Here is a 57,671-nt window from a genome sequence, read left to right as displayed (position 1 = left end):
CCATCTCGTAAACGTTGCCCTGAAAAGAGGTTGCGAAGTTAATATTTACATAGCGTAGTACACTCTGACCGGCAAACTGAATCCGCTTCGCCAGATTATAAAATATATCCTTAAACAGAAACCCCAGTTAATCAAACGTTACTTAAAGGCAATTGTAGTCATTCTTGAAAGTTACTGATGGGGTTCTACAATGACTTTAAAAGAATTTCCCACAGGCTATTAAAAGCAACTCAGATTTATCTTCACGGCGCATATTATTCATTTGCGAATGATTAACAGATCAGGATATCTGCGACTATGGGTTTTTATTTTTCCAGATTTGAAGCGCGTCGCCCGCCAGAACCCCTTAGCACTCCCGGATGGGTACAAAAGGCATGGCAAATATTGGCGGTGGCAGCGCTGATTCTGGGGGCAAATTATATTCGCTGGCGCTGGATGGAATCGCTAAATATGGATGCGCTGTGGTACGCCATTCCCCTTGTGCTGGCAGAGACGCTGGCATGGATTGGTACCGCGTTATTTACCATTAACCTGTGGCAGGAAAAGGATGTACCGGCGCAAAACCCACCGGCGGATATCAACGATTGTCATGGCGCAGAAGAAACCGTTGATCCCCGGCCAATCAAGGTGGATCTGTTTATCGCCACCTATTCCGAAGATGTCGAACTGGTGCGGTTATCGATTCGCGACGCGCTTAACGTCACCTACCCTTGCCCGCTCGATTACCGCATTCATGTGCTGGATGACGGGCGGCGCGCTGAGATGAAAGCCGTCTGCGATGAAGAAGGCGTTAATTACATCACCCGGCAGAATAATATTGGTTACAAAGCCGGAAACCTGCGCAACGGACTGGAGCAGACCGACGGCGACTTTATTGTGATTTGCGATGCCGATACCCGCGTCTTTCCCACCTTGCTCAGCCATACGCTGGGCTATTTTCGCGATCCGGACGTCGCCTGGGTGCAAACCCCCCAGTGGTTTTACGATCTGCCGGAAGGCGAACGGCTGCCGCGCTGGCTTGCACGCCGGACAGGCAAAGCCGGGTATGCGCTCGGCTGGACGCTGGAAAAAGTGTGTGGCCCGGTCACCCTGGGCCGCGACCCGTTTTTTAACGATCCGCGCATGTTTTATGATGTCATTTTGCGCCGCCGCAACTGGGCAAACGCCGCGTTTTGTTGCGGCGCAGCGTCAATTCATCGCCGCGAAGCGGTGATGCAGGCGGCACTGCGCAGTTATGTGTGGAACGTCGACGCCGAAATCAATCGTCATACCCGCGATATTCGCGATCCGGCCATGCGTGCAGCGCTTCAGGAGGCGATGCGCCCGCATGTTATTTACGACACCGAACTGACGCCGTACAAATTCCACGTTTCGGAAGATATTTATACCTCCATTGTCCTGCATGGCGACGATGCACGTCGCTGGCGTTCGGTGATGCATCCACGCATCGAATCCAAGATGCTCTCGCCGCAGGATATGCTGACCTGGATGATCCAGCGCTTTAAATACGCTGCCGGTTCGCTGGATATCCTGTTTCACGACAACATCTTTTCCCGCCGCCGCTTCAAGTTGTCGCTGCCTCAGACACTGATGTACGCCACCACTTTCTGGTCCTATCTCGCCTGCATCTGGAATACCGTGTTCCTGATTTCGCCCATTATTTATCTGTTTACCGGCATCCCGCCCGTCTCCGCATGGTCCACCCCCTTTTATCTGCATTTCTTACCGTTTTTTATTGTTTCGGAGCTGGCGTTCATGTTTGGGACATGGGGCATTTCCGCATGGGATGGACGCGCGTCCTATCTCTCTTTTTTCTCGATGAATTTACGTGCGCTCGACACCGTTCTGCGCGGTGAGCAGATCAAATTCCATGTGACGCCAAAAGAGCGCCAGACCGGGCGTTTCCTCTACCTTGTCAAACCGCAAATCGCAATTGTTGTGCTGACGCTACTTGGCCTGCTGTGGGGCGGGATTCAGATTGCGCGCGGCCAGGTTGATGATCCTTCGGGTTACGTGATCAACATTTTCTGGGGGGCGGTCAACATCGCCGCCATGCTCCCGCTGATCCTTGCGGCAATGTGGACACCGCCCGATGAGGAGCCGACGCCATGAGAATGCGCGATGCGCTGCTGAACGCCCGCAGTTATATCACCATCCTGCTCGGTTTCCTGTTGGGTTTTGCCATTGTTGTCTGGGTGGAACGCCAGATGCCAACCCGGGTGGAGAGCACTTCGGGTCTGACGCTGAGTAAAGCGTTTCCGCCACTGCCCACCACACGCGAATTAACCTTTAACGAAGCGATCTGGGCGCGGGTCGCCTGGCAATATTATGTCAATAATACCCAGCCGAACGGTCTTGCTAACGCCCGCGATGCCGAACCGTGGTTCAGCTTATGGAGCACCGGCAGCTATCTGTTCGCCGCCATGGCCGCGCAGCGTCTGGGCATCATCACCACGGCGGAATTTGACGAGCGCATCACGGCGGCGTTGTTCAGTCTCGGTCAGTTGCACCTTAACCCGCAGGGGATCCCCGCCAGTTATTACCACGCCGATACGCTGAAAATTCTCGGTAAAACGGAGAGTTCCGCGATTGGCATGGGGCGTCTACTGACGGCGTTGCAAACCCTGCTGTGGCACTACCCGCAGCACGCCGCGGAAATCCGCGATCTGTTTAATCAGTGGCAGACCGGCGCACTGGTGGAGAGCGGTGAAACCACGCGCGCCTCGCTGCCCGTTCACCACTGGACGCTGGCAACGGATGAGCCGCGCAACAGCTTTGGTTACCGCATGTATGCCAGCCACACGCTGCGCCTGATTAACAACGAGGCGGGTTTAGCCGTCACCAATCCGCCGGAAGGCCAGTCGATGATCGATATCGACGGCATTATGGTTCCTGACGAAGGGCTACGCACGCCATGGGGACGCCAGCCATCGCTGGTTAGCCTGCCCTATCTGCTTACCGGGCTGGAGACCGGGTTCGACGCGCAAAGCGCAGAGATCGCCTGGCGCATCATGCAAATTCAGCAGCGTCGCCACAGCCTGCAGGTCCGCAAACCGCCGATCAGTACCGATTACGCCGAACCCGCGCCCGATTACGTTAACGACCTGCCGACCCGCCAGCCGGACAACCAGACCAGCATCAACGACGCCCCGCCTGAACAACGCGCTATCACGTCAACCCGCTCGGCATTTGCGTGGTATGCCCTGTTTCGTAATGCATGGAGTGAAGCCCTGCGCGAGCAGGTACTGACGTTGCAGGTTCCCGGTAAAGGTTGGCAGCAAGGGTTTAATCTCAACAACCGCGTTAATAACGTCATCGATGCTGACACCAACGCCGTCGTACTTGAAAGCCTATCGTTTATCGCGCACGGACAGATGCTGTGCCTGAGCTGTATGAACACCACTGCCCGTCCAACCCCAGCAGCAGGAGCAACACCATGAAGTTGACTTGTTTGACGCTTTTTCGCCGGTGGGCAGGCATTGTGGCTCTCGGGCTGGTGATGACCAGCGCCCGGGCCGCACCGGGGTTGCCCGCATCCGACTATCCGGTGCGCAGCGGCGCGTTGACGGCACAGGAGATGCAGATTGCGAAAAACGCCTGGCAATACTTTGTCACCAACTATCAACCCACCACCGGGCTGGTGAACGCGGTTAATAAATACCCCTCCACCACCATGTGGGACAGCGCCTCCTATCTGGCAGCGCTGACGGCGGCGCGTGAGCTGGGCATCATTGATAAAGCCGAGTTCGACCAGCGATTAATTAAATTCCTCGCCACCCTCAACACCATCCAGTTATTTCGCAATGAACTGCCCAACAAGGTCTACAACACCATCAACGCGCAGAAAGTGGACTACCTGAACAAACCCGGCGAGATTGGCTTCTCCGCGCTGGACATTGGTCGCATGCTGCTGTGGATGAAAATTATCAAAGAACGTTATCCGGAATACGGCAACAGTATTGATAACGTCGTTCTGCGCTGGGATTTCAGCCATGTGGTCGACGGTTGCGGCACGCTGTATGGCGCATATCTGGAGAACGGCCAGCCGAAATATGTTCAGGAAGGACGCCTGGGGTATGAAGAGTACGCCTCGGCGGGTTACCAGCTTTGGGGTTTTAATACCTGCCAGGCCAGCCGCCCGCAACCGTACGATCTGGCGGAGATCTACTGCGTGCTGGTGCCGTACGACTCGCGCGACTCGCGCCGAACCTTCCAGCATAACTACGTGGTGACCGAATCGTATCTGCTGTATGGACTGGAGATGGGCTTTGATACCGCCGACGATCGCAGTAACACCAAAAACCACTATTCGCATCCGTGGATGAAAAACTTCGCTGACCGGGTGTATCAGGCGCAGGAGAACCGCTACACCATTACCGGCATGCTTACCGCCCGCTCCGAGCATCAACTGGATAAAGCGCCTTACTTTGTTTACGACACGGTATTCAGCGACGGTTTTAACTGGAACACCATTACCGACAAAGGCCAGTACGTGCCTGAAACCGCCGCCGTCTCGCTAAAAGCTGCGCTGGGCATGTGGGTGTTGTGGAATTCGCCCTATACCGATCGGCTGTTAAGCATCATCGAAAACGCCAACGAAGAGGGAAAAGGCTACTACGAAGGGCTCTATGAGAACGGCAGCGGGCCAATTAAAGAGTTCACCGCCAACAATAACGGCATCATGCTTGAAGCCCTGATGTTTAAAAAGAGCGGCAAACTACTGCGCTTTAATAGCGATAATCCAAAAGATAAGAATTTCGCCCCTTCGTTGTGGGAGAAAAAACTGGTTGATCTGTTCGAGGAGAACAATACCCGGCGCAATCGCCCGTTCCTGAACCCGACGCCCGCCGTGAAAAACTGGTGTGAACAGACAGGCACCGCAATGCGCACGAAATCGAGTTGCCAGGCTTGCCAGTGCGCGTCCTGTAACGCGGACGAGCCGGTGAAATTACCCCCGGTGGCGGCGTCATGCTTAAAACAGTAAGTCGCAAACACCTTATTGCGCTGCTTTGTCTGCTGCTGGTGGCGCTGGCACTGTTTGCCCTCGTTAAAGACGGCGGCACTGGCTGGCGCTGGCTGAGCAACGGCGGCTGGCATACCAGCGCCCGTATTAGCGCCCTGAACCCGGAGGAACGCCAGTGGGCGCAAACTGCCTGGCGCTACTTCGAGAACAATACCCAGCCGCAGACCGGGCTGGTCAACGGCAGTGATAAACAGCCCCGCGCCACACTCTGGCAGATGGGCGATACGCTGATTGCATTGCTGGCGGCCAGAGAGCTGGGGCTGATCAAAGACGATGAGTTCGATCGCCGGCTTTCGCAACTGCTCGGGACGCTGAATCGCCTGACGCTGGCCGACACCCGGACACCGGGCCACCTCTACTCGACACAGAACGCCACGCTGGTTGACTTTAGCGGTCAGGTGCAGAAAAACGGCTGGTCGGCGCGGGATATGGCGCGTCTGATGCTGGCTTTACGCCTCGTTAGCGAATGGGCACCGCAGTACCAGGAGTACCTGGATAAAATCGTTCTGCGCTGGAATTTTTGCCCGGTCATCGATCCTCGCGGCGAATTGTGGTCCTCCTCCATTGAGAATGGCAAACCGGTGATCCGTGAGGAGTTGCGGCTCGGCGAAAGTGAATATGCAGCCACCGCGTTTCGTTTATGGGGCTTTGCGCCGGTGCAGGCTTTCGCCCCACCTGCGCGCAATGTGATCATCTACCGCCGTGCGCTGGAGGTTGATGCCCGCGATCCGCGCACCACCTGGCAACCCTCGCTCATCTCCACGCTGCCCTACATGCTGCCAGGACTGGAATTTGGCTGGCAGCCGCCCGGCGTGGAGCGCACAACCCGCCAGGCGCTGCGCGAACGTGCCAGACAAGTGTGGCTGACGCAACAGACCCGCTGGGAAACAGAAAAAGTCCTGACTGCCAGGGCCGATTTCGCGCTCGGGCAGGCACCGTGGCACGTTGACGATACGGTATGGGGCAACGGCTACGCCTGGAACACGCTCGGCGCCGACGGGAAATACTATCCGCGCCTGGCGCAGGTCTCGACCAAAGCGGTGTTCACCCTTTGGGTGCTGTGGGACGCGCCTTTTACCGATGCGCTGATGAACGTCACCCGCCGCATAAACGATCCACAACGCGGCTGGTTTGAAGGCCGGGTAGAAGCCACCGGCGACGTTAACCGCACCCTCACCCTTTCGACCAACGCCATTGTGCTGGAAAGCCTGTTTTATAAAGCGCACGGCGGCCCGCTTTTCCGCAACGGATTAATCGATAACGGCAGCTATTTCAACCTGCAGGCGACAGATGTTTTCAGCGCGCCGGGACTCTGCTTACCCGGCGAGCGACGGGTGGAGACAAAAAAATGAAATTTTACCGCGATCTTTTTGAGGCCAGTCTGAGCCGCGTTTTCCCGCAGGATGATAAAAAGCCTTTTTTCAACGCTTTTTATGAAGCCTTCGTTCGCATGTCGCCTGAAACCGAACGTCACTTTTTGCTCGGCAATGCCGAGCAAGGCCGCCAGCTGATATTTAAGAGTTTCTTTGCCATGCTGGCGGTCGATGGCTCACTTTTTGTGCCCGATTTTCTCGAAAGGCTGGCCCGTGACCAGAGCGCCAGCGGCCTGCATCTGCCCCCCCGTTTTTTTGCTCTCTGGCGGCAAGCCATGCTTGATACAGTGCGTCAGCGCGATCCCTTATGCGACGAAGAGATCCTCACCGCCTGGGCCATGGCGATAGCACCAGGGCTTGAATATCTGCGCCGCCAGGCAGAGCTGCATTACCAGGCCGGGGGGCAATCATGACCGCTGCCTCGCGCTTCGACCTCAATGCGCTGCCGATTGCGGTGATGCTATATGACGCCCAGGAACAACTGGTGGCGTGGAATGACAAAATCGCGCAATTTTACCCGGCGCTGGCGTCCCGGTTACACCCTGGCGTAACGCTGGAAACGCTGGCAGGCCAGTTTATTGATACCGCGTACAATACCGATCCCGCCCGGCGGCAGGCGTTGAAAGAGTCGGTGATGCGCAACTGCCGGCTGGAAAGCCACTACGAGGTGCGTAATCACGGTGAGCGACGTCTGTTTGTCCAACACCAGCGTTTACCTGATGGCGGCATCATCAGCCTGCACACGGATATCTCTCACCTCGATGTGGCGCAGCGCTCGCGTCAGGATCTGCACGCCGATTTTTTGCTGGCGGCGGAGTCTATTCACATCGGCATCTGGGACTGGCAAGTGTCGCCAGACATCCTTCAGCTCAGCGACACGCTGTTAAACCTGATGGGTCAACCGCGCGACAGTTGGCATCATAAGGTCAGCTCCCTGTTGGGACTGGTACATCCGGCGGATCGCTTTCACCTGATAAGGACAGTGCTGCGTTCACGCGCGCATCATTTTCCGGTGTTTGAATGCGAAATTCGCATTCGCTATAAGCAGGATCAGTGGCGCTGGATGCTGCTGTCCGGCCAGGTTACTACCCTCAGTCTCAGCGGCGCGATGGAGCGGGTGATCGGCACCCTGCAGGATATCGACCGCCGCAAAGAAGCCGAATTGATCGCCATTGAAGCGGCCCATGTCGCCAGACAGGCGAATGAAGCCAAAAGCGCGTTTCTCGCCAATATGAGTCATGAGATCCGCACGCCAATGAACGGCATACTCGGTATGACGCAACTGTGCTTTGAAACCCCGCTTAGCGACGAGCAGCGCGAATACCTGACGCTGGTGATGAGTTCGGCGCAATCGCTGTTACATATCATCAATGACATTCTCGACTTCTCTAAAATCGAAGCCGGGAAGATCCTGATTAACGATGAAGCGCTGGAGATACGTCCGTTTATCCAGTCGTTAATTCGCCCACATATGCCTGCCGCCAGCGAGAAAGGCGTGGAGTTGCTGGTCGATATTGATCCGCAGTTGCCGACAGTCGTTCGCGTCGATAGCATCCGTCTGCGCCAGATCCTGACCAACCTCATCAGCAATGCGCTGAAATTTACCCACCAGGGCGAAGTGCTGCTCGGTATTGAACCCGCCGCGAGCGGCACGCAGTGGCGATTTCGGGTGCGCGATAGCGGCATCGGCATTCCGCCCGACAAACAACAACTGATTTTCGAAGCGTTCAGCCAGGCGGACAGCTCCACCACACGCCGCTATGGCGGCACCGGGCTGGGGCTGACAATCTCCTCGCGGCTGGTGGCGATGATGGGGGGACATTTAACGGTGACCAGTACGCCCGGCATCGGCAGCGAATTCGCCTTTACGTTGCCGCTTGAAAGCCAGCCCATTGCAGAGATGACTGCCACAAAGGCGCAACAATTTCACGGTGAGCGGGTGCTGGTCGTTGACGATAACGCCACCAACTTGCGCTTACTTGAAGCAAAACTGACCGCAATGGGGTTGACGCCGGTTTGTATCAGTAAACCGCTGGACGCACTGGCGCTGGCGGCGCAGATGCCGCCATTTCCGTTGATCCTGCTGGATGCGCAAATGCCGGATATGGACGGTATTTCACTGGCGCTGGAACTCTCCGTGCTGCCGGAAGCCAGCCAGAGCCGCATTATTATGCTCAGCTCCATGAACCGTCATTTCGACAGAAACATGCTTAAGCGCATTGGCATTGCGCACTATCTGCATAAACCGGTCGATCACAGCGAACTGCAACAGGCCATTGCCTCCTTGTTACTGCCGGTCATCGATCCGGCGCCCGCCGCCAACCCCGCTGCAGAGACAGCCGTTGCGTCGCAGGCACCGCAGCAGAGCCTGCATGTGTTGCTGGCAGAAGATAACCTGGTAAACCAAAAACTGGCCTACCGGCTGCTGGAGCAGCTTGGACACCGCTGTGAAATCGTTGGCGACGGCAGAGCCGCGCTCGACCGCTGGCAGGAAAGTCGCTGGGATGTGATCCTCATGGACCTGCAAATGCCGGGCATGGACGGTGAAACCGCTATTCGTCTGCTGCGTGAAGAAGAGCAACAACGCGGCCTGGCGCCACAGCGCGTTATCGCCATGACTGCCCATGCCATGCAGGGTGACAAAGCGCGCTGTTTCGAATTGGGTTTCGATGGCTATATCGCCAAACCCGTGACGCGCGAGGCGCTGAACGCGGAACTGACCCGTGTGGCGGGCACCACCCCACAGCCCGCCGCAGCGGTAATTCCGCAAGGTCTACCCAACGAAAGCACACTGCTTGAGCAACTGGGTGGCGATCGGGCATTGCTCGACGAACTGATGACCATTTTCAGCGAAGGTGTGGTTACGGTCAGCGCCGCCGTTGAGCAGGCGGTACAAACCGGCGATCGCGAGAGCGTGCGCCGCAACGCCCATAAGTTACGTGGTGAAGCCATTGCGCTTGATTTTCAAAGCCTGAGTCAGGTTCTTCAGCAGTTGGAAAGCCAGTCGCAAAGCCTAAGCGACGCGGAGCTGACGCGCCTGCTGGAGCCACTGCGACATGAACGCCAGCGCGCACTCAACTGGTTGCAAACGCGGGAGGCGTCATCATGAAACGTTACACCGTCACTATTTTATTATTTTTGTCAGCCTTCACCCAGGCGCATCCGACGCCAGTGAGTTGGTCGCTGGCGGGTCAATGGCGTGTGCATGATGCCAATCAGGCTGGATTTGACGGCGTACGCGCGCCTGTCGGCGACTGGCGAAAATTAGCAGTTCCGGCCAACTGGTACAGCGCCGGATACGATCACCAGGGCGCAATGTGGTATCGGCACGATTTCACCCTGCCCACCCTTGCGCCGGATACGCTGGCGACACTGGTGTTTGACGGGGTGGATTACTATGCCGATGTCTCGCTCAACGGCCAGCACCTGGCGCGTCATGAAGGGTACTTCCAGCGTTTTGCCGTCGATATTACCGACACGGTACGTCGCCATAATCGCCTGGCGGTGCGCGTTGACAGCCCGTATGAAGATCCAAAAACGCTCTGGCCGCTGCACAAAGCACTGATCAAAGGCGTACTGAATCAGCACGATACCCGCCCCGGCGGTGCCTGGTCGCCGCGCGGCCAGGATGCCAATTCCGGCGGTATCTGGTCGCCGGTGCGTCTGCACCTGAGCCGGGGCGCGGTGATCGACGAAATTATTCTGCGCCCGGACTGGCAAAACGGTCTGGCGAACCCTGCCTTACGCGCTGAGATCCGCTACCGGGCGCGAAAAAGCGGGCCAGCGACGCTGAAACTGCTTGCCGAACCGGCGAATTTCAACGGTCGTGCATTCCACCTTGAACAGGCTGTTACGCTCAATGCCACCGGCGGGGAAACCGCAACGATGACGGTGACGCTGCCCATGGCAGGCGCAAAGCTCTGGTGGCCCGCAAGCCTCGGCAAACCGAATCTCTATCAGGTACGCGCGACCCTCGTTGACGAGCGTGGCGTGATGGATAGCGCCAGAAGTCGAACCGGGCTGCGTAAAGTGGAAGAACAAACGGATAACCGCGGCTGGCTTATCAATGAAAAGCGGCTGTTTATCAAAGGCACCAACTACATTGGCTCGCCGTGGCTCAGCACCATGAACGCGGAGAAATACCGTCGTGACCTGCGCATGGTGCTGGCGATGAACGCCAACGCCATACGCGTGCATGGTCACGTTGCCAACCGCCCGCTTTACCAGGTAGCCGACGAACTGGGGCTGATGCTCTGGCAGGATGTGCCGTTGCAATGGGGATATGACGACAGCGCAGCGTTTGCCGATAATGCCGCGCGACAAACCCGTGAGATGGTCGAACAGTTTGGTAACTCGCCGGCCATTATCGTCTGGGGCGGACATAACGAACCGCCGTGGAACTCGCCCTGGATGGAGAAGCGCTTTCCTGACTGGCATAAAGATCTGAACCAGACGCTGACGGCGCGCGTGGCGGATACGCTGGCCGAAGATAATTCGCGGATCGTACATCGTTTTTCCGCCGTCGAAGAGCACTACTGGCAGGGCTGGTATTTTGGCGTGATGCGCGATCTGCTCGCTCCGGCGAAAACCGGCATTATCACCGAATTTGGCGCGCAGGCGCTGCCGCGTCTCGCCACGCTGAAAACCATTATTCCCGCCTCTTTACTGTGGCCAGCCACCACGGCGGCGGACGATCCCGGTTGGGTGAAGTGGAAATACCATAACTTCCAGCCGTTTCAGACCTTCAAGTTTGCCAATATTCCGCGTGGCGAGAACCTGCAAGCGTTTATTGAAAATACCCAGCAGTATCAGGCGCAGCTTGTGGCGATGGCGGCAGAGAGCTATCGACGTCAGCGCTATCAGCCGGTCACCGCCCTGTTCCAGTTTATGTTTGTTGAAACCTGGCCGTCGATAAACTGGGGCGTGGTGGATTATTTACGCCATCCGAAAGCCGGGTATTACGCGCTACAAAAAGCCTATCAACCGTTGTTGCCCTCCATTGAACCCGTCAGCGCGCAGTGGCAGCGCGGAAAACCCGCCACGCTACGTCTGTGGGCGGTAAATGATACCTATACGCCCTGCAACGATTGCACGCTGAAGTGGCAAGTGACGCAGGATGAGCGCCCGCTTACGGCGGCACATGCGCGGCAGACGCTGAATGTCGATAGCATGGTGCAAATCGCCGATCTGACGGTCACGCCTGACAGCACCGGGGTACTGAAGGTGACCTATCAAATTTTCGATGCACAGGGAAAAATAGTGGCGGAAAATGACTGGCAAACCGAGGTAATCGAGGCGGCAAACTGACCCAACATAACGCGCCAGGCAAGCATGTCGCCTGGCGCATTCTGCTTACGGACGACGGAACAGCACGATACTGCGTCCTTCGAGTTCGAAATCCTTCTCTTTGGTGATAACAATCCCGCTTTTCGCGCTATCGGCGGTGGTCAGTTCCAGCACCCAGCCGCCTTCGCCGAACTGAGGAATACGAAACGGCACCGTGCCTTCAAACGGGTTGAACAGCATCAGCACGTCATGCCAGATCCCCTCTTCTTCCTGCAAATCCGGGCGTCCGATATAGACGCCGAGCGTCGTACCTTCATCCCACTGTTCCGGCAACTGCTCGCCGCCGCCGGCGTTGTACCAGCGGATCTCCATACCATCGCGCCAGTTTTCTCGCCGCAGGATCGGCTGCGAAGCCCGGAGCGCAATGACATGACGGGTAAATTCCCGCAGCGCTTCCCCGTTACCGCTGTGCGGCGCGTCCCAGTCGATCCATGAGATTTCGCTGTCCTGGCAGTAGCCATTATTGTTGCCCTGCTGGGTGCGGCCAAACTCGTCCCCGGCCAGCAACATTGGCGTGCCGTGGGAGAAGAACAGCGTCGCAAGGAAGTTGCGTTTTTGCCGTTCGCGCACGGTGTTGATGCCTTCGTCGTCGGTCACCCCTTCCGCGCCGTAGTTGTAGGAGCGGTTGTCATTGTGGCCGTCGTTATTGTCCTCGCCGTTGGCTTCATTATGTTTCTCGTTGTACGACACCAGGTCGTTCAGCGTAAAACCGTCGTGGGCAGTAATAAAATTCACGCTTGCCCACGGGCGACGCCCGCGCTGATCGTACAGATCGCCGGAGCCCAGCAGGCGGGCGGCAAAGTCCGTCGAGACGTTATCGCCCTTCCAGTATTCACGCAGCGTGTCGCGGTATTTGTCGTTCCACTCCGCCCAGCCCGGCGGGAATCCGCCCACCTGATAACCGCCGGGGCCGATGTCCCACGGTTCGCCGACCAGTTTCAGCCTGGATAACAGCGGATCCTGCGTCATGGCATCGAAAAAGCCGCCGCGCTGGTCAAACCCTTCCGGCTCGCGCCCAAGAATGGTGCCCAGATCGAAGCGAAAACCGTCGATATGCATCGATTCTGCCCAGTAACGCAGCGAATCCATCACCATCTGCAATACGCGCGGATGCGACGTGTTCACCGTGTTGCCGGTGCCGGTGTCATTGATGTAGTAACGGTGCTGATCCGGCAACGTGCGGTAATAAGAGAAGTTGTCGATGCCTTTAAACGACAGCGTTGGCCCCAGTTCGTTGCCTTCTGCCGTGTGGTTATAAACCACATCAAGGATCACTTCGATACCGGCATCATGAAACGCCCGCACCATATCGCGAAAGCCCTGAATGCCGCGTGGCCCGTAATAACGCGACGCCGGGGCGAAGAAACCGAGCGTGTTATAGCCCCAGAAGTTGCGCAGTCCTTTATCAAGCAAATGCTGGTCGTCCGGGAACCAGTGTACCGGCAGCAATTCGACAGAGGTAATGCCGAGGCTTTTGATGTACTCCACCGAGGCTTTATGCCCCATCCCCTCGAACGTGCCGCGCAGCTCCGGCGGCAGCGCCGGATTAAGCTGGGTAAAGCCTTTGACATGGGTTTCGTAGAAAACCGTGCGCGGCCAGGGAATAATCGGCCTGGCGCCGTCCTGCCAGTCGAACGCGTGGGGATCGATAACCCGGCATTTGGGCGTAAACGGCGCGCTATCCTGGGTATCAAAGGTCAGGTCTTTATCTTCATGGCCTAAATCGTAAGCGTAATGGGCCGCGTTCCACTCGATATCACCGGCCAGTTCGCGGGCATAAGGATCAATCAATAATTTATTCGGGTTAAACCGGTGGCCGTTTTCCGGCTCAAACGGGCCATGCACCCGGTAGCCGTACAGCGCGCCAGGTTGCAGGCCTGGCACATAACCGTGCCAGATCTCGTGCGTGTTTTCCGGCAGATCAAACCGGGCGATCTCCTGCTTACCATCGGGGGCGTATAAACAGAGCTCCACACGATGCGCATGCGCTGAAAAAAGGGCAAAGTTAACGCCCTCACCGTCGTAATTCGCACCGAGTTGCTGGCCGTGCCCCGCCGTAATATAAAACTGTTTTCCGTCAGACATTGCTTCCCCTTGATCGCCTGTAAAGTCTCACCAGACATAACGATTGATGAACCGCACCCTTTTCTTCGATCACGCACTGACCAGTACCGCAAAGGTGAAACCGCCTATCGATCGCAGATTCACTTTGTCGGTGAGAAAAACCTCCTCTGAGCTGAGTATGTCCCGGTAACGCCGATTCGCCAGTTCCGGCGGCAAGGCAATATTGGCACCCGCCAGGCTGCCGTCGATGGCATCGAACAGCAGGCGCGGGGCAAGCACAATTAACGCATCCTGATTTTCCACGCGCGCATAGGCGATGAGGTGCTCCGCCTCTTCGCCCGCAACGGTCAATGGCAGATAGACTCCCCGGCGGAACAGCGACGGCATCTGCTGGCGTAAATGCAGCAACCGGTAGATGAAAAACTGCTTTAATTGCCCGCTCGACCAGCTCTCCTGGGAGTGCGGATCGGCCTGCTCTTCGTCTACCAGCAGGCGCTCCAGCTCGGCGTAATCCGGCTCCAGCCGGTTATCCGGATCGACCAGGCTGAAATTGAGCGCTTCGCTGCCCTGATAAATATCCGGCACGCCGGGTGCCGTCAGCTTGATCACCGTTTGCGTCAGGCTATTGACCAGCCCGGCGCGGATAAACGGCTGTAGCGAGGCGGTAAAATCGGTTAAAAACTCGCGATTCTCCGGCGACAACAAATGCCGCACGTAATCAAGCACCGCCTGTTCATAGGCGTCGTTAGTTTCGATCCAGTCGGTGCGCTGTTTCGCTTCGCGCAGCGCTTTTTCGACAAACGCCACAAAGCGCTCTTCCAGCGCGCGCAAACCTTCCACGTCATCGGCTTGTAAGTTGACCGGCCAGACACCTGCCAGCGCCTGGTAAATCATCCACGCCACCATCGGTCGCGGCGCGTGTCCATCATCCAGCAGTTGTACTTTGCTATGGTTCATCTGTCGCCAGCGCGCCACGCAATCGGCCCAGCGCTCGGGCGCTTCCGTCAGGGTATAGAGCCGCGCCCGGGCGTCTTCCCCACGTTTGGTGTCATGGGTTGAGGTGCCGGAAAGCGCATCCGGCTGGCGCTCAAGCCGGGTTTGCATCTCCGCGTGGAAACGATCAAGCGAAAAGGTGCGCGGTAGTGGTTCCGCGCCGACTTCGTTAAGCGCCAGATCGACATGCTGGCGGAAAAAGAGCGTATCTTCGACGGACTTCGCCATCAGCGGCCCGGTGAGCTGCTGAAAACGCGTGCGAAAACGGGCCGCCGCACCGAGCGCGCTTTTCGCCACATCGCCGACTAAAATGCGGCGTACAAAATCGAGCGCGGCCGCGTCCGGCGCATACGGGCTGCGCTGAACGCTCTCGACCACCTTGTGCAGCAGCGCAGCGTCAGCCGCCGGTAGCCCATCTTCCGTGCCATAGGTGCGATAAACCGGGAAGGCGATCAGCAGTTCGCGCAGCGCCTGGCGCACCGCATCTTCTTGCGGCACCGGGATTTCCGCATGACCAATAGTGAGCGCCAGCGACACCAGCACGCTGAATTCGCCGTTAAAGTTACGATCGACCATCAGCAGCTTGGCGTCGCGCAGCTCCTCGCGCATATTCACGCGCCGCCCGGCAACGCTGTCGTAGGCTTTGCGCAGATTACTGAGCTTTGCGTCATCGACCAGCACATCCGACAGCGCGGCGATAAATTCATACCCGGTGGTGCCGGCAACCGGCCAGTCCGCCGGGAGATGCTCGCCTTTGCCGAGGATCTTCTCCACCGTGAGGTAACACTCAGGCCCTACCTTCTGGCGTAAGCGCATCAGATAACCCTGCGGATCGGCAAGCCCGTCGACGTGATCGATTCGCAAACCCTCCACCGCGCCGCTGTGCACCAGTTCAAGGATCAGCCGGTGCGCATCATCAAATACCGCTTCATCTTCCACGCGCACGCCAATCAGGCCGGTGATTTCAAAAAAACGCCGGTACGAGAGGTCATTCGCCGCATCGCGCCAGCTCATCAAACGCCAGGGCTGCTGCGCATGAATGTCAGCGATTAGCGCGTGATCGGTCTCGCCGATAAGTGCCTGCTCCCGCCCTTGCCAGCTTTCTGCCACCAGCGGATAGAAGTTGTCGTAATAGGCCAGCGCCGGTTCGCCGGTCAGCGGATCGGCTTTGATCGCCAGCTCGCCGTTTGCAAGCACTGTGTCAAAATCATCGCCGAGAAACGGCAGCGTCAGCCGCCGCGACCAGTCAATGTCGAAATGGTGGGCATACGGGCTTTTCTCGCCTTTGGCTATCACATCGCGCCACCAGGCGTTTTCCAGCGAGGCGGCCATATGGTTTGGCACAATATCGAGAATCAGCCCCAGCCCGGCGTTTTTTAACGCGCTCACCAGCCGATCAAACCCGTCGCGCCCGCCAAGTGTCGGGTCTATTTCATTGGCGTTGGTCACGTCATAACCGTGGGTAGAACCGCTGGCGGCGGTGAAAATGGGCGAGGCATAAAGGTGGCTGATGCCCAGATGTTTAAGATACGGAACCAGCGCCGCGGCGCGATCAAACGTCATTCCGTTACGAAACTGCAAGCGGTAAGTCGCGGTTGGCGTATTCACATTCCCTCTCCTAAAGCCAGACGAACAATGAACGCATTCGACGGCAAATCATCTTGTCCGCGCGGCCAGGCCGCCAGCGTTTTACCGGGTAGATCCGGCAACGGTTGCGTCGCCTCGCCAATATTGAGCGCCAGCGATAATATCCCTTGCGGGAAGCGCCAGCGGACCGCGACAAACCCTGGCGCGGTGGCGATCACTTCCCCATTTTGCCGCTGCGCATTTGTCAGCAGCGGCACCACATATTTCTGGCGCAGCGTCAGCCAGTCGCGGGTTTGCGTCAGCCAGCGCTGACCGCTCTCCTGCTGCGTTTTCGCCCAGTCCAGTTGTGAACGGGTAAAGGTTTCAGGCGCGTTCGGATCGGGAACCGCTTCCCCCTCATGTCCGGCATGGCCCTGGAACTCCCGCGCGCGCCCTTCACGCACGGCGCGCGCCAGATCGCCGTGAAAATCGGTAAAGAACAGGAAAGGATTGGTTTCGCCATACTCTTCGCCCATAAACAGCAGCGGAATATGCGGGGAAAACAGCAGCGCGCCGAGCAGCACGCGCGTTCTCTCCGCGCCCGCCAGCGTGATAAGCCGCTCGCCCTGCGCGCGGTTGCCGGTCTGATCGTGGTTCTGGATAAAATCGACAAACGCCACCGGCGGCTGGTTGCGGCTGTCCACTCCGCGCGGTTCACCGGTTGACGGGGCAACCTCCCCCTGAAACGCGAACCCTTCAGTTAACGCGCACGCCAGCCACACTTCGGGCTTATCCGCAAAATCCTGGTAATAGGCATGGGTTTCGCCGGTGGCAAACACATGCGCGGCATTATGCAGATCGTCATTCCACTCGGCGGTAAACAGCGGCGCCCGCCCATCCGGATCGCGCGGATGCAGCGCAATAATGTTGCGGCAATCTTCGGTGGTCAGATGCACCGGCCTGTCGGTAATCTCCTCGCGAATACGGCGGGCAATCTCCACCAGCACCGGCGGTTCGGCGCTGTCTTCAATCTGATCGATGGCATCATATCGCAGCCCGTCCAGGTTGTATTCGTTGAGCCAGTAGAGCGGTGCTTCAACGATGTAACGCCGCACCGCGTCAACGTCATACGCGATGCCCGGCCCCCACGGCGTCTGCCGTTCGGCGTGGAAAAAATCCGGCGACAGCGCGGGTAAGTAGTTACCTTCCGGGCCAAAGTGGTTGAGCACAATATCCAGCACTACTGAAAGGCCGTAGCCGTGAGCTGCATCGATAAAGGCTTTAAAATCATCCGGCGTGCCGTAAGCCGAGTGCGGCGCATAGAGCAGCACGCCGTCATAGCCCCAGCCGCGATTGCCGCCAAACTGGGAGACGGGCATCACTTCTATCATGGTGATGCCGAGTTGCGCGAGGTACGGCAGTTTTTCCATTGCCGCGCGAAAAGTGCCCTGCGGGGTAAATGTCCCGATATGCAGTTCATAGACCACGGATTCTTGCCACGGGCGACCCTGCCACTGCGGGTGTTGCCAGACGTAATGATCCGGGTCGACAACCAGCGAAGGGCCGTTAACATCGGCGGCCTGCGCGCGCGAGGCGGGATCGGGAACCGCCATACCGTTGCTCAGGACAAACTGGTACGCCGTACCAACGGCGATATTATCGACGGTCCGTTCAAACCAGCCGTCATCAAGGCGTTGCATTGGCAGTTCGCCAGCCGGTAAACGCAGTGAAACCTGCTGCTGCCCGGTGGCCCATAAGCGAAAACGCACGCGACCATTCGCGAGGTATTCGGCTCCCCAGCTTTTACAAAACGATTTCGACGCCATGCAATTACCTCTCCACGATGTCACGAAGAACAATCATAGTCGATAAACTGCAAAGCCATTGGCGGGCCGCCCGGTGATGCACGCGCATACCGGGCGGTGAGTTACGTTACTGCTGTTGTTTTTCTTCTGCGGCTTCGACTTCACGATACCAGCGCGGATGGTGCTTCTTCGCCCAGCGGCGGCTCACTTTGCCTTCAATCATGCCTTTGATCGACCCTTTCACCCAGAACGCCATATACATGTGCACCAGGATGGCGAGCATCAGAATAATGGCGGAAGTGGCATGCGCCAGCAAACACCAGCGAATCAGCCAGATGGGGAAAAAGTGGGCAAAATACGGACGCCAAATCACCACGCCCGACGCCAGCAGCAGCGAAATCATGCTCATGATGGTCCAGAACATCATTTTCTGCCCGGCGTTATATTTGCCGACATCCGCAACCTTGTGCTCATTGCCTTTCAGCACTTCGACAATGTTTTTCAGCCACGGCAGATCTTTCTTATCCGGGATGTTGTGATGCACAAAACGCACAAACATAAACATCAGGATCAGAAAGATCAGCACGCCAAAGAATGGGTGCAGAATGCGCCCCATCTGCGGCGTGCCGAAGGTTTGCGTCAGCCAGTGCAGCGTCGGGAAAAAGAGCGCGATACCGGATAACGCCACCAGAAAGAAGCAGGTAACGACCGTCCAGTGGCACGCCCTGTCGATAAATTTGGTGCGCAGGATCATTTTGCTTTTATTCATGGTCGTGCTCCTCTTCATCGTCATCCGTCTCTTTGTTCGGGCCTACACCGATGTAGTGGAACAGCAGACCGGCAAAAGTGGCGATAAACCCGGCGGCGGAGAGCGGCTTGAGAATGCCTTTCCACAGAGTAACCGGCACATCAATTTTCGGTTCTGCAGGCAGATTGTGATACAGCCCCGGCTGGTCAGCATGCTGCAACACATACATCACATGCGTTCCGCCCACGCCCTGCGGGTTGTACACCCCCGCATTGACGTAACCGCGTTTTTGCAACTGCGCCACGCGTTGTTCGCCAAGTTCCAGCATCTCGGCTTTGGTGCCGAAATGGATCGCCCCGGTCGGACAGGTTTTCACGCAGGCAGGCTCCTGACCGACGCTGACGCGATCGACGCAGAGCGTGCATTTGTAGACCCGGTTATCGTCCGGATTGAGGCGCGGCACGTTGAACGGGCAACCGGCAATGCAGTAACCGCAGCCAATGCAGTGCTCCGACTGGAAATCGACAATCCCGTTGGCGTACTGAATGATCGCCCCCGCAGACGGGCAGGCTTTCAGACAGCCCGGCTCCGCGCAGTGCATACAGCCATCTTTGCGGATCAGCCACTCCAGTTTGCCGTTTTGCGTGGTCTCGCTAAAGCGCATCACCGTCCAGGATTTGGCGCTTAAATCGAGCGGGTTGTCATACACTCCGGCGCAGTACCCCACTTCATCGCGGATATCGTTCCACTCGGAGCAGGCCACCTGACAGCCTTTACAGCCGATACAGGTGGACACATCAATCAGCTTTGCCACTTCAGCGCGGAAATCCCGTGCCTGCGGCGGCGGCGTAAAACCGTTGGTCGCTGAACGTTTAATAATGTCTTGTGATTGCATGGACATGGTTTCGCTTCCTTACGCCTTCTCAATATTGACCAAAAACGCCTTGTATTCCGGCGTCTGCGAGTTAGCGTCGCCGACAGACGGCGTCAGCGTGTTAGCAAGGAAGCCTTTGCGCGTGGCCCCTTCAAAACCCCAGTGGCACGGAATACCGACGGTATCGATGCTGCGCCCGTCGATAGTTAGCGTCTGCAAGCGTTTGGTCACCACCGCTTTGGCTTTGATAAAGCCGCGTTTCGACATTATTTTCACTTCGTCTCCGGCGAGAATGCCCTTCTCTTTTGCCAGCGCTTCGCCAATCTCCACAAACTGATCCGGCTGCGCGATAGCGTTAAGGCGGGCATGTTTCGTCCAGTGGCGGAACAGCTCGGTTATTGAGTAGGTGGTGGCGACATACGGGAAGGCATCCGCTTTGCCCATATTGGCTTTATCGGCGGCGAAAATGCGCGCCACCGGGCTGGAAACCACCTCCGGGTGCAGCGGGTTGGTGCCAATCGGTGATTCAATCGGCTCGTAGTGTTCCGGGAACGGGCCGTCGTTCATCTTGTCGATGGAGAACAGTCGCGCCACGCCTTCCGGGTTCATGATAAACGGCCCGACATTGCTGCCTGGTGCCGCCTGGCTGTAGTCGGCAACGTCCATACCTGTCCAGCGCTGACCATCCCAGTGCAACAGCGCGCGCTTCGCATCCCACGGTTTACCCGCCGGATCGGCAGAGGCGCGGTTGTAAAGAATGCGGCGGTTCGCCGGCCACGACCACGCCCAGCCCGGCGTGCAGCCCAGCCCGTACGGATCGCTGTTATCACGGTTCGCCATCTGATTACCGCGCTCCGTCCAGCTACCGCAATACACCCAGCAGAAGCTGCTGGTGGAGCCATCATCACGCAGTTGCGCAAAGCTGCTTAACTGCTCGCCTTTTCTGGCAATCAACGTGCCTTTGTCGTCATACAGATCGCGCAGTGCTTTGCCGTTGGCTTCGCGGGCGACTTCTTCGGGATGCGGATCGTACGGATCTTTATAATCCCAGGACATGTTCAGCAGCGGTTCCGGGTTGGCTCCGCCTTCGGCCTGATACAACTCGCGCAGGCGCATAAACAGGCGTCCCAGGATTTTGGCGTCGTGCAATGCTTCTCCAGGCGGCTCGGCGGCGGCCCAGTGCCACTGTAACCAGCGCCCGGAGTTGGCAATAGAACCGTCCTCTTCAGCAAAGCAGGAGGATGGCAGACGGAACACCTCGGTCTGAATTTCCGCCGGATTGACGTCGTTCATCTCACCATGATTCTGCCAGAAGGTGGAGGATTCGGTCGCCAGCGGATCGATAACCACCATGTATTTCAGTTTTGCCAGCGCGCGTGATGACTTGTTCTTATCCGGGAAAGCCGCCAGCGGGTTGAACCCCTGCACGATATAACCGTTGATTTTGCCTTCGATCATCAGCTCGGCCTGGGTCATCACATCGTAGAGACGATCCCATTTCGGCAGCCAGTCGTAACCCCAGTTGTTCTCCGCCGTGGCGCGATCGCCCCAGAAACTCTTCATCATGCTGATGAAAAACTTCGGCGTATTTTGCCAGTAGTTCACTTCATTCACCCCCAGCGACGGCGGCGTGATCTGTGAAATATAGGTCTGGTAATCCGGCTGTTTTTCCGAGGGCAGCGGCATATAACCCGGCAGGTTGGTCGACAGCAAACCTAAGTCGGTATAACCCTGAATATTCGAGTGACCGCGCAGCGCATTCACGCCGCCGCCCGCCATGCCGATATTACCGAGCAGCAGTTGCAGCATCCCCGCCGCGCGAATGATTTGCGCCCCGGCCGAGTGGTGCGTCCAGCCCAGCGCATAAAGAATGGTGGCGGTGCGATTCGGGACACTGGTGCTGCCGAGCACCGCGCAGACATGGGTGAAATCTTTCACCGAGGTGCCGCACAAGCGGCTGACCATTTCCGGCGTGTAACGCGCAACGTGGGCTTTGAGCAAGTTCCACACGCAGCGCGGATGGCTCAGCGTCTCGTCGCGCAGCGCGTTGCCCTGAGCGTCGAGTTGGTAGAACCAACTGGATTTGTCGTACTGGCGTTTTTGCGCGTCGTAGCCGCTGAACAGGCCGTCGTTAAACGCGTAATCCTCGCGAATAATCAGGCTGGCATTGGTGTAGTGACGCACATATTCATGCTGGATCTGGTCATGTTCAATCAGATAGCGGATAGCACCCAGCAGGAACGCGGTATCGGAACCGGCGCGGATCGGCGCATAGAAATCGGCCACCGCCGCACTGCGGTTAAAACGCGGATCGACGACCATTACGGTGGCGTCGTTTTTGGTTTGCGCTTCCACCACCCACTTAAAGCCGACCGGGTGCGCTTCAGCGGCATTACCGCCCATGATCAGCACCACGTTGGCGTTTTTAATATCTACCCAGTTGTTGGTCATCGCGCCGCGACCAAAGGTCGGTGCCAGTGCGGAAACGGTCGGGCCGTGGCACAAACGCGCCTGACAGTCGATCGCCACCATGCCCAGCGCGCGGGTAAATTTGCCGTCAAGAATGCCGGTCTCATTACTGGCGGCGGAAGAACAGAGCATGCCGGTGGTGGTCCAGCGATTGACCGTTACGCCCTGCGCATTTTTTTCAATAAAGTTTTCATCGCGATCTTTTTTCATTAACCGCGCGATCTTATCAATGGCTTCATCCCAGCTAATTCGCTGCCATTTATCTGAACCCGGCGCGCGATATTGTGGATGTAATAAACGATTTTCGCTGTGAATATAGTCCAGAACACCAGCGCCTTTTGGGCACAATGAACCCCGGCTCACCGGATGATCGGCGTCGCCTTCAATGTGATAAATACTTTCACTGACATTTTTCGCATTATCACCGAGGCTGTACATCAGCATGCCGCAGCCGACTGAACAATAGGTGCAGTTATTTCGCGTCTCTTTTGCTTTTAAGAGTTTATATTGACGGGTTTCCGCGTGAACGGAAAAAGAAGATAAAAATCCGAGAGATGCGACAGTGCTTCCTGCCAGACCGCCCGCGCAGATCCGAAAGAACTGCCTCCGGTTGAGCTCCATTTGTCCTCCAGCTTAAACTTAAGACATGAAAAGGGACGGAGATTATAAGGATATTCTCAACACTTAACCATTATCCATTTATGGTTATTTTTGCGGGTAATTTGGGGCAGAAAGTTATTTAACTAAAATAAGTGGCAGAGATTTTTCTCTCTGCCCTTTTTATTACTTCGTCGCGCTGAATATGGCTTTGCCGATGCGGGCAATGGCGTCATTACTTTGCGCCATTGTCGCTTTAGTATCCGTTATATAAATAGATACAATACGAGGCGCGCCTTTTTTCGGCCAGACAATACTGATAATCGACCGCGAACCATATCCGCCCGCCCCGGTTTTATCGCCAATCACCCAGCCTTTTGGCAACGTGGAACGCAACAACGCATCGGCGACTTTATCCTCTTTCATCCACTGCACCAGTTGCGCACGCGAACGCGGCGTTAATACCTCGCCAAGCGCCAGCTTTTGCAGCGTGTGGCTGACAGCCAGCGGCGTGGTGGTATCGCGCAAATCGCCCGGCACGGCGCTGTTGAGTTCAGGTTCGCCGCGATCGAGTCGCGTGACACTGTCACCTGAATCAGCAAAGAAACGCGTCACCGCTGCCGGTCCGCCCAGCTTTTTCGCCAGCAGATTTGCCGCCGTGTTGTCACTTTCAGTGATTGCTGCGCTGCACAGTTGCTGCCAGCTCATCGATGAAGGCGAAACAAACTTGCTGGTTACCGGCGAATAAGGAACCAGTTCACTTTGGGAAAACTGGGTGGTCTCATTTAACGCCAGTTCACCTTTGTCGACCTTGCTCAGCAACGCGCCGCACAGCAGCGCTTTGTGGGTACTGTTTAGCGGAAAACGCTCATCGCCCCGGTAGCTCACCGTCTCACCGCTGGCGGTATCCACCACCGCAATGCCGATGCGCGCGCCTAAGTGCTCTTCCTGCAGGCGGGCCACCGCCGTCAGCGTGGCGTTATCAATATTGGCGGCGCTGGCGGCAAAGGCGCTCAACAACAGTAAAGAACAGATTGATTTCACTGGGAAAAACATAGGTATAATCCTTGTTCAGACAGAGCAACATCACGAGTGGGCATCATGTATAACACCGCGTTAGTGTACAGAAGTTTCGGCGAACCGCAGACTGTTCTGCAAGCTGAAACCACCGCGCTGGCACCGCTTCCGGCAGGACAGGTTCGCGTCAAAATGCGCCTTGCGCCGTTGAACGCCTCGGATTTGATCCCGGTCACCGGCGCCTACAGTCACCGCATTACCCTGCCCGCCGTCGCGGGTTATGAAGGCGTGGGCGTGGTAACAGAAACGTCTGGCTCAGACGCGCATCTGCTGGGCAAACGCGTGTTGCCGCTGCGCGGTCAGGGCACCTGGCAGCAGTATGTGGATTGCCCGGCGGAACTGGCTGTGCCGGTGCCGGATGATATTGACGATACGCTTGCCGCCCGCGCCTACATCAATCCGCTGGCCGCACAGATGATGCTGGAACATTACCCGGCTCACGGCCAACATGTGCTGGTCACCGCGGCGGGTTCTGACTGCGCCGGTTACCTTGCGCAGTGGGCCAGGCTTCAGGGGGCAAAAAGCGTGACCGGCATTTATCGCTCCGCCATCCACGCCAGCCGCCTGGCGGCCTGCGGCGTGAAAGCGCTGGCCGATACGGAGAGCGCTGCCATCAAACAGGCGGCGGGTAAAGCCGGCGTTATCTATGACGCCACCGGCGGCACACTGGCAGAAACGCTGCTGCAATCAATGCCGAAAACCGGGCAATTTATCAGCTACGGTTTGCTCTCCGGGCAGCCATTCAGCATTCGCCAGCGCTTACCCGCAGTCCACTGGTTCCATGTGCGTAACTATCTCGACGCAATGACGGCTGATGGCTGGCAGCAGGCGTTTTGCACGCTCTGGGAGCGACTGCGCACAACGCACGTGAGCGAGGTCATGGTGGTTGATTTTCAGCAGTGGCAGCAGGCTATCACGCTGTACCAGACGCCAGGCCGGATAGCCAAACCGCTGCTGTCGTTTTAATCCCGGTCGGCTGAATACGCCACACCGCGCTGGCGCTCAATTTCCGCTAATCGGGTGCGGAGCGAGGCCACCAGGTGCTCCCAGGCAAGGCTGCCCAGTGGCACCCGGAACGGCGGCGCGGGGGCGTCTGCCGCCGCGATAATCGCATCAACCGTGCGCTGCGCATCGCCTTTTATGTCAAAACTGCCACTGGCAATTCCCCGGCGTACCTCGCCCGCAGGCGTATTGTCATAGACGGCGAGCGGCGTGGCGTGATCGAGCCCGGCACCGAATCCGGTTTGCGTTGGGCCGGGTTCGGCAATCACGATGTCGATACCAAACGGTTTCACCTCCTGCGCCACCGATTCCAGAAAACCTTCAATACCCCATTTGCTGGCATGGTAAAGGCTGAAATTGGGATAGGCTACCTGGCCGCCTTCAGAAGAGACCTGCACAATCCGCCCGCCTTGCTGCTCGCGCAGCCACGGCAACACGGCACGGACTAACTGGATGGAGCCGGTAAGATTGGTAGCTACCTGCCGGTCAATTTGCGCATCGCTCACCTCTTCCGCCGCGCCAAACAAGCCGTATCCGGCGTTGCTGACCACCCGTTCAATCACACCAAAAGTGGAAAACGCGGCGTCCACTTCGCGGCGCAGTGCGGCGCTATCGGTCATATCAAAACAGCTGACGTGCAGCCGCGACGGATAGTGCGCCTGTAATGTACTCAGCGCATCCACGCGCCGCACGCAGGCCACCACGCGGCCACCGCGTGCCAGCAGCGTTTGCGTCATCAACAATCCCAGCCCGGACGAAGCGCCGGTGATCAGCCATGTCATCATAAATACCTCCACATGTTTTCCGGTGAGTGGAGAGCGTAAGCAACCGGCGCTGCTATGATAAGACGCACCAATCGACATGCAGCGGTGAAAAATATTCAACAATGAAAAATGTCAGTCTCGCAGATTTAAAAGCGTTCCTGCTGGTCGCCCGGCACCGCAGTTTTCAACAAGCCGCCAATGAACTGGGTGTATCCCGTTCCTCGCTCAGCCACGCCATGCGCGGGCTGGAAAGCCAGCTAGGTGTGCGCTTGTTACATCGCACCACCCGCAGTGTCTCGTTGACGGAAGAAGGTGCGGCGTTGTTGCAGCGCATTGATCCCCTGCTTAACCAGTTAGATACGGCGCTGGATGCAACCCGTTTTCGCCCGCAGGAGCTGCACGGTACGTTGCGTATTAACGCGAATGAAGGTGGCGCGCGCTGGCTGCTGGCGCACGTGGTCGACGGCTTTTTACAGGCGCACCCGCAGGTGGTGCTGGATATCGTGACCGAAGGCCGGCTGGTGGATATCGTCGCCGACGGGTTTGATGCGGGCGTACGGCTGGCGGAAGCAGTACCGCTCGATATGATTGCGGTGCCCTTCGGCGGGCCAATCCGCTTTATCACCATCGCCTCGCCGCACTATCTCAACAACGCAGGTGTACCGCAAAGCCCGGCGGATCTTTTACAGCATCGCTGTATCGCCCAGCGTTTGCCGAGCGGAAAACGCTATCGCTGGGAGTTTGTGCAACAGGGCAAGCCGCTGACGCTCAACGTGCCCGGCAATTTATGTCTTGATAACAGCGCGCTAATGGTCGACGCGGTGGTAAAAGGCTTAGGCATTGCTTATGTCCCGGAACCCTATGCCCACGAGGCGATCAACAACGGGCTGGCGCAACAGGTGTTGTCGCCGTTCAGCCCGCCGATTGCCGGCTTGTGTCTCTATTATTCCGGTCACCGGCAAATACCGGCGACGTTGAACGCGTTTATCGCCGCCATTCGCGAGGCCAACGAAGCGGTGTTGTAATCAGTCGTCAAGTAACTGCCCGGTGCGCAGATCCAGGCGGAAATCGCGCCCGCCGTCCGGCGGGTCCCAGTCGCCCGAGCCATATACCACACCGTCAGCTATCCGGTGAACCAGCACGCAGTCATACCCGCATTGCGGCGACGTCCAGACCACGCCGGTATGCACATTGGCCAGAAAAACGTTTTGCATCGTGGTCACAAAGAAATCGTCTGTCAGCGTATCGGCATACTCCGGCAGCGGGCACATTTGCACCACATAATCGCGCAGAAAATCGATTGTCGTACGGCGCGACGCGATATCAAACAGATGCACATGCTGACCGCAAATAAACGCCACCGTATGCTCATTACTCAAGGTGTGGCAGAAACAGAGTTCCAGCAGGCAACCGAGCTCATCGACGCCCACAAACACGCGCAGCAGCATCACGACTTTATTATTCTGGCAGATAACAACCTTGCGTCGGAACGCGCCGCGCCGCCCGAAGGGATTGACGTCGATTTCGATAAGCTCGCCTTCCGGCGGCCACTCAACATCCGCCGCATCAATGAAATCGCCCGCTTCATGGGCGGAATGCTCAAGGTAAAGAAAATAAGCCCGGTATGACATGTGATTGTCCGCAAAGGCGCTGGTGAGTCAGCTTTCGGCAGATAATAAAAGCAGATGACATTTTTCACCATCAATGCAGTCACTTATGCCGTTTCTACGGCGCGCCTTATTAGGCTACGCTTTGAAGCTTGGACACGGATAAACCGGAGAGAGAATGCTGATTGCCCAACTGAGCGATATTCATGCTGCGCCGGATAACGACAACCTTCAGCGCCTGCATCGCGCCATCGACTGGTTGCTTGCGCTCAATCCCGATCTGCTGGTGGTGAGCGGCGATTTAATCGATGACGGCTGGGGTGCGGGCTATCGCGCCATTGACAGCGCCTTACAGCGCCTGGCGTGCCGCTCGCTGATCCTGCCCGGCAATGCCGATGATAAAACCGTGATGTGTGGAAATCTGGCCGCTTTTTCTCACCGCGCTGCGCATGACGCGCTGCATTTTCAAGAGCACATAAATAACGTGCCGGTGATTGGCGTGGATGTGACCGTAAGCGGTGAAAGCCGGGGCGATATCCGCCCGCATCTGCACTGGCTGGAAGCGGCGCTGCGGGCGCAGCCGCAACCGGCAATGATCTTTTTGCACCAGCATCTTTTTCCGAGCGGCATTGCCCCGCTGGATAACGCCATGTGCGAGGGCGGTGAAGCGCTGGCACAACTGTTGGCGCGCTTACCGCACCCTCCGCTGGCGCTGTGTGCAGGCCACGTCCACCGCGCGATGTCCGCCACATTTGCCGGTATCCCGGCGTATCTTTGCGGCTCCATCTGCCCGGCGAACCCGCTGATGATCAATGCTCAGCACATCCCAGCGGTAAGCGATCCGCCTGCACTTCTCATTCACGACCTGCGCGGTGATACCCGCGTTAGCCATTTTGTCGCGCTGTAGCACCAGCGAGGAGAGGCTGGCGGGCCATCATGCAAACCCGCCGCTTTTTCACGCGACATTTTCCTGCCGGGTACGCGTTCTGACGCCCGGCACTTAATGACCCGCGACATCAGCCATTGAATTTATAGCTCGCTATTTCAAACTGCTGAGGACGTACACCGAGGCGTAATAAAAAATCATGAATATGCGTCAGCGATTCCCCGGATGGCTTATAGTGGCCGGAAAAATTAGTAATCGAAATCTTATTATTTTCCACAAACAGGGTGCCCGCGCTCAGAATATCCATCCTGGTTAAATAGATATTATTATGGTGAAACACATGCTCATTTATGTTTGAATATAACCGGCCTCTTTCCATTATTCTCAACCCAGCGCTTTCAGACAGAGCGAATAAATATTCATTATGTTTCCTGAGAGATTTATGTTCGCGTATGAGCTGACTTATTTTGTCATTCGCATTTTCTTCGGTGTTGGATATATTAATATATGAAATTACCCCCTGATTATAATGCTTTCTCATTTCACTAATACTTAATGGTTCAGAGCCGATATTTTTAATATATTTGTCGCCAGCAATACCCGGCTCAGAAACCGTATTATTGGCCACATCGGAAAGTGGCCTGCCCGCCCGCTGATTGCTCGATGAACTTGCTGATAAAACAGTGCTTTCACCGGGTAAGGAGGCAGGTAATGGCATCGATGCAGAGGTCAATAGCTGCCCCCGGACCTGACGCTGATACGCTTCAAGCCAGTTACCTTTATCACCTGCTTTCGCTTGCTGATATTGTTGCTCAATTTGCCCTCTTCGGCTTTTTATATTTGGCGCATAAACAGGCTCGTCAATCGCTGGTTTGTTTGTTTCAACTTGATGAGTTTTAGGCGAGGATGATTTTCGTAGTGAATGAAAAAGATTAACCAGCACGGGTTTTCGTCCATCAGGATCGCTTAATGTAACAGGATTATTTCGCGTCATGCGGAACATATTGAGTCCATCGAGTTTTCCCGACGGATCTGCCGAAAGCCAACGCCCCAGCCATGGCTGATAATACCGGTAACCGAAATTATACAGCCCGGTCGCATCACGCTCTTTACCCGAGTATCGCACGGTTTTGTATTCTGCTTCCGTCATGCTTCGGGCGCTCCAGATTGCTGTCCCCCCGTAAGGATAGAACGCTTCCATACTGATGATATTACCCTCGCCATCCAGCTCAAGCAGACTGCTGCCTGTGAGATTATCGTAGCTGTAGCGCACCTGCACATCGCTAATATCAGCGGGTGCGCCGCTCTCCCAATAGAGAATCCGCGTCTGCGCCCCCCCCCACCTCCCTTGCAGTAATAACCTGCAAACTTTCAAGCTCATTGATACCGTTTGTTTTGGTTCTCAGCTCCAGGCATGGCAGGTAAATGACCCGACGCATCAATGTGCTGGTGTTTGTTTTCTGCAAACTGATTTTAAGAACGCGGTGACTATCAGCTTCATAACGGTAGTTTTCCTGATCATCATCGGCATTGTCACGCACCACCGAGGAGCACTTCAGGAGTTCGTTGCGAGTTGTCCAGCTCAGATTCTGACCGGGCCACAACTGTTTCTGCTGGCCGCCAGCAGTAAACAGCGCCTCCACTTCTGTTGGGTTTTCCACAAGCCTGTTCGTCACCGCCCGGTTGCTGCGATCGCTGACAGTAATGTCCGTTGTATAGCTATTGTTTGTCATGGGAGCACTATGACGAATCTGCGTCAGATTGCCTGCCCTGTCGTAGGCGTAAGTACGTGTGTAGCTGGAGAATACAGAATTGTCGGCAGGAAGGGGGATCATCACGTAGGGTAAGCTGCGGCCTGGAGAATTCGCAGTTGCCATCTCGCGCCCGCTGGCACTAACCAACTGGTAAAGACTGTCGTAAATATAGCGGTTGTCGGGCACCACTTTTTGATTACGCCAGAAACGTGTCTCTTCCGCATCGTTATGTACGATCAACACATTGCCCACCGGGTCATATTCATAGCGAAGATCTTGCAACACCTTCGCGCCGCAAGTGTGCCCTGCCGGACGTTCCGTTTTAACCGCGATGAGGCGTTGCGTTTCTGGCTCATAACTGTAGGTGATCACCACGCCATTTCCCTGCTCTTCTCGCAGTTTCTGCCCCGCCGCAGAATAGGTAATACTTTTAACGATGCCCCATTCCGTACCGTCCTTCAGCTTCATCCAGCTACCGGAGAGCTGCCCCGCTTTGTCATAGGCTACTCGTTGCCGATTGCCTTTAGCATCCGTGGTCGTTAGCCACTCGCCGATGGCGTTCGTCGTGGTCAGGGTGGTAAATATTTCTCCACCGAGCTTCTCGTTCCACTCGGCAGCCTCTTCACCTTGCCAGTCAGCAATAATGTCGGGATTGTCGGCGTTATTCAGCAATCTGCGGGTGACGGAAAGGGAGACTCCCGTCAGGGATATGCTGTCACTCTGTACCAGACCGGCTGTGGTGTAGTGGCTGATGCATTCACCAGCCAGGTTCCATTTTTTCTCGGCGTCGGTGCCACCTGCGTAAACTCGCCGCTCAGTGATACAGGCAATGCCACCATTTATCTGTTCCCGCACGCTCAATAAATGCCCCGGTAATCCGGCGTCTTCATACTGCCAGACACAGGTCACTGCCTCGCTTCTCTCCTGCGATCCATCGTCAGTGATACGAATATTTTTTACCTCTATAAACAGCCGGTTAGCGGCGTCGCTAAGTACCACGGTAGTACCCGCATCGACACTCTGTGTGCGTAAGATGCGCCCGCCAAGATCGTTGAGATAGGTTATGTTCACCAACCCCTCGTGATACAGGCGTGGATCGGCGCTGCGCGCCAGATTGCCACACACATCGTAGCGATGGTGGGTAATTCGCTCATCGTTATCGTCCGGACGGTCGGGATGCCGACAATAAACAATATCGCGCACAGTTCGTCTGCGGTTGTCAAAGACGGACACCATGGGCGTTTGATTACATAGCGTTGCGCTCATTGATTTCTCCTGTGTACGTTAGTCAACGTGAGTTTTACAGGGCAAATCTGTCGCCAGCAGGATTACCGCGACTGAATAAGCGGCTTTAGAACCCACGGCGAAAAGGGCGTAGCTGATTTGCCATAACGATAAGGTTTGTCTTAAGAGAACGGATAACTCCTTCTCTTACAGGCCATGAATACCTTTCATCATCGTGAAATGGCTCAACCATGAGCGCCAGGGGAGGCCTTGTTATAGAGAGTAAGCGTCGCCTGTTTTCACGGCTCGCCTTCCCAGTAATCCACACCTGCACCGCGAAATTCGACGCGCCGGAAATCATCCCGACCGTTTGTACGTGCTCTCGCGAGGAATTTATCGGCGTCCGGGTATTCGCAGATTTCCGGGCTTTCCATTGTGCTAATCGAGAGATAACGCAGCGGTTGATCGGAGGTATTAATAATCTGGTGCGGCCACGCTTTGCCTGGCGGAATGCAGATAACATCCCCTTCCTGAATGGGCCGCTCTTCATCGCCGATGCGCAACGTACCGTTGCCGTTCAGCACAATAAACATCTCTTCCTGCGCATGATGGAGATGAAACGGACAGGCGCGTTTGCCGGGCGGCAAAATATCGATCGACGCGCCGAGTTTACTGGCGAGAGTGCCTTTGGTCAGCGAGCCGCCGAGCGATTCATACAGCGGCGGGCGCACGAAATTTTCCATTTCAATATGATTAAAATTGCGGATCGCAAACGCGGGCGGAGTTTTGTCGTTCATAAACAGTTCCGGTAAAGGGTTCCTGTTCAGTATTGAAACGCCCCTTCGGCCTGTCAATCTGTTCTGCCAGCGTAGTGAGAATGATCGGGTCGCCATTCATCACGCCGCTGGCAGAAAGAGCTTATCCGCAATATCTACTGCGGATGTATATCAGCCCGGTAGCGACGCCGCCGGGCTTCAGCGTCTTACTCTCCCGCCAGCCGCTGATACTGGGCAAAACGCTGCTTCGCATCCTGTTCAGTTTGTGCAAACAGCTGCTCAGCCAGTGAAGGTGAGATGCGCTCGAGCGAGGCATAGCGCACTTCGCCGAGCAAAAACTCGCGAAAATCCTCTTCCGGCTCGTCGGAGTCGAGAATAAACGGGTTTTTCCCTTTTGCCAGCAGTTGCGGGTTATGGCGCCATAAATGCCAGTAACCCGCGTCAACCGCCCGTTTCGCCTCACGCATACTGCATCCCATACCGGTTTTTAACCCGTGGTTGATGCACGCAGCATAGGCAATCACCAGCGACGGTCCGGGCCAGGCTTCCGCCTCGGCAATCGCCCGCAATGTCTGGGCTTTATCGGCACCCATCGCCACCTGCGCGACATACACATTGCCGTAGTTAACCGCCATCATGCCGAGATCTTTTTTACGCGTCCGCTTGCCTTCAGCGGCAAATCTGGCGATGGCCGCCGCGGGTGTCGATTTCGACGACTGCCCGCCAGTATTGGAGTAAACCTCGGTATCAAACACCAGAATATTGACGTCCTCGCCGGAGGCCAGCACATGATCCAGCCCGCCGAAGCCAATGTCATACGCCCAGCCATCGCCGCCAAAAATCCACTGCGAGCGCTTGGCGAAATAGTCGCGGTTTTGATAGAGCCGGTTGAGCAGCGGGTCATCGCCCTTCTGCTGTTCAAGTAACGCGCTAAGCTGCCCGGCTCGCGCCTGCGTCCCATCGCCGAGATCTTTATGTTCCAGCCACTGGCGCAGCGCCTGTTCAAGATCTGCGCCAAGCGGTAACGCCAGCGCGTTTCGCGCATCGCTGGCGATCTGTTCGCGTAATGCGCGACCGCCCAGCATCATGCCAAGGCCATATTCGGCGTTATCTTCAAACAACGAGTTCGCCCACGCCGGTCCCTGGCCTTTATGGTTTGTCGTCCACGGAATGGACGGCGCACTGGCGCCCCAGATTGACGAGCAGCCTGTGGCATTGGCGATCATCATGCGGTCGCCAAACAGTTGCGTGACCAGCCGTGCATACGGCGTCTCTCCGCACCCGGCGCACGCGCCGGAAAACTCCAGCAGCGGTGTTTCAAACTGGCTGCCTTTGACAGTCGTTTTGCTGAAAGGATTGGCTTTGGGCGATAAACCTAACGCATGATCCCAGACAGGAACCATCGCCTGCTGGCTCTCCAGCGGTTGCATGGTCAGCGCCTTGCCTTTTGCCGGGCAGATATCCGCGCAGTTACCGCACCCGGAACAATCCAGCGGTGAAATCGCCAGATGATATTCATACCCTTTCGCCCCCTGCGCAGGTTTGCTCAACAGCGCAGGCGGCGCGGCTTGCCGCTCGGCCTCATCCAGCAGCGCCGGGCGCACCGCCGCATGCGGGCAAATAAACGCACATTGATTGCACTGGGTGCAACCTTCGGGGTTCCAGACCGGCACCTGCATGGCGATACCGCGTTTCTCCCAGGCGGCGGTGCCGGGTGGGAACGTGCCATCTTCCCGGCCAATAAAGGCGCTGACCGGCAGCTTGTCGCCGCACTGGCGATTCATTGGCTCAAGAATATCGCGAATAAAATCCGGCATCAGGCGCGTATCTTCGCTGGCATTATCTTCCAGCCATGCCCAGCGCTCCGGCACCATCACTTCCTGCAGCGCCTCCATGCCGAGATCGATAGCGGCATTGTTCATATCCACCACTTTCTGCCCTTTGCGCCCGTAAGATTTCTCCACGGCCTGCTTCAGATAACCCGACGCTGTTTGGGGTTCGATAATGCCCGCCAGTTTAAAAAACGCCGCCTGCATCAGCATATTAAAGCGCCCGCCCAGCCCCAGCCTGCGGGCGATATCCACCGCGTTGAGGGTGTAAAAGCGCACGCCCTGGCGCGCAATGTAGCGTTTCATCGCGTTGGGCAGCCGTGCCTCCAGCTCTTCACCAAACCAGGTACAGTTGAGCAGAAATGTCCCGCCGGGGTTTAACCCCTCCAGCAGATCATATTTATCGACATACGATTGCTGCGAGCAGGCAATAAAATCGGCTTTATTGATCAGATAGGGCGAGGTGATGGGCCGTTCGCCAAAACGCAGATGCGACACGGTAATGCCGCCCGATTTTTTCGAGTCATAAGCAAAATAGGCTTGCGCATACATCGGCGTGTTATCACCGATTATCTTAATCGCGCTTTTATTGGCGCTGACGGTGCCATCCGATCCCAGCCCCCAGAATTTACAGGCGGTGATCCCCTCGCGTGAAACCTGCACGTCATACGCAGGCACCGGCAGCGAGGTGTGGGTGATGTCGTCAAAAATACCCAGCGTAAAACCATCTTTAGGCAGCGGTTTTTTCAGGTTTTCAAATACCGAGACAATATCCCCCGGCAACACATCTTTACCGCCCAGCCCGTAGCGACCGCCGACAATCAACGGCGCGTTATCGTGGTGGTAAAAGGCGTTTTTCACATCCAGGCATAACGGCTCGGCCTGCGCACCGGGCTCTTTGGTGCGATCGAGCACCGCAATGCGTTTCACGCTTGAAGGGATCCGGGCAAAGAAATGCGCCAGTGAAAACGGTCGAAACAGATGCACCGTCACCAGGCCGACTCTTTCGCCGCTATCGCACAGTGCGTCCACGACATCCGAAATGGTGTCGCACACGGAACCCATCGCCACAATAATTTGTTCAGCATCTTGCGCGCCGTAGTAATCAAACAAATGGTATTCGCGCCCGGTGAGGGCAAAGATTTCCGCCATATAGTTTTCGACAATTTCCGGCAACGCATCGTAATAGCGGTTAGCCGCTTCGCGCGCCTGAAAGTAGATATCCGGGTTTTGCGCCGTCCCGCGGATCACCGGATGTTCCGGGTTAAGCGCATTGCGGCGAAAGCGGTTCAGCGCATCGCTATCCAGCAGCGGCGCCAGCTCGTCATACTCCAGCACCTCGATTTTCTGGATCTCGTGCGAAGTACGAAACCCGTCGAAAAAGTTGATAAACGGCACGCGGCCTTTGATTGCCGACAGATGCGCCACCGCCGAGAGATCCATCACCTGCTGGACATTGCTCTCGGCCAGCATCGCGCAGCCGCACTGGCGCACCGCCATCACATCCTGATGATCGCCAAAAATGTTCAGCGAATTTGTCGCCAGCGCCCTCGCACTCACGTGAAACACGCCGGGCAACAGTTCACCGGCGATTTTGTACAGATTAGGGATCATCAATAACAATCCCTGCGACGCGGTGTAGGTGGTGGTGAGCGCCCCGGCCTGGAGCGCGCCGTGGACCGCGCCAGCCGCCCCTGCTTCCGACTGCATCTCCATTAAACGCACCGGCTGACCAAACAGGTTTTTTTTGCCCGCCGCAGCCCACTCATCGACGTTTTCCGCCATCGGCGTGGAGGGCGTAATCGGGTAAATCGCCGCGACATCGGTAAAGGCATAGGAGATCCAGGCTGCCGCTGCGTTGCCATCCATCGTTTTCATCTTTCCGGACATTGCTCGTTCCTCGGTTCTTAGAGGTGGTGATACCTTCGCTATTGCACAGCCTGTGCCATCTCGATTATTTCAGTGAATACAAGCAATTAGTAACCGGCGCCGGAAAGGTTTTGCGTGGAATAAGACAGCGGACGCGACAGCTTGTTGAACTGCCGACAAAGTGTCACGCCGGGCAGCGCGGGTAACGAGCGCAAACAGAATTGTGCTGTTTCGTACAATTGGTCTGATGATTGTGAACTCTTTGTTCCTTCCCTCTTCTGCGTCAAAATATAAAAACTATAAAAATCAAAATATTAACCACTCTGGCATGGCTGGTATGTTCCCTGCACAAGGAGATTTGGCAAACACATAACCAACAGGAGAAACACCATGACCATGCGTCAATGCGCCATTTACGGCAAAGGTGGGATCGGCAAATCGACCACCACACAGAACCTGGTCGCCGCGCTGGCGGAGATGGGTAAAAAAGTCATGATTGTCGGCTGTGACCCGAAAGCCGATTCCACGCGTTTGATCCTGCATGCGAAAGCGCAGAACACCATTATGGAGATGGCTGCTGAAGTCGGCTCCGTGGAAGACCTGGAGTTAGAAGACGTGCTGCAAATCGGTTACGGCGGCGTGCGCTGCGCAGAGTCCGGCGGCCCGGAGCCTGGCGTCGGCTGTGCCGGTCGTGGGGTGATCACCGCGATTAACTTCCTCGAAGAAGAAGGCGCTTACGTGCCGGATCTCGATTTTGTTTTCTACGACGTGCTGGGCGACGTGGTATGCGGTGGTTTCGCCATGCCGATTCGTGAAAACAAAGCGCAGGAGATCTACATCGTTTGCTCTGGCGAAATGATGGCGATGTACGCTGCCAATAACATCTCCAAAGGCATCGTGAAATACGCCAAATCCGGCAAAGTGCGCCTCGGCGGGCTGATTTGTAACTCGCGCCAGACCGACCGTGAAGATGAACTGATCATTGCGCTGGCAGAAAAACTCGGCACGCAGATGATCCACTTTGTTCCGCGCGACAACATTGTGCAGCGTGCGGAAATCCGCCGTATGACGGTTATCGAATATGACCCGACCTGCAATCAGGCGAACGAATATCGCAGTCTTGCCAGCAAAATTGTCAACAACACCAAAATGGTGGTGCCCACCCCCTGCACCATGGATGAACTGGAAGCACTGCTGATGGAGTTCGGCATTATGGATGTGGAAGACACCAGCATCATTGGTAAAACCGCCGCCGAAGAAAACGCCGTCTGACCACAGGAGCACACCATGAGCAATGCAACAGGCGAACGCAACCTGGAGATAATCGAGCAAGTGCTTGAGGTTTTCCCGGAGAAGACGCGCAAAGAACGAAGAAAACACATGATGGTGACGGACCCGGAGCAGGAAAGCGTCGGCAAGTGCATCATCTCTAACCGCAAATCGCAACCAGGCGTGATGACCGTGCGCGGCTGCTCGTATGCCGGATCGAAAGGGGTGGTATTTGGGCCAATCAAGGATATGGCGCATATCTCGCATGGCCCAATCGGCTGCGGGCAGTACTCCCGCGCCGGGCGGCGTAACTACTACACCGGCGTCAGCGGCGTGGACAGCTTTGGCACGCTCAACTTCACCTCCGATTTCCAGGAGCGCGACATCGTGTTTGGCGGCGATAAAAAGCTCGCCAAACTGATTGAAGAGCTGGAAGAGCTGTTCCCGCTGACCAAAGGCATTTCGATTCAGTCGGAATGCCCGGTCGGCCTGATTGGCGATGACATTGAGGCCGTCGCGAACGCCAGTCGCAAAGCCATCAACAAACCGGTTATTCCGGTGCGTTGCGAAGGCTTTCGCGGCGTGTCGCAATCCCTCGGACACCATATTGCCAACGATGTGATCCGCGACTGGGTGCTGGATAACCGCGAAGGCAAACCGTTCGAATCCACCCCTTACGATGTGGCGATCATCGGCGATTACAACATCGGTGGCGATGCCTGGGCTTCGCGCATTTTGCTCGAAGAGATGGGCTTGCGGGTAGTAGCACAGTGGTCCGGCGACGGTACGCTGGTGGAGATGGAAAACACGCCGTTCGTCAAACTGAACCTGGTGCATTGTTACCGCTCAATGAACTACATCTCGCGCCATATGGAGGAGAAGCACGGTATTCCGTGGATGGAATACAACTTCTTTGGTCCGACGAAAATCGCGGAATCGCTGCGCAAAATCGCCGACCAGTTTGACGACACCATTCGCGCCAACGCCGAAGCGGTGATCGCCAGATACCAGGCGCAGAACGACGCCATTATCGCCAAATATCGCCCGCGTCTGGAGGGGCGCAAAGTGCTGCTTTATATGGGCGGGCTGCGTCCGCGCCATGTGATTGGCGCCTATGAAGACCTGGGGATGGAGATCATCGCTGCCGGTTATGAGTTTGGTCATAACGATGATTACGACCGCACCCTGCCGGATCTGAAAGAGGGCACGCTGCTGTTTGATGATGCCAGCAGCTATGAGCTGGAAGCGTTCGTCAACGCGCTGAAACCGGATCTCATCGGTTCCGGCATCAAAGAGAAGTACATCTTTCAGAAAATGGGCGTGCCGTTTCGCCAGATGCACTCCTGGGATTACTCCGGCCCGTACCACGGCTATGACGGCTTCGCCATCTTCGCTCGTGATATGGATATGACGCTCAACAATCCCGCCTGGGGTCAGTTGACCGCGCCGTGGCTGAAATCCGCCTGATTTTTATCCTGTTATCCCGTTTGTTCACCGATTTGTGGCGCGGGAGGAGAACACCATGAGCCAGACTGCTGAGAAAATACAGAATTGCCATCCCCTGTTTGAACAGGATGCCTACCAGACGCTGTTTGCCGGTAAACGGGCACTCGAAGAGGCGCACTCGCCGGAGCGGGTGCAGGAAGTGTTTCAATGGACCACCACCCCGGAGTACGAAGCGCTGAACTTTAAACGCGAAGCGCTGACTATTGACCCGGCAAAAGCCTGCCAGCCGCTGGGCGCGGTACTCTGTTCACTGGGGTTTGCTAACACCCTACCGTATGTACACGGTTCACAGGGTTGCGTGGCCTATTTCCGCACGTACTTTAACCGCCACTTTAAAGAACCGGTGGCCTGCGTGTCGGATTCAATGACGGAAGACGCGGCCGTGTTCGGCGGGAATAACAACCTCAATACCGGCTTACAAAACGCCAGCGCGCTGTATAAACCGGAGATTATCGCCGTTTCTACCACCTGTATGGCGGAAGTGATCGGCGATGACTTGCAGGCCTTTATCGCCAACGCCAAAAAAGATGGTTTTCTCGATGCCGCCATCCCCGTGCCCTACGCGCACACCCCCAGTTTTATCGGCAGCCATATCACCGGCTGGGACAACATGTTCGAAGGTTTTGCCCGGACCTTTACGGCAAACCATGAAGCACAGCCCGGCAAACTTTCACGCATCAACCTGGTGACCGGCTTTGAAACCTATCTCGGCAATTTCCGCGTGCTGAAACGCATGATGGAACAAATGGAGGTACAGGCAAGTGTGCTCTCCGATCCGTCGGAAGTGCTGGATACTCCCGCCAACGGGCATTACCAGATGTACGCGGGCGGGACAACGCAGCAAGAGATGCGCGAGGCGCCGGATGCTATCGACACCCTGCTGCTGCAGCCCTGGCAGCTGGTGAAAAGCAAAAAAATGGTGCAGGAGATGTGGAATCAGCCCGCCACCGAAGTTTCTGTTCCCGTTGGGCTGGCAGGAACGGATGAATTATTGATGGCGATCAGTCAGTTAACCGGCAAGGCCATTCCCGATTCACTCGCGCTGGAACGCGGGCGGCTGGTCGATATGATGCTCGATTCCCACACCTGGTTGCACGGTAAAAAATTCGGCCTGTTTGGCGATCCGGATTTTGTCATGGGATTGACCCGTTTCCTGCTGGAACTGGGCTGTGAACCGACCGTCATTCTCTGCCATAACGGCAACAAACGCTGGCAGAAAGCGATGAAGAAAATGCTCGACGCCTCACCGTACGGCCAGGAGAGCGAGGTGTTTATCAACTGCGATTTGTGGCATTTCCGCTCGCTGATGTTTACCCGTCAGCCGGATTTTATGATTGGCAACTCGTACGGCAAGTTTATTCAGCGCGACACCTTAGCCAAAGGCGAACAGTTTGAAGTCCCGCTGATCCGCCTCGGTTTTCCGCTGTTTGACCGCCACCATCTGCACCGCCAGACCACCTGGGGCTACGAGGGCGCCATGAGCATTCTCACTACCCTTGTGAATGCGGTACTGGAGAAAGTGGACAAAGAAACCATCAAGCTCGGCAAAACCGACTACAGCTTCGATCTTATCCGTTAACCATCACATGCCCCGCGCCACGCGGGGCCAGGGAGGCTCTATGCCGGTCATTATTCTTCGCCAGCGCGGCGCCGATCTCTATTGTTATATCGCTAAACAGGATCTGGAAGCCCGCGTGTTACAGGTTGAACATGACACGCCGGAACACTGGGGCGGCGCGCTTGAACTGGAAGGTGGACGCCGTTATTACGTCAATCTGCAACCCGGCCGCCCGGCTTTTCCGCTCAGCCTGCGCGCCACCCGCGACGCACAGGTATAAGGAGGTGAGCAATGTCCGACAACGATACGCTGTTCTGGCGGATGCTGGCGCTGTTTCAGTGCCTGCCGGAGCTGCAACCCGCGCAAATCATGGCCTGGCTCACCCACAGTTGTGAGGACGTGCTGACACCCGACGGGCTGGCAGCACTCGAATTACCGCAACTGGAAGCCCGGTTTCCGTATGCGGAAGCCCTGATGTCCAACGGTCGCTGGGCGCGGGTTAAAGCCTGTCTGCGCGGCGAACTGCCTGCCCATTTACAGGTGCAGGAAGCCAAAAGCCGCCGTCCGCAATTGATGGTTGCTTTCTGCTCGCAGGATGGGCTCACCATTAATGGCCATTTCGGCCAGGGGCGACTTTTCTTTATTTACGGGTTTGATGACCAGGGCGGCTGGCTGCATGATCTGCGCCGCTACCCTTCTCACCCGCAAAATCAGGAACCGAATGACATCCGCGCGCGGTTACTCCACGACTGCCATCTACTGTTTTGTGAAGCGATCGGCGGCCCGGCAGCCGCACGGTTGATTCGCCATAATATTCACCCGATGAAAGTATCCCCGGGCAATACTATTTTGTCCCAGTGCGCCGCTATCCAGAACCTGCTGGCAGGGCCGTTACCGCCGTGGCTGGCGAAACGGCTGGAACGCGCTAATCCGCTGGAAGCGCGGGTGTTTTAAATCGCCCCCTGATGGGGGCGTTTTTTTGCGTGGGCATTGCGCCAATTGTCTGTTTTGTCACAAAGCACACAACGTTTTCTCCTTAAAAATCAATCACTCTTTTCTGGCTTGCGATTTGCACCTTTAACGCTAACCCAACCAGAAAATGAGGTGATGATGAAGGGTAACGACATCCTGGCTCTGCTCGATGAACCTGCCTGCGAGCATAACCATAAACAGAAATCCGGCTGTAGCGCGCCAAAACCCGGTGCCACCGCCGGAGGCTGCGCTTTCGACGGTGCACAAATCACCCTGCTGCCACTTTCAGATGTGGCGCATCTGGTACATGGCCCGATTGGCTGCGCCGGTAGCTCATGGGATAACCGCGGCAGCCTGAGCTCCGGCCCGCGAGTTAACCGGCTCGGCTTCACCACCGATTTGAACGAGCAGGATGTCATCATGGGACGCGGCGAGCGGCGGCTGTTTCACGCGGTGCGCCATATTGTCGACCGCTATCATCCGGCGGCGGTATTTATTTACAACACCTGCGTTCCGGCAATGGAAGGCGATGACATTGAAGCCGTCTGCCAGGCCGCAGCGACCGCCACCGGTGTGCCCGTGATTGCCGTAGATGTGGCCGGTTTTTACGGTAGCAAAAACCTGGGTAACCGCCTGGCGGGCGAAGTGATGGTGAAAAAAGTCATCGGCGGACGCGAACCCGCGCCGTGGCCGGAAAATACGCCTTTTGCCCCGGCGCACCGCCATGATATTGGCCTGATTGGCGAATTTAATATCGCCGGCGAGTTCTGGCATATCCAGCCGCTGCTTGATGAGCTGGGGATTCGCGTGCTGGGAACCCTTTCCGGCGACGGGCGCTTTGCCGAGATCCAGACGCTGCACCGTGCGCAGGTCAATATGCTGGTTTGCTCCAGAGCGCTGATTAATGTCGCCAGATCGCTGGAGCAACGCTACGGCACGCCGTGGTTTGAAGGCAGTTTTTATGGCGTTCGCGCCACTTCTGATGCCCTGCGCCAGCTGGCAACACTCACCGGCGATAGCGATTTAATGGCGCGCACCGAACAGCTAATCACGCGTGAAGAACACGCAACAGAACAGGCGCTGGCCCCGCTGCGCGAACGTTTACGCGGCAGGAAAGTGCTGCTCTATACCGGCGGCGTTAAATCCTGGTCGGTGGTTTCGGCATTGCAGGATCTCGGCATGACGGTCGTTGCTACCGGAACGCGCAAATCCACCGAAGAGGATAAACAGCGCATCCGTGAACTGATGGGCGATGACGCCATCATGCTGGACGAAGGCAACGCCCGCGCCTTGCTGGATGTGGTTTATCGCTGCAAAGCCGACATGATGATCGCAGGCGGTCGCAACATGTACACCGCCTATAAAGCGCGTCTGCCCTTTCTTGATATCAACCAGGAGCGTGAACACGCTTTTGCCGGTTATCGCGGCATCGTCACGCTTGCCGAACAACTTTGTCAGACCCTGGAAAGCCCGGTCTGGCCGCAAACGCATGCCCGCGCGCCGTGGCAATAAGGAGCGTTCAATGGCCGAAATTCTTCGTAGTAAAAAACCGCTGGCGGTCAGCCCGATAAAAAGCGGCCAGCCGCTGGGGGCGATCCTCGCAAGCCTGGGTGTCGAACAGTGCATACCGCTGGTACACGGCGCACAGGGATGTAGCGCGTTCGCGAAGGTGTTTTTTATTCAACATTTTCACGATCCGATCCCGCTGCAATCGACGGCGATGGATCCGACTTCCACCATTATGGGCGCCGATGAAAACATTTTTACCGCACTCAATGTGCTCTGTCAGCGCAATGCCGCGAAAGCCATTGTGCTGCTCAGCACCGGGCTTTCAGAAGCCCAGGGCAGCGATATTTCGCGGGTGGTACGCCAGTTTCGTGATGATTTTCCCCGGCATAAAGGCGTTGCTCTGCTCACCGTCAACACCCCGGATTTCTACGGCTCGCTGGAAAACGGTTACAGCGCCGTGCTGGAAAGCATGATTGAGCAGTGGGTACACGCACAGCCCGCCGCCAGCCTGCGCAACCGCCGCGTCAACCTGCTGGTCAGCCATTTACTGACACCGGGCGATATCGAACTGTTGCGCAGTTATGTTGAAGCCTTCGGCCTGCAACCGATGATTGTGCCGGATCTGTCGCTGTCGCTGGACGGACATCTGGCAAACGGTGATTTTTCGCCTGTTACCCAGGGGGGAACATCGCTGCGCATGATTGAACAGATGGGGCAAAACCTGGCCACCTTTGTGATTGGCAACTCGCTGGGTCGTGCGGCGGCGTTACTGGCGCAGCGCAGCCGTGGCGAGGTGATCGCCCTGCCGCATCTGATGACGCTTGCAGCCTGCGACACGTTTATCCATCGATTGAAAACCCTCTCCGGGCGCGACGTCCCCGCATGGATTGAGCGCCAGCGCGGGCAAGTGCAGGATGCGATGATCGATTGCCATATGTGGTTGCAGGGCGCGGCTATCGCCATGGCAGCAGAAGGCGATCACCTGGCGGCGTGGTGCGATTTTGCCCGCAGTCAGGGCATGATCCCCGGACCGGTTGTCGCACCGGTCAGCCAGCCGGGGTTGCAAAATCTGCCGGTTGAAACGGTGGTTATCGGCGATCTGGAAGATATGCAGGATCGGCTTTGCGCGACGCCCGCCGCGTTCCTGGTGGCCAATTCTCATGCCGCCGATCTCGCCGCGCAGTTTGATTTGTCACTTATCCGCGCCGGGTTCCCGGTGTATGACCGGCTGGGGGAATTTCGTCGCCTGCGCCAGGGCTATAGCGGCATACGTGACACGCTGTTTGAGCTGGCGAATGTGATGCGCGAGCGCCATCACCCGCTTACAACCTACCGCTCGCCGCTGCGCCAGCACGCCGACGACAACGTTACGCCTGGAGATCTGTATGCCGCATGTTAATCGTCAGTTCAGCACCATTTGCCAGGGCGAATGGTCAATGAAAGTCGCTTTTGCCAGTTCGGATTATCACCATGTGGATCAACACTTTGGCGCCACGCCAAAATTAGTGATCTATGGCGTGAAAGAGCACGACGTCACGCTGTTGCGGGTGGTGGATTTCTCTGTGCTCGCCGGGCACCAGCAAGAGAAGCTCGATTGTCGCATTCACGCACTGGAAGATTGCGTCACGCTCTACTGCGTGGCGATTGGTGAAGCCGTTTTTCGCCAGCTTTTGCAAATCGGCGTACGCGCGGTTCGCGTGCCGCAAGCGACTACCATTGCCGGGCTGTTGCAGGAAATTCAGCACTACTGGTATGACAAAGAGCAGCGCAAAACCGCCCGCAACCCGCAACGCTTCGCCCGGATGCTCCAGGAGCAGACGTGGCAGGACGATGATGAGCGTTAGCCACACGCCATGTCGGTTGTGTGACAAAGCCAACATAAAATCGCGACACAGTGCCGGGCTTTATGTTGGCCTTTAAATTTACCACATTGAAATATAACGCTTTTCCCATCTGGTACTGCTTTTGCTTGGTTGTCATCACCCGCCGTTGATTGAGGCGGTGAAATGCGCCACGGCGCTTTCCGTCATCTCTCCTGGGAGCCAGGCACATGTGGAATTACTCCGAGAAAGTGAAAGATCATTTTTTTAATCCCCGTAACGCGCGGGTCGTGGATAACGCCAACGCGGTGGGCGATGTGGGATCGTTAAGCTGTGGCGATGCGCTGCGGCTGATGCTGCGCGTGGATCCGCAAAGTGAAACCATCCTCGAAGCCGGGTTTCAGACGTTTGGCTGCGGCAGCGCGATTGCCTCCTCTTCCGCGCTCACCGAGCTGATTATTGGCCGCACGCTGGCACAGGCTGAGCAAGTGACTAACCAGCAAATTGCGGATTACCTCGATGGCCTGCCGCCGCAAAAAATGCACTGCTCGGTGATGGGCCAGGAGGCGCTGCGGGCGGCGATTGCCCACTACCGTGGCGAAACGCTGATCGATGAGCACGAAGAAGGCGCGCTGATTTGCAAATGCTTTGGCGTCGATGAAGGGCAAATTCGCCGCGCGGTGCTGAGTAACGGGCTGACCACTCTTGAAGAGGTGATCAACTACACCAAAGCGGGCGGCGGCTGCACCGCGTGCCATGAAAAAATTGAACTGGCGCTGGCCGATATTCTCGCCCGGCACCCGCAGGCCGCCACTACCGTCACTGCGGAGAAAGATCCGCACTGGCAGGAGGTCGTCGATGCGATCACTGAATTACGTCCGCATATCCAGGCCGATGGCGGCGATATGTCGCTGCTTAGCGTCAACAATCATACCGTCACCGTCAGCCTTTCCGGTAGTTGCAGCGGCTGCATGATGACCGATATGACGCTCGCCTGGCTCCAGCAAAAACTGATGGAGCGTACCGGCTGTTATATGGACGTTGTGGCCGCCTGAGCCACCACATGTCAACCGATGGGGGAGAAACTATGAAACAGGTCTATCTGGACAATAACGCCACCACCCGTATCGACCCGATGGTGCTGGAAGCGATGATGCCATTCTTAACCGAACATTACGGTAACCCGTCGTCGATTCACGACTTTGGCACCCCCTCCCGCGCCGCGCTTGAACGTGCTCGCCAGCAAGTCGCCGCGCTGCTGGGGGCCGATCACAGCAGCGAAATCATTTTCACCTCCTGCGCGACCGAGGCTACCAGCACCGCACTGCACGCCTGCGTTGAGCTGATGCCGGAGCGCCGGGAGATTATTACCACCGCCGTTGAACACCCGGCCACCCTCGCCGTGTGCGAACATCTGGAACGCCAGGGCTACCTTATCCATCGCATTGGTGTGAATGCCAGCGGCGCACTGGATATGGAACAGTATCGCCGCGCGCTAAGCACGCGTGTGGCGGCGGTCAGCGTCATGTGGGCGAATAATGAAACCGGCGTGCTGTTTCCGGTGATCGAAATGGCCGCCATGGCGCAGGAATATGGCGCGCTGTTTCACTGCGACGCGGTACAAGTGGTGGGCAAAATCCCGCTGGATATCGCCCGCACGCAGATCGATATGCTCTCCTGCTCGGCGCATAAACTGCACGGGCCGAAAGGTGTGGGTTGCCTCTATTTGCGCCGTGGCACCCGCTTTCGACCGCTGTTGCGCGGTGGGCATCAGGAGCGCGGTCGCCGCGCCGGTACGGAGAATATCGCCGGGATTGTCGGCATGGGCGCGGCGTGCGAACTGGCGCAGATCCACCTGCCGGGTAGCGCGGGCATCGCCAGCCTGCGCGATCGCCTGCAAGACGAACTGGTGAAACAGGTGCCGTCAGTGATGGTGATGGGCGGCGATCAACCCCGCGTCCCCGGCACGGCGAACCTGGCGTTCGAATTTATCGAAGGGGAAGCCATTTTACTGCTCCTCAACCAGGCCGGGATCGCCGCCTCCAGCGGTAGCGCCTGCACCTCGGGTTCGCTGGAACCGTCGCATGTGATGCGGGCCATGAACATTCCCTACACTGCGGCGCATGGCAGTATTCGTTTTTCACTCTCGCGCTATACGCGGGAAAAAGAGATCGACTATGTGATAGAGACGCTGCCGGCCATTATTACCCGTCTCCGCGCGCTTTCACCGTACTGGCAGGACGGCCAGCCCCCCGCCACCTTTACGCCGGTTTACGGCTAAGGTGGCGACATGTCCAGGGTTGTGATCAATGACACCACGCTGCGCGACGGCGAGCAGAGCCCCGGTGTTGCCTTTCGCGCCAGCGAGAAAATCGCCATTGCCGAAGCGCTGTTTGCCGCCGGGGTGACCGCGCTGGAAGTCGGCACCCCGGCGATGGGCGGCGAAGAACGCCAGCGAATGCAACACGTGCGCCAGCAACTGCCTGACGCCACGCTCATGGCCTGGTGTCGCATGAACACCGACGAAATCACCCAGAGCGCCGATCTCGGTATGGACTGGGTGGATATCTCGCTGCCGGCTTCTGACAAGCTGCGCCAGTACAAATTGCGCGAACCGCTGCCGGTCGTGCTGGATAAGCTGGCTACGCTGATTACCCATGCGCGACAGCACGGGTTACAGGTCTGTATTGGTTGTGAGGACGCATCGCGCGCCAGCGATTGGACATTAGCGGAGATTGCCCACGTCGCCCGCCGCGCAGGCGCACAGCGATTGCGTTTTGCCGATACCCTTGGCCTGCTCGACCCTTTCACCACCGCTCAGCGTATCAGCGCCCTGCGTCAAAACTGGTCTGGTGAAATTGAGATGCACGCCCATAACGATCTCGGTATGGCGACCGCCAATACGCTGGCGGCGGTACGCGCCGGGGCAACCAGTGTCAATACGACCGTGCTGGGGCTTGGCGAACGCGCCGGAAACGCCGCGCTGGAAACCGTCGCACTCGGGCTGAGCCGCTGTCTGGATCTGGACAGCGGTGTGGATTTCACGCAATTACCGATGCTCTGCCAGCAGGTCGCCGATGCTGCCCTGCGGCCCATTGACCCACAGCAACCGCTGGTTGGCGCGCAGGTATTTACCCACGAGTCCGGCGTGCATGTCGCCGCCCTGCTGCGCGATCGTGAAAGCTACCAGGCCATCGACCCGGCGCTGATCGGGCGCGAATACCGGCTGGTGCTCGGTAAGCACTCCGGACGCCAGGCCGTGGAAGGCGTGTTTACCCGGCTGGGCTACCACCTTAACGCCCTGCAAGTCGACCTGCTGTTGCCCGCCATTCGCCGCGTGGCGGAAAGCAGAAAACGCATACCGCAAGACGATGAACTGATTGCGCTTTACACCACACTGTGTGGCACAAGCGCGCCGCATCTGGCGAGGAGCTAAAGATGGAGTGGTTTTATCAGATCCCCGGCGTGGCTGAACTCGACAGCGCCGAGTCCTTTTTTACCTTTTTCTCCGTGCCTTATGAACCGCAGACGCTGCGCCGTTGCTGTCTGCCGGTACTGCGCGAATTTCACCAGCGCCTGCGCAATAATGTGCCGCTGCGTAATCTGCTCGAAACCACTCCCCGCGAGCCCTGGTTACTGGCGCGCAGACTACTGGCGGAAAGTTACGAACACTGTACAACGGAGCCAACATTATGAAACCACTGTATGCCTTCGGTGAGGAAGTTCGCGTGAGCCGCACTATCCGCAACGATGGCACCATGCCGGGTTACCGGCGCGGCGATGTGCTGGTACGCCGGGGCAGCACGGGTTTTGTCCGCGAATGGGGCACTTTTCTGCTGGAAAAAATGATTTATCAAATCCATTTTCCCGACTGCGGTTTGATTGTCGGCTGCCGCGAGCAAGAACTGCTGCCGATTTCCGCGCCGTGGCACGGCGGGCAGTTCCAGTACGGTGATACGGTCGCCTGCCGCCACGCGCTGGCCATCGGCGATAACATCGTGGTAGCCGCCGGAGAACAAGGGCAAATCACCGCCACGGGTCAGGGAGATAACGCAGAGAGTTACACTGTCACCTTTTCCGGGCGTTGGTTTCAGGTTCCCGCCAGCGCCATGATCTTGCTGGAGACGCCACAATGATGGCGTGGGAGCGTTTCGCCCGCCGACGGCTGGCACTGACCCGCTGGCACTGCGAGCCGGAAAACATCCCGGCAGCACAACAACCGGCATTTGATCGCGCCTGGGCGCGCCAGCGCCAGCTTGAACTGGCGGTCGTGGCGATGACGCGCGACGCAACCATTCCTGACGATCTGCATCATGCCGTAGCCACATCGCTGGCCGTACAGCTTGATGAAAGCCCGTTTTCCCCTGCCGAGCGCCAGGCGGTGATTGCGCATCATGCCCGTCTGGAAACGCAGTTTGCCGAGGTTGCCAGCAAAGCCCCCGTCCCGGACGACGCGTGCGTGCTGCGCTGGTATCAGCAACATCAGGCGCAATTTATGCGCCCGGAACAACGCTTAACCTCGCACCTGCTGCTGACCACAGAGCAAAACACCGCCGGAATAAGAAACCAAATCACCCGTTTTTATCAGCAAATCCGTGATAACCGCGCGGCCTTTCCCCGGCTGGCGGCGCGCCATTCACACTGCCCCAGCGCGCTGGAAGGTGGGCGTCTGGGCTGGGTAAGCCGTGGCCTACTCTTTGCGGAACTGGAAAACGCGCTGTTTGCGCTGCAAACGGACGAGGTCAGCCAGCCGGTCGAAACGGCGCTGGGCTGGCATTTGTTATGGTGCGAACAGATCCGCCAACCGGCACTGATGGCGAAGGCAGACGCGCTGGCGAAAGCGCGGGAGTATTTGTTCCGTCAGTCCCAACAGCAGTGGCAACGCCAGTGGCTGGCGGCGTTATTACAGCCGAGCTGAAAAGCCCGGTGATCGGTTATCAACCGGGCTTCAGACATTAGAGGATCAACGGTTTGAGCGTCTCCAGCCACGCTTCGATGCGTTCATCGGTCTGGTCGTACTGGTTATCCTGATCCAGCACCAGACCGATAAAGTTATCCGCCTCGAGCGCGGACGATGAACCAAAGGTATATCCCTCATTGGGCCAGTGGCCGACCATCTTCGCTCCGCAGCTTTTCAGCGTGTCGTAGAGCGGACGCAGGCCGCTGGCAAAATTATCCGGATAACCCACCTGATCGCCCAGACCAAACAGCGCCACCGTTTTACCACGCAGGCTTTCGCCTTGCAGTTGGGTGACAAATTCACTCCAGGACTCATCCTCGCAACCGGCAGCCAGCCCCGGCAGTTGCCCGTCGCCGAGTGTCGGAGTGCCTAATACCAGCACCGGATACGAGAGAAAAGTGTCTACATCGGTTCGGTTGATATTGACCGGCGCATCCGCCAGCCCGCCCAGTTTCTGGTGGATCTGTTTGGCGATTTTGCGGGTCTTGCCGGTGTCGGTGCCGAAAAAAATACCAATATTTGCCATAACACACGCTCCTGTTGAAAAAGAGATCCCGCCGGGAAATGCGGTGAACGTGTCTGATATTGCGAAGAGTGTGCCAGTTTTGGTCGCGGGCAGAACCTGCACCAGAATGGTTATTAATGCACCAGCCTGGCGCTTTTTTTCGCCGGGTCTCTCCTCGCTGATGCGCGCCGGGCGCGGCTTTGGCGCTGATATCGCGCTGAATACCGATCTGGATCAAGGTTTTGTCGGGTTATCGGCCAAAAGGTGCACTCTTTGCATGGTTATACGTGCCTGACATGTTGTCCGGGCGAAAGTCGCCAGGTGGCACAAATTGTCAGAACTACGACACGACTAACTGACCGCAGGAGTGTGCGATGACCCTGAATATGATGATGGATGCCGGCGCGCCCGAGGCAATCGCCGGTGCGCTTTCGCAACACCATCCTGGGCTGTTTTTTACCATCGTTGAAGAAGCGCCTGTCGCCATTTCGCTGACCGATGCCGACGCACGTATTGTCTATGCCAACCCGGCTTTCTGCCGCCAGACCGGCTATGAACTAGAAGCGTTGTTGCAACAAAATCCCCGCCTGCTTGCAAGTCACCAAACCCCCAGAGAAATCTACCAGGATATGTGGCACACCTTGTTACAACGCCGACCGTGGCGCGGGCAATTGATCAACCGCCACCGTGACGGCAGCCTGTATCTGGTCGAAATCGATATTACCCCGGTGATTAACCCGTTTGGCGAACTGGAACACTACCTGGCCATGCAGCGCGATATCAGCGCCAGCTATGCACTGGAGCAGCGGTTGCGTAATCACATGACGCTGACCGAAGCGGTGCTGAATAACATTCCGGCGGCGGTGGTTGTAGTGGATGAACGCGATCATGTGGTTATGGATAATCTCGCCTACAAAACGTTCTGTGCCGACTGCGGCGGAAAAGAGCTCCTGAGCGAACTCAATTTTTCAGCCCGTAAAGCGGAGCTGGCGAACGGCCAGGTCTTACCGGTGGTGCTGCGCGGTGAGGTGCGCTGGTTGTCGGTCACCTGCTGGGCGCTGCCGGGCGTCAGCGAAGAAGCCAGTCGCTACTTTATTGATAACGCTCTGACGCGCACGCTGGTGGTGATCACCGACGACACCCAACAACGCCTGCAGCAGGAACAGGGACGGCTTGACCGCCTTAAACAGCAGATGACCAGCGGCAAACTGCTGGCGGCGATCCGCGAAGCGCTTGACGCCGCGCTGATCCAGCTTAACTGCCCCATCAATATGCTGGCGGCGGCGCGGCGTTTAAACGGCAGTGATAACAGCAACGTAGCGCTGGACGCCGCGTGGCGCGAAGGTGAAGAAGCGATGGCGCGGCTGAAACGTTGCCGCCCGTCGCTGGAGCTGGAAAGTGCCGCCGTCTGGCCGCTACAACCCTTTTTTGACGATCTGCGTGCGCTTTATCACACCCGCTATGAGCAGGGTAAAAATTTGCAGGTCACGCTGGATTCCCATCATCTGGTGGGATTTGGTCAGCGTACGCAACTGTTGGCCTGCCTGAGCCTGTGGCTCGATCGCACGCTGGATATTGCCGCCGGGCTGGGTGATTTCACCGCGCAAACGCAGATTTACGCCCGCGAAGAAGCGGGCTGGCTCTCTTTGTATATCACTGACAATGTGCCGCTGATCCCGCTGCGCCATACCCATTCGCCGGATGCGCTTAACGCCCCGGGAAAAGGCATGGAGCTGCGGCTGATCCAGACGCTGGTAGCGCATCACAACGGCGCGATAGAACTCACTTCACGCCCCGAAGGGGGAAGCTGCCTGACCCTACGATTCCCGCTATTTCATTCACTGACCGGAGGTTCAAAATGACCCAGCGAACCGAGTCGGGTAATACCGTCTGGCGCTTCGATTTGTCCCAGCAGTTCACCGCGATGCAGCGGATAAGCGTGGTACTCAGCCGGGCGACCGAGGTCGATCAGACGCTCCAGCAAGTGCTGTGCGTATTGCACAATGACGCCTTTTTGCAGCACGGCATGATCTGTCTGTACGACAGCCAGCAGGCGATTTTGACTATTGAAGCGTTGCAGGAAGCCGATCAGCAGTTAATCCCCGGCAGCTCGCAAATTCGCTACCGTCCGGGCGAAGGGCTGGTCGGGACGGTGCTTTCGCAGGGGCAATCATTAGTGCTGGCGCGCGTTGCTGACGATCAGCGCTTTCTTGACCGGCTCGGGTTGTATGATTACAACCTGCCGTTTATCGCCGTGCCACTGATAGGGCCGGATGCGCAGACGTTTGGTGTGCTGACGGCGCAACCGATGGCGCGTTACGAAGAGCGGCTCCCCGCCTGCACCCGCTTTCTGGAAACAGTCGCCAACCTGGTGGCGCAAACCGTGCGTTTGATGGCACCACCGGCAGTGCGCCCTTCCCCGCGCGCCGCCATAGCGCAGGCCGCCAGCCCGAAATCCTGCGGTACCTCACGCACATTCGGCTTTGAAAACATGGTCGGTAACAGCCCAGCGATGCGCCAGACCATGGAGATTATCCGTCAGGTTTCGCGCTGGGACACCACCGTTCTGGTACGCGGAGAGAGCGGCACCGGCAAGGAGCTGATTGCCAACGCCATCCATCACAATTCGCCGCGCGCCGGTGCGCCATTTGTGAAATTCAACTGTGCGGCGCTGCCGGACACCCTGCTGGAAAGCGAATTATTTGGTCATGAAAAAGGGGCCTTTACCGGCGCGGTACGCCAGCGTAAAGGACGTTTTGAGCTGGCCGATGGCGGTACGCTGTTTCTTGACGAGATTGGCGAGAGTAGCGCTTCGTTTCAGGCTAAACTGCTGCGCATTTTGCAGGAAGGCGAAATGGAACGCGTCGGCGGCGACGAAACATTGCAAATCAATGTGCGCATTATCGCCGCGACGAACCGTAATCTGGAAGATGAAGTTCGGCTGGGGCACTTTCGCGAAGATCTCTATTACCGCCTGAATGTGATGCCCATCGCCCTGCCCCCGCTGCGCGAACGCCAGGAGGACATTGCCGAACTGGCACACTTTCTGGTGCGTAAAATCGCCCATAACCAGAGCCGTACGCTGCGCATTAGCGAGGGCGCTATCCGCCTGCTGATGAGCTACAACTGGCCCGGTAATGTGCGCGAACTGGAAAATTGCCTTGAGCGCTCGGCGGTGATGTCGGAGAACGGTCTGATCGATCGGGATGTGATTTTGTTTAATCATCGCGACCAGCCAGCCAAACCGCCGGTTATCAGCGTCTCACATGACGATAACTGGCTCGATAACAACCTTGACGAGCGTCAGCGGCTGATTGCGGCGCTGGAAAAAGCAGGATGGGTACAAGCCAAAGCCGCGCGCTTGCTGGGGATGACGCCGCGCCAGGTCGCCTATCGTATTCAGACGATGGATATTACCCTGCCAAGGCTATAAACAGCGGTTGTGGCATTCGGTACATTGTCAGCCAAATGCCACAAAACCGACAACCTTACAAAATAAATATTTCTATTTTTCAATATGTTGTATCAGGAACAGGATTTGCAACAACCAGGAATAATTCCGTAAACGGAGGTACTTCCATGATGTCCTGTTCATCCGCCGCAGGCGGTTCCCGGTGTCAGCCAACACCGTCTGAGCCGCTTTCTGCTGCCATCGCCGGTAAAGTGTCGCTGCACCCGTGCTACTCGAAAAGCGGTCATCACCGCTTTGCGCGGATGCATTTACCGGTAGCGCCTGCCTGTAACCTGCAATGTAACTACTGCAATCGCAAATTCGATTGCAGTAACGAATCCCGGCCTGGCGTCTCATCCTCGCTGTTAACCCCCGAACAGGCGGTGGCGAAAGTACGGCAAGTTGCGACGGCTATCCCGCACCTTTCGGTGGTTGGCATTGCCGGGCCGGGCGACCCACTGGCGAATATCGTACGCACCTTCACCACGCTGGAGATGGTGCGTGAACAGCTGCCGGATCTGAAATTGTGCCTCTCCACTAACGGCTTGATGCTGCCAGATGCCGTTGATCGGCTGGTCAGTCTTGGCGTCGATCACGTAACGGTGACTATCAATACGCTCGATCCGCAGATTGCCGCGCAGATCTACGCCTGGCTGTGGCTCGATGGTGAACGATACAGCGGACGTGAAGCGGGTGAAATATTGATAGCCCGCCAACTGGAAGGCGTTCGTCGCCTGACGGCGCAAGGCGTGCTGGTGAAAATCAACTCGGTGTTGATCCCCGGTATTAACGATTTCGCGCTGGCCGATGTCAGCCGCGAACTGCACGGGGCTGGCGCGTTTATCCATAACATTATGCCGCTGATAGCCCGCCCGGAGCACGGCACGGTGTTTGGTCTTAACGGCCAGGCGGAACCCGATGCAGAGATGGTCGCGCGTGCGCGCGAAAGCTGCGGCGAAGTGATGCCGCAAATGACGCACTGTCAGCAGTGCCGCGCGGATGCGATTGGCATGCTCGGCGAAGATCGCAGCCAGCAATTTACCCTGTTACCCGTAGAATCCGCTCCTCAACCGTGGTTGCCGACGCTGTTTCGTCGCGCGCAACTTCACGCCAGTATCGTCACCAAAGGCGAATCCGAGGATGCAGAGGCCTGTCTGGTGGCGGTGGCGTCAACGCATGGCGAGCTGATCGACTGCCATTTTGGCCATGCGGATCGCTTTCGAATTTACAGTTTATCGGCCGCGGGTGCCGTGTTGGTCAACGAGCGTTTCACACCGAAATATTGCCAGGGCGCGGATAATTGTGAGCCGCAGGAAAGCGACGCGCGAATGGAGACAGTGCTCGACTTGCTGGCCGATGTGAAAGCTGTTTTCTGCGCCCGTATCGGCTACGAACCGTGGCAAAAATTACAATCGCGCGGCATTCAGCCCTGCGTCGATGATGCCTGGCAACCCATCACTTCCTCGCTGTTACGCTGGTGGCAGGCTGCGCCGACAAAGGGGCAAAACAATGGGGTGGCATGATGCCCGTTGATGACTGGCTACGGCGCTTGCTGTGGCTTTACCTGCACGGTGAAGGTTGCTACCCGGAAAGAATGGGTTTAAGCGTGAGCGACTGGGAAAATTTGCAGGCGCGTTTCGCCCCGCCTGCGCCAGAAATGCCTGCGGACTGCCGTCTGCGCCAAAAGCTGATGAGCGAACTTAACGCCACGCGCACCGCAGAGCGCGCGGAGCTGGCACAGTGGCTGGCGTGCCATATGTCGGCGGATGCCGCACCGATGCAGCACATTATTGCCAGTGTCTCACTGGCTTTTAATCACCTGTGGCAGGATCTGGGACTCAGCTCGCGCGCAGAGTTGCGGGAGCTGATGAGCGATTGCTTCGCCCCTTTAGTTGAGATGAACAGCAACAATATGCGCTGGAAAAAGTTTTTCTACCGCCAGCGTTGTCTGCATAGCGAAGGCGAAGTGGTGTGCCGCTCGCCGAGTTGTGATGCCTGCTGCGAACGCCCGCTCTGCTTTGAACCGTCGTAACGTAACCAGCCTGATATCGCAGGTAATCAGGCTTTAACCCCCGCGCAAAAATCCGCGCCGCCTGTACACTTACCGCTTTGCTGTCCTATTCTTTCACAATAAAAGTCAAATATTTTGCCGCAGTCACACGGTTCCGGTAGCCAGGGTGTTAATGTTGCTTATATATTTGGAAAAATTATACAAAAGTACACGGTGTGCGAGGTGGCGAATGTATTCTTTTGTGGCCAGACAGGCGATTTTTGATAAGCAATTGAACACCGTCGGTTACGAACTCCTCTTTCGGAACAGTATGGATAACCGCTTCCCCGATATGTCTGCGGAACAGGCCACCACGCAGTTAATCGAAGAGCAGTTCCTCAGTGCACCGGTGGGCCGTAAGAGCGACAACAGTACGGTTTACGTCAATTTTCCCTACCAGTTGCTGGTGGAAGGCCTCGCGGAAACGCTGCCGGTAAACCGCGTGGTGATTGAAATTCTGGAAAACGCCGAACCGGATCTCAAACTGCTGGAAACTGTCAAACGAATGCACACGCTGGGATTTCGCATTGCGCTGGATGATTTCGAACCCGGAAACCAGTGGGAAGCCTTTATGCCCTATGTCAACGTGATTAAATTTGACATAAGGAGAAGTCCGCGCGAAAAAATTAGCGACTATATCCTCGCCAATCGGGAATTATTACGCCATGCGGTTTTTCTGGCCGAGAAAGTGGAAACCTATGAAGAGTTTGAGACTTTTAAAAAATTAGGTTTTCATCTTTTTCAGGGGTATTTTTTCAGCAAGCCGGTGGTGACTAAACGAAATAAACTGGCGCAAAATCGTGCGTTTGCCCTGAAGCTGATGCAGGAAGTTAACGTTGAATCACCCAATTTAAACAAAATAGAAGATTTGCTGAAACGCGATGTTTCACTCTCTTTTAAAATTATGCGTTATGCGCAAAACATTTTATATAACACGCGCGGCATTAGCGGTTTTCGCAATCAATCACTGCGCGACATCGTGGTCTACCTCGGCATCAGCGAAATGCGCCGTTTTGTACTGGTGGCGTGTCTGACCTCCTTCGAGGATGTCACCAACACCGAAATCTATTACCTGAGCCTGATCCGCGCCAAGTTCTGCGAACTGGCGGCGGCGCGCACGTCGTCCAATAACATCTCTAACGACGCCTTTATGGCAGGCCTCTTCTCGCTGCTGGATGTGATCCTCGGGCTACCGCTGGAAGAGCTGATGGCGCAAATCGCTGTCTCGCCGGAAGTGGCAAAAGCGCTAGAAGCGAACAGCGGCGAACTCTATCCCTACGTGCGGCTGGCGCGCCTGTACGAGCAGCGGATGTGGGATGAAGCCAGCGATGTGGCGCACGAAATCGGCTTACCCAATTCGGCGATTTCCGAGCTGATGAACCAGGCAGCAAAATGGGCAGATGAACTGCCGATTACTATTTCCCATTAATTTTTTCTGCACACTAAATGCAGTGTGCAGAAAATAAACTCAGGCACAAAGACACTGTTTGAAACAATATTTCACTTCATTGAAGTATTATTCACCCACCTTTTTAACAACCTCTCTTTCCTTAATCTAAATTAAAAATCCGATGTGTGCTATTGCACAAAAATCATAACGATATGTGATTGAGATCAGATAAATAGATCAATTTTTCCTAAAATATTGCCGTTATTAATATTACCTTTCTTTACTTAGTTGTGGATTATGAAAAAAATAGCGCAGGCCACCGTATTAACCAAACTGCTTATCGGCTTCTCCATCTTGATCGTGATGATGTTGCTGCTGGGCGTTGTTTCTATTTATCAACTTAACAGCACCAATAAAAATATTGACCAGTTCCGCGAAAGCAGAATGCCAGGCGTTCGCTATACCCTTGAAATGCGAGGCGTCTTAGCGGAAATGCGTTTGCAGCAGGTGCAATATATTTCCTCGACCACGCCTGCATCGCTGGATCAACACCGCGGCGAATTGCTGCAAAACCAGGCAACCTTTCTGAATGCTCAGCAGCAGTACGCAAAAATCTCGGCCAATGAGCCGCAAGAGATGCGCGCCCTGTTCACTACCGTGGTGGATAACTTTAAAAACTTTGTCGACGTTAACGCCAAAGTGATCGACGCCATGAATCGCGGAGATGCGGCGGAAGCGGCCAAAATCAGCGGCGCGGTATCCGCAAAATATCGTACCCAGTTGATGAAAGATCTGGCGACGCTGGTGGATATGGAAGTCGCGATTGGTGATAAAGCGGGGGAAGATTCTCAGGCGGGTTATCGCCAGGCGCTTTATTTACTGAGCGGCTTGCTGCTGCTGGCGCTGATCGCCACCGGCGTGATTGCACTGTTTATTTCGCGTAATCTCTCCCGCCAGCTTGGCGGTGAACCGGCCTATGCGATGTCGATTATGAAGGCAGTCGCTGACGGCAAACTGGGCACCCAGGTTGCGCTG

General features: G+C 56.7%; 43 protein-coding genes and 1 pseudogene (2 of these 44 only partly in view). 30 read left to right on the top strand and 14 right to left on the bottom strand.

The annotated features are described in order from the left end of the window. Positions 1-4, bottom strand: the 5' end (the start) of a protein-coding gene (opgC, locus tag JKP81_RS12315; RefSeq protein ID WP_200551967.1) for an OpgC domain-containing protein. Its footprint begins 1,217 nt before the window's first position; 4 of the gene's 1,221 nt are visible here — the first part of the coding sequence; the start codon lies at positions 2-4; the stop codon falls past the left edge of the window. A gap of 293 nt (positions 5-297) precedes the next feature. Between opgC and JKP81_RS12310 the strand changes: the two genes are divergently transcribed. The 7 genes from JKP81_RS12310 to JKP81_RS12280 are packed head-to-tail and all read left to right on the top strand — an operon-like array spanning position 298 to position 11,703. Further along, positions 298-2,112 carry a glycosyltransferase gene (locus JKP81_RS12310; protein WP_200551966.1) on the top strand — a complete coding sequence of 605 codons (1,815 nt, stop codon included), beginning with the start codon at positions 298-300 and terminating at the stop codon, positions 2,110-2,112. Then, complete coding sequence (locus tag JKP81_RS12305; protein ID WP_200551965.1) at positions 2,109-3,440, top strand: DUF3131 domain-containing protein; 1,332 nt, start codon at positions 2,109-2,111, stop codon at positions 3,438-3,440. The genes JKP81_RS12310 and JKP81_RS12305 overlap by 4 nt, the downstream gene beginning before the upstream one ends. Further along, positions 3,437-4,984, top strand: a complete 1,548-nt coding sequence (locus tag JKP81_RS12300; RefSeq protein WP_200551964.1) for a DUF3131 domain-containing protein — start codon at positions 3,437-3,439, stop codon at positions 4,982-4,984. Before JKP81_RS12305 ends, JKP81_RS12300 begins: the two co-directional genes overlap by 4 nt. Next, on the top strand, positions 4,969-6,375 hold the full coding sequence (locus JKP81_RS12295) for a DUF3131 domain-containing protein (protein WP_200551963.1): 1,407 nt from the start codon (positions 4,969-4,971) through the stop codon (positions 6,373-6,375). The genes JKP81_RS12300 and JKP81_RS12295 overlap by 16 nt, the downstream gene beginning before the upstream one ends. After that, positions 6,372-6,809 carry a globin gene (locus JKP81_RS12290; RefSeq protein WP_200551962.1) on the top strand — a complete coding sequence of 146 codons (438 nt, stop codon included), beginning with the start codon at positions 6,372-6,374 and terminating at the stop codon, positions 6,807-6,809. Before JKP81_RS12295 ends, JKP81_RS12290 begins: the two co-directional genes overlap by 4 nt. Further along, on the top strand, positions 6,806-9,505 hold the full coding sequence (locus tag JKP81_RS12285; protein ID WP_200551961.1) for a response regulator: 2,700 nt from the start codon (positions 6,806-6,808) through the stop codon (positions 9,503-9,505). Before JKP81_RS12290 ends, JKP81_RS12285 begins: the two co-directional genes overlap by 4 nt. Then, entirely contained in the window at positions 9,502-11,703 is a 2,202-nt protein-coding gene (locus JKP81_RS12280) for a glycoside hydrolase family 2 protein (protein ID WP_200551960.1), read from the top strand. The genes JKP81_RS12285 and JKP81_RS12280 overlap by 4 nt, the downstream gene beginning before the upstream one ends. A gap of 45 nt (positions 11,704-11,748) precedes the next feature. On the opposite strand, the gene glgX is transcribed toward JKP81_RS12280, so the two are convergent. From glgX to bla, 7 genes are all read right to left on the bottom strand, one after another. Then, positions 11,749-13,827, bottom strand: coding sequence for a glycogen debranching protein GlgX (glgX, locus tag JKP81_RS12275; protein WP_200551959.1), 2,079 nt, complete (start codon positions 13,825-13,827; stop codon positions 11,749-11,751). Between the two features lie 69 nt (positions 13,828-13,896). After that, the gene (gene treY / locus JKP81_RS12270; protein ID WP_200551958.1) at positions 13,897-16,407 is read right to left on the bottom strand and encodes a malto-oligosyltrehalose synthase; all 2,511 of its coding nucleotides are present in this window, start codon (positions 16,405-16,407) and stop codon (positions 13,897-13,899) included. Beyond that, positions 16,404-18,191, bottom strand: a complete 1,788-nt coding sequence (gene treZ / locus JKP81_RS12265; RefSeq protein WP_200551957.1) for a malto-oligosyltrehalose trehalohydrolase — start codon at positions 18,189-18,191, stop codon at positions 16,404-16,406. Before treZ ends, treY begins: the two co-directional genes overlap by 4 nt. Positions 18,192-18,297: 106 nt before the next feature. Then, positions 18,298-18,939, bottom strand: coding sequence for a formate dehydrogenase-N subunit gamma (gene fdnI, locus JKP81_RS12260; RefSeq protein WP_200551956.1), 642 nt, complete (start codon positions 18,937-18,939; stop codon positions 18,298-18,300). Beyond that, the gene (fdxH, locus tag JKP81_RS12255) at positions 18,932-19,819 is read right to left on the bottom strand and encodes a formate dehydrogenase subunit beta (RefSeq protein ID WP_200551955.1); all 888 of its coding nucleotides are present in this window, start codon (positions 19,817-19,819) and stop codon (positions 18,932-18,934) included. Before fdxH ends, fdnI begins: the two co-directional genes overlap by 8 nt. 12 nt (positions 19,820-19,831) lie before the next feature. After that, the gene (gene fdnG / locus JKP81_RS12250) at positions 19,832-22,882 is read right to left on the bottom strand and encodes a formate dehydrogenase-N subunit alpha (RefSeq protein WP_200551954.1); all 3,051 of its coding nucleotides are present in this window, start codon (positions 22,880-22,882) and stop codon (positions 19,832-19,834) included. 162 nt (positions 22,883-23,044) lie between these two features. Next, positions 23,045-23,914, bottom strand: coding sequence for a class A beta-lactamase (bla, locus tag JKP81_RS12245; protein WP_200551953.1), 870 nt, complete (start codon positions 23,912-23,914; stop codon positions 23,045-23,047). Positions 23,915-23,959: 45 nt separating this feature from the next. Between bla and JKP81_RS12240 the strand changes: the two genes are divergently transcribed. Continuing rightward, entirely contained in the window at positions 23,960-24,901 is a 942-nt protein-coding gene (locus tag JKP81_RS12240; protein WP_200551952.1) for a zinc-dependent alcohol dehydrogenase family protein, read from the top strand. On the opposite strand, the gene JKP81_RS12235 is transcribed toward JKP81_RS12240, so the two are convergent. Next, on the bottom strand, positions 24,898-25,722 hold the full coding sequence (locus JKP81_RS12235; protein ID WP_200551951.1) for an SDR family oxidoreductase: 825 nt from the start codon (positions 25,720-25,722) through the stop codon (positions 24,898-24,900). The genes JKP81_RS12240 and JKP81_RS12235 overlap by 4 nt on opposite strands. A gap of 101 nt (positions 25,723-25,823) precedes the next feature. Between JKP81_RS12235 and JKP81_RS12230 the strand changes: the two genes are divergently transcribed. Then, the gene (locus JKP81_RS12230) at positions 25,824-26,726 is read left to right on the top strand and encodes a LysR family transcriptional regulator (RefSeq protein WP_200551950.1); all 903 of its coding nucleotides are present in this window, start codon (positions 25,824-25,826) and stop codon (positions 26,724-26,726) included. Here JKP81_RS12230 and JKP81_RS12225 read toward each other — a convergent pair whose 3' ends face one another. Then, on the bottom strand, positions 26,727-27,332 hold the full coding sequence (locus tag JKP81_RS12225) for a hypothetical protein (protein WP_200551949.1): 606 nt from the start codon (positions 27,330-27,332) through the stop codon (positions 26,727-26,729). A gap of 154 nt (positions 27,333-27,486) precedes the next feature. Between JKP81_RS12225 and JKP81_RS12220 the strand changes: the two genes are divergently transcribed. Next, positions 27,487-28,215, top strand: a complete 729-nt coding sequence (locus tag JKP81_RS12220; protein ID WP_200551948.1) for a metallophosphoesterase — start codon at positions 27,487-27,489, stop codon at positions 28,213-28,215. A 931-nt stretch (positions 28,216-29,146) separates the two neighbouring features. Here JKP81_RS12220 and JKP81_RS12215 read toward each other — a convergent pair. From JKP81_RS12215 to nifJ, 3 genes and pseudogenes are all read right to left on the bottom strand, one after another. After that, positions 29,147-31,214: pseudogene (locus JKP81_RS12215) on the bottom strand (RHS repeat-associated core domain-containing protein); the annotation flags it as partial. A 257-nt stretch (positions 31,215-31,471) separates the two neighbouring features. Continuing rightward, positions 31,472-31,969 (bottom strand): cupin domain-containing protein, encoded by a 498-nt coding sequence (locus tag JKP81_RS12210; protein ID WP_200551947.1) that lies wholly within the window; start codon positions 31,967-31,969, stop codon positions 31,472-31,474. Positions 31,970-32,154: 185 nt separating this feature from the next. Next, on the bottom strand, positions 32,155-35,667 hold the full coding sequence (gene nifJ / locus JKP81_RS12205) for a pyruvate:ferredoxin (flavodoxin) oxidoreductase (protein ID WP_200551946.1): 3,513 nt from the start codon (positions 35,665-35,667) through the stop codon (positions 32,155-32,157). A gap of 369 nt (positions 35,668-36,036) precedes the next feature. On the opposite strand from nifJ, the gene nifH reads away from it, so the two are divergent. The 14 genes from nifH to nifM all read left to right on the top strand — a co-directional run bounded on the left by nifH (position 36,037) and on the right by nifM (position 49,198). Continuing rightward, complete coding sequence (gene nifH / locus JKP81_RS12200) at positions 36,037-36,918, top strand: nitrogenase iron protein (RefSeq protein WP_016496129.1); 882 nt, start codon at positions 36,037-36,039, stop codon at positions 36,916-36,918. Positions 36,919-36,933: 15 nt separating this feature from the next. After that, positions 36,934-38,382: a nitrogenase molybdenum-iron protein alpha chain gene (gene nifD, locus JKP81_RS12195; protein WP_200551945.1), complete on the top strand. Its 1,449-nt coding sequence runs from the start codon at positions 36,934-36,936 to the stop codon at positions 38,380-38,382. Between the two features lie 55 nt (positions 38,383-38,437). Then, entirely contained in the window at positions 38,438-40,000 is a 1,563-nt protein-coding gene (nifK, locus tag JKP81_RS12190; RefSeq protein WP_200551944.1) for a nitrogenase molybdenum-iron protein subunit beta, read from the top strand. Between the two features lie 40 nt (positions 40,001-40,040). Beyond that, positions 40,041-40,259, top strand: coding sequence for a putative nitrogen fixation protein NifT (nifT, locus tag JKP81_RS12185; RefSeq protein ID WP_017456748.1), 219 nt, complete (start codon positions 40,041-40,043; stop codon positions 40,257-40,259). 11 nt (positions 40,260-40,270) lie between these two features. Next, positions 40,271-40,933: a NifB/NifX family molybdenum-iron cluster-binding protein gene (locus JKP81_RS12180; RefSeq protein WP_200551943.1), complete on the top strand. Its 663-nt coding sequence runs from the start codon at positions 40,271-40,273 to the stop codon at positions 40,931-40,933. Positions 40,934-41,089: 156 nt separating this feature from the next. Next, entirely contained in the window at positions 41,090-42,463 is a 1,374-nt protein-coding gene (gene nifE, locus JKP81_RS12175) for a nitrogenase iron-molybdenum cofactor biosynthesis protein NifE (protein ID WP_200551989.1), read from the top strand. A gap of 10 nt (positions 42,464-42,473) precedes the next feature. Continuing rightward, positions 42,474-43,859 carry a nitrogenase iron-molybdenum cofactor biosynthesis protein NifN gene (nifN, locus tag JKP81_RS12170; protein WP_200551942.1) on the top strand — a complete coding sequence of 462 codons (1,386 nt, stop codon included), beginning with the start codon at positions 42,474-42,476 and terminating at the stop codon, positions 43,857-43,859. Further along, the gene (locus tag JKP81_RS12165) at positions 43,846-44,304 is read left to right on the top strand and encodes a NifB/NifX family molybdenum-iron cluster-binding protein (RefSeq protein WP_175272319.1); all 459 of its coding nucleotides are present in this window, start codon (positions 43,846-43,848) and stop codon (positions 44,302-44,304) included. Before nifN ends, JKP81_RS12165 begins: the two co-directional genes overlap by 14 nt. A 206-nt stretch (positions 44,305-44,510) precedes the next feature. Then, positions 44,511-45,335, top strand: a complete 825-nt coding sequence (gene nifU / locus JKP81_RS12160) for a Fe-S cluster assembly protein NifU (RefSeq protein ID WP_200551941.1) — start codon at positions 44,511-44,513, stop codon at positions 45,333-45,335. Between the two features lie 32 nt (positions 45,336-45,367). After that, entirely contained in the window at positions 45,368-46,561 is a 1,194-nt protein-coding gene (gene nifS / locus JKP81_RS12155; RefSeq protein ID WP_200551940.1) for a cysteine desulfurase NifS, read from the top strand. 9 nt (positions 46,562-46,570) lie between these two features. Continuing rightward, on the top strand, positions 46,571-47,716 hold the full coding sequence (gene nifV, locus JKP81_RS12150; RefSeq protein WP_175272322.1) for a homocitrate synthase: 1,146 nt from the start codon (positions 46,571-46,573) through the stop codon (positions 47,714-47,716). Positions 47,717-47,718: 2 nt separating this feature from the next. Further along, positions 47,719-47,976 carry a nitrogenase-stabilizing/protective protein NifW gene (locus tag JKP81_RS12145; protein ID WP_065368552.1) on the top strand — a complete coding sequence of 86 codons (258 nt, stop codon included), beginning with the start codon at positions 47,719-47,721 and terminating at the stop codon, positions 47,974-47,976. Further along, entirely contained in the window at positions 47,973-48,416 is a 444-nt protein-coding gene (locus tag JKP81_RS12140) for a nitrogen fixation protein NifZ (protein ID WP_175272323.1), read from the top strand. The genes JKP81_RS12145 and JKP81_RS12140 overlap by 4 nt, the downstream gene beginning before the upstream one ends. Next, a complete protein-coding gene (gene nifM, locus JKP81_RS12135; protein ID WP_200551939.1) occupies positions 48,413-49,198 on the top strand; it encodes a nitrogen fixation protein NifM in 786 nt (261 codons plus the stop codon). Before JKP81_RS12140 ends, nifM begins: the two co-directional genes overlap by 4 nt. Before the next feature lie 37 nt (positions 49,199-49,235). Here nifM and JKP81_RS12130 read toward each other — a convergent pair whose 3' ends face one another. Then, positions 49,236-49,766 carry a flavodoxin gene (locus JKP81_RS12130; protein WP_017456737.1) on the bottom strand — a complete coding sequence of 177 codons (531 nt, stop codon included), beginning with the start codon at positions 49,764-49,766 and terminating at the stop codon, positions 49,236-49,238. Positions 49,767-50,119: 353 nt separating this feature from the next. Here JKP81_RS12130 and nifL point away from each other — a divergent pair, with 353 nt between their 5' ends. The 6 genes from nifL to JKP81_RS12100 form a co-directional block, all read left to right on the top strand. Further along, positions 50,120-51,607, top strand: a complete 1,488-nt coding sequence (gene nifL, locus JKP81_RS12125) for a nitrogen fixation negative regulator NifL (RefSeq protein ID WP_200551938.1) — start codon at positions 50,120-50,122, stop codon at positions 51,605-51,607. Next, entirely contained in the window at positions 51,604-53,178 is a 1,575-nt protein-coding gene (gene nifA, locus JKP81_RS12120; protein ID WP_200551937.1) for a nif-specific transcriptional activator NifA, read from the top strand. Before nifL ends, nifA begins: the two co-directional genes overlap by 4 nt. A 146-nt stretch (positions 53,179-53,324) precedes the next feature. After that, positions 53,325-54,719 carry a nitrogenase cofactor biosynthesis protein NifB gene (gene nifB, locus JKP81_RS12115; RefSeq protein ID WP_200551936.1) on the top strand — a complete coding sequence of 465 codons (1,395 nt, stop codon included), beginning with the start codon at positions 53,325-53,327 and terminating at the stop codon, positions 54,717-54,719. Then, positions 54,716-55,228: a nitrogen fixation protein NifQ gene (locus tag JKP81_RS12110; RefSeq protein ID WP_200551935.1), complete on the top strand. Its 513-nt coding sequence runs from the start codon at positions 54,716-54,718 to the stop codon at positions 55,226-55,228. Before nifB ends, JKP81_RS12110 begins: the two co-directional genes overlap by 4 nt. A gap of 208 nt (positions 55,229-55,436) precedes the next feature. After that, on the top strand, positions 55,437-56,675 hold the full coding sequence (locus JKP81_RS12105) for an EAL and HDOD domain-containing protein (RefSeq protein ID WP_200551934.1): 1,239 nt from the start codon (positions 55,437-55,439) through the stop codon (positions 56,673-56,675). A gap of 258 nt (positions 56,676-56,933) precedes the next feature. Further along, a protein-coding gene (locus JKP81_RS12100) for a methyl-accepting chemotaxis protein (RefSeq protein WP_200551933.1) crosses the window boundary here: on the top strand, positions 56,934-57,671 show its beginning. 828 nt of this gene lie beyond the right edge of the window; 738 of the gene's 1,566 nt are visible here — the first part of the coding sequence; the start codon lies at positions 56,934-56,936; the stop codon falls past the right edge of the window.

The organism is Kosakonia sp. LAM2021 (genome assembly GCF_016620385.1).
In the GTDB taxonomy this organism is placed as follows: domain Bacteria; phylum Pseudomonadota; class Gammaproteobacteria; order Enterobacterales; family Enterobacteriaceae; genus Kosakonia; species Kosakonia sacchari.
This window is presented reverse-complemented; position numbering and strand designations above follow the sequence as displayed.

Bases quoted from the DNA above. Each gene is read 5' to 3' on its own strand.
- JKP81_RS12105 (WP_200551934.1), top strand. From the start codon at position 55,437: ATGTATTCTTTTGTGGCCAGACAGGCGATTTTTGATAAGCAATTGAAC.
- JKP81_RS12290 (WP_200551962.1), top strand. From the start codon at position 6,372: ATGAAATTTTACCGCGATCTTTTTGAGGCCAGTCTGAGCCGCGTTTTC.
- glgX (WP_200551959.1), bottom strand. From the start codon at position 13,827: ATGTCTGACGGAAAACAGTTTTATATTACGGCGGGGCACGGCCAGCAA.
- nifB (WP_200551936.1), top strand. From the start codon at position 53,325: ATGATGTCCTGTTCATCCGCCGCAGGCGGTTCCCGGTGTCAGCCAACA.
- JKP81_RS12130 (WP_017456737.1), bottom strand. From the start codon at position 49,766: ATGGCAAATATTGGTATTTTTTTCGGCACCGACACCGGCAAGACCCGC.
- JKP81_RS12210 (WP_200551947.1), bottom strand. From the start codon at position 31,969: ATGAACGACAAAACTCCGCCCGCGTTTGCGATCCGCAATTTTAATCAT.
- JKP81_RS12140 (WP_175272323.1), top strand. From the start codon at position 47,973: ATGAAACCACTGTATGCCTTCGGTGAGGAAGTTCGCGTGAGCCGCACT.
- fdnG (WP_200551954.1), bottom strand. From the start codon at position 22,882: ATGGAGCTCAACCGGAGGCAGTTCTTTCGGATCTGCGCGGGCGGTCTG.
- JKP81_RS12165 (WP_175272319.1), top strand. From the start codon at position 43,846: ATGCCGCATGTTAATCGTCAGTTCAGCACCATTTGCCAGGGCGAATGG.
- JKP81_RS12180 (WP_200551943.1), top strand. From the start codon at position 40,271: ATGTCCGACAACGATACGCTGTTCTGGCGGATGCTGGCGCTGTTTCAG.
- nifM (WP_200551939.1), top strand. From the start codon at position 48,413: ATGATGGCGTGGGAGCGTTTCGCCCGCCGACGGCTGGCACTGACCCGC.
- JKP81_RS12305 (WP_200551965.1), top strand. From the start codon at position 2,109: ATGAGAATGCGCGATGCGCTGCTGAACGCCCGCAGTTATATCACCATC.
- JKP81_RS12230 (WP_200551950.1), top strand. From the start codon at position 25,824: ATGAAAAATGTCAGTCTCGCAGATTTAAAAGCGTTCCTGCTGGTCGCC.
- nifJ (WP_200551946.1), bottom strand. From the start codon at position 35,667: ATGTCCGGAAAGATGAAAACGATGGATGGCAACGCAGCGGCAGCCTGG.
- JKP81_RS12220 (WP_200551948.1), top strand. From the start codon at position 27,487: ATGCTGATTGCCCAACTGAGCGATATTCATGCTGCGCCGGATAACGAC.
- nifE (WP_200551989.1), top strand. From the start codon at position 41,090: ATGAAGGGTAACGACATCCTGGCTCTGCTCGATGAACCTGCCTGCGAG.
- nifT (WP_017456748.1), top strand. From the start codon at position 40,041: ATGCCGGTCATTATTCTTCGCCAGCGCGGCGCCGATCTCTATTGTTAT.
- nifN (WP_200551942.1), top strand. From the start codon at position 42,474: ATGGCCGAAATTCTTCGTAGTAAAAAACCGCTGGCGGTCAGCCCGATA.
- bla (WP_200551953.1), bottom strand. From the start codon at position 23,914: ATGTTTTTCCCAGTGAAATCAATCTGTTCTTTACTGTTGTTGAGCGCC.
- JKP81_RS12280 (WP_200551960.1), top strand. From the start codon at position 9,502: ATGAAACGTTACACCGTCACTATTTTATTATTTTTGTCAGCCTTCACC.
- nifV (WP_175272322.1), top strand. From the start codon at position 46,571: ATGTCCAGGGTTGTGATCAATGACACCACGCTGCGCGACGGCGAGCAG.
- nifH (WP_016496129.1), top strand. From the start codon at position 36,037: ATGACCATGCGTCAATGCGCCATTTACGGCAAAGGTGGGATCGGCAAA.
- treZ (WP_200551957.1), bottom strand. From the start codon at position 18,191: ATGGCGTCGAAATCGTTTTGTAAAAGCTGGGGAGCCGAATACCTCGCG.
- JKP81_RS12310 (WP_200551966.1), top strand. From the start codon at position 298: ATGGGTTTTTATTTTTCCAGATTTGAAGCGCGTCGCCCGCCAGAACCC.
- JKP81_RS12300 (WP_200551964.1), top strand. From the start codon at position 3,437: ATGAAGTTGACTTGTTTGACGCTTTTTCGCCGGTGGGCAGGCATTGTG.
- nifU (WP_200551941.1), top strand. From the start codon at position 44,511: ATGTGGAATTACTCCGAGAAAGTGAAAGATCATTTTTTTAATCCCCGT.
- fdxH (WP_200551955.1), bottom strand. From the start codon at position 19,819: ATGTCCATGCAATCACAAGACATTATTAAACGTTCAGCGACCAACGGT.
- JKP81_RS12145 (WP_065368552.1), top strand. From the start codon at position 47,719: ATGGAGTGGTTTTATCAGATCCCCGGCGTGGCTGAACTCGACAGCGCC.
- JKP81_RS12240 (WP_200551952.1), top strand. From the start codon at position 23,960: ATGTATAACACCGCGTTAGTGTACAGAAGTTTCGGCGAACCGCAGACT.
- JKP81_RS12285 (WP_200551961.1), top strand. From the start codon at position 6,806: ATGACCGCTGCCTCGCGCTTCGACCTCAATGCGCTGCCGATTGCGGTG.
- nifA (WP_200551937.1), top strand. From the start codon at position 51,604: ATGACCCAGCGAACCGAGTCGGGTAATACCGTCTGGCGCTTCGATTTG.
- nifK (WP_200551944.1), top strand. From the start codon at position 38,438: ATGAGCCAGACTGCTGAGAAAATACAGAATTGCCATCCCCTGTTTGAA.
- JKP81_RS12225 (WP_200551949.1), bottom strand. From the start codon at position 27,332: ATGTCATACCGGGCTTATTTTCTTTACCTTGAGCATTCCGCCCATGAA.
- nifL (WP_200551938.1), top strand. From the start codon at position 50,120: ATGACCCTGAATATGATGATGGATGCCGGCGCGCCCGAGGCAATCGCC.
- nifS (WP_200551940.1), top strand. From the start codon at position 45,368: ATGAAACAGGTCTATCTGGACAATAACGCCACCACCCGTATCGACCCG.
- JKP81_RS12110 (WP_200551935.1), top strand. From the start codon at position 54,716: ATGATGCCCGTTGATGACTGGCTACGGCGCTTGCTGTGGCTTTACCTG.
- JKP81_RS12235 (WP_200551951.1), bottom strand. From the start codon at position 25,722: ATGATGACATGGCTGATCACCGGCGCTTCGTCCGGGCTGGGATTGTTG.
- nifD (WP_200551945.1), top strand. From the start codon at position 36,934: ATGAGCAATGCAACAGGCGAACGCAACCTGGAGATAATCGAGCAAGTG.
- JKP81_RS12295 (WP_200551963.1), top strand. From the start codon at position 4,969: ATGCTTAAAACAGTAAGTCGCAAACACCTTATTGCGCTGCTTTGTCTG.
- fdnI (WP_200551956.1), bottom strand. From the start codon at position 18,939: ATGAATAAAAGCAAAATGATCCTGCGCACCAAATTTATCGACAGGGCG.